We start from the raw sequence: 55,396 nt of genomic DNA, 5'->3' as shown, positions 1-55,396 counted from the left end.
TCGTTTCCAAAGGTTTTACGCGTTCTCCAGGCCATCACCATGCCGAAATAGACGCCATCTCTAGACTCACGCTGCCTATTGATGAATGTGAAATTTTTGTCACTCTTGAACCCTGCTCTTTTCAAGGCAGAACCCCCTCTTGCGCTTTAACGCTCGCAGAGCTAAAGCCTCTACACGTCTATGTTGCAATAGAAGACCCGCACCCAGGGAATAGGGGAGAGGGGCTCAATATGTTAGAAAATGCAGGCATCAGCTTCACGTTGGGCATTGGAAAACAAGAAGTGGAGAGTTTTCTATCCCAATATTTGATTCAATCATGACCGGCAAGCATGCAGCTCCTCGCCAATTCTTCTGATAAGACCTCTCTGCTTTTAGCTCTTCGCAGCCGGTTAACTGTACTGGCAGTTGTGTGCCAGGAGCAGACATTGCTAAAATCGCACTGTATTAATTATTGGGGAGCAGGTCACTAAATCAGGAAAGGAAGAACGCATTATGACTTCACATTACCTTGTTGTAGGTGGGACCGGGATGTTGTCAGGGGTAGTTAAGGAATTGATTAAAAATGGAAATATTGTTTCCATTGTATCCCGCGGGGACCAAAAGTTCCGCAAACTGATTGAGGTTTTAGGTACAAAAAATCTTCATCATCTATCGTGTGATTATCACGACATTGACAATCTTAAGATCCAATTAAAAAATCATACTGAAAATATCGGATTTTTCGATTTTTCTTTATGCTGGGTGCATGAGCCATCAGAAATAAATGTCTGTTTGGTCGCTGTTGAATTCACTAAGAATTCACTTTGGCATGTTGTTGGAAGTTCTTTAGCAGATCCGTCAAAGCCAGAGGAAATTAGTCATAGATTATCTTTTTTCCGTAAAAATCATCCCAACATTGAATACAAAATAATCATATTAGGCTTTGTTATAGATAGTAGATTTAATTTAAATAACTCAAGATGGTTATCCAATTTTGAAATATCTGATGGTATAAACGTTGCATTAAAGAATGATATAACGGTCAATATCATAGGTACCACAGTTCCTTGGTCTCTTCGACCTAATTTCTGAACCGGCCCAGTTGCTTAACACAACAGAATGTTAAGTCTACTCCTCGCTCATAGCTGCCCTAGAACCTTTGCATAGGGAGTTCCGTGCCTGACTCGGACGTCTATAAATCTGAGAACGCATTAATTTTCCGGACGAAGCATAAAATTTAGCATCAACTTAACCTGAGCACTAAGCATTGCTCTGCCGGAGTGAATGGGGAGTTTCTTATGTTTGGCCAGACTGAGAAGGCGGGTTTTTTCAGGAAAAATTACGATGTCGCATACAAGCGTTCTTGGCCCGAGCTTTTCAACAGAGAAAGGCAAATCAGTGTTTTCCCCCATCCCCAAAGATGTTGCATTGATTGCAATATTAACCTGTTCCGGAACGCTAGTGCCGGCCTTAATCTTTATCTGCGGGAAAAGAACAGAGAGCTTATTAATCAGTGCAATTGATTTTTCCTGAGTCCGGTTGTATATGGTCAGTTCAGAAGGTTTCCGCTTTGCAATGGCGTGTGCGATGGCTGAGCCAGCGCCACCTGTACCTGCCAGATAAACCTGACTTCCTTCAATATTGATCCCCCGGTCCAGAAGACTCACTGCAAACCCTTCACCGTCAAGCATATCGCCGTACAACATTCCCTTGCTGTCTCTTCTGATAACGTTACACCCCCCAACCGCTGTCGCAGTTTCACTGGCTGAATCAAGAAAGGAAAGCGTCTGTTGCTTGTGGGGCATTGTTATAATAGCCCCCCGAAAATTCTGTATAGACTTTAGGCCATTAAGTACATTTTCTAGACCGGTGGGGTCAACATGTAGCGGAACCATCAGCACGTCGGGAATTTTTTCTCTATGAAGGGCTGCGTTTATCATAAGCGGCGCGCTTACCTGAACTATCGGATCTCCAATGATGGATAAAAGCTGCAATTTGCCGCTCACAACACTGAGTTCATTCATATAGGTTTCCTACAGTAATATTCTTAATCAGTTGATGCTATACAATGAGGATAAGCCAATCGGATATCACCGTCATTTAATTGATGTCAGATTTTCTCCTGTTAAAACGATATCACCCTGAGGGGGGGATACCCCATTCGGAAAATAGCTAACTCTGACCAGTTCCTCTTTCAGATTCAACTTCCGCTTCACGCCCTGAGACATTCGACAAGCTTTTTATGGCTTCAACAAGGGCGAGTGTCGCGCTTCAAGTGCCAGTAAATATTTTGCTTCGTTGTACTGGGTTCTGGTCTTCCAGCAGCGGTAAATGATCCTTATCCATTTAAACGCCAGAGCCCGGATGGCTGATTGATGTGATTTACCTTTTTCTCTAAGGCTCTGATAATACAGTTTGGCCCAGTATGATGAGTTAACCGTCTTGGCCGCCCATTCAACAAAGGTCTGCCTGACAAACTTGGCACATTGCCATCGCCAGTGAACCCAGGATTTCTGGCCACTTCGTTCTGTCACCGGCGCAATACCTGCATAGTTTTGAATTTCTTCAGCGCTGTTAAACCGGTCACGGTTATCACCAAGTGCAGCAAGCATCCGTGGGCCCATACACGGCCCCATGCCCGGAAGTGATTTGAACAGCCCCGCATCTGGTAACGTGTCAAACAGCGTTTCGATTCGTTCGTCATAGGTTTTAATGATTTCACTCACGACTTTAATTTGTGTCGCCAGTGCGGTTGCCATCAAAGCATTAGCCTCTATAACACTCGGGTCTGTCGTCAATGGGATCGCATTATCAATACTCGCAACACGTTGCTCGGTAAGGGCCATTGCGCGGCCACCTCAGGCATTCAGAAAATTTCGGATCGTGTCGCGCCTGGCTCGTTTCAGTTGTTGCAGACTGGGCCACCGGATAATCAACTCACACAACAGTAAGCTACCCCGATGTGAGAACCACTCCAGTGGCTGAGGATAATACTGTTTAAGCGTGTTGATGAGCCGATTCACAAAGCGGCGTTTGTCTTCAACCAACTGACGACGTTGCTCAACCAGTTGCTGAAGTAAGCGAATATCCGCATTGTCGGGTTCAATAGCTTTTATCTTTTGGGGATAACGCAGCATTAACTCTAATGCCAGCTCTGCATCCTGCGGGTCATCTTTAGCGCCGCTGGGCGAGAAGGCTTGCCGGTAACGAGCCAGGGACAAAGCGTGGACGGGGAAAACGGTGATAAAGGGGTATTTTTGAAGAGCATATACCACGGGGCCCTTCTTCAGCTCGAGAGCTATGGCGATTCTGCCTTTTACTTTCTGGTGTAACTCAGTAAGCCAGGCATCAAGCGCTTCTGCTGTATGTTCAATCACATCGAATACGCGTTCACCGTTTTTAAACTGAACACAGACATCGTGTTTTTTATCCGCCCAGTCCAGACCAACGTGCGCAGCAAATTGATTAGTCACAGTCATCACCAACTCCTTTTTATCGGGGATTGGTATGCATTCCACGCTCTTCGAAAGAAATATAGTCAGCAGTTTGTCTGCATGCCCTGAGTATTCGTTAACGAACGTGGAGCACTTACTGGCTCGAAAGAAAAGCGGTGATCATCGCATGATTCTCGCTCAATATTCGTAACCAGTAAGTGCATACCCTGAACCACCAAATAGTGTAAATCTCAGGATATGAAAGTCTATAGTTCGCTCAATGATGACGGTCACCGTCCTCCCCTCCCTTTACGCATTTTCAGGTAATTGCGGATTACCGTAATTCTCCGCAATCGCTGTCCCTTGCCCCAATTTTTCGGCATAATCCTCTCAACGTCAGGGGCTTGCATACCGTCTGACGCCGGTTCGCGGGACAAAACGGGGCGTTTTGCCCCGCAATCCGCCCGCCGCCGATTGCGCTTTTCTGGTCATTCTTCGTTTTTTCCACAATTCCCCCGTGCGACAAAACTATTTTGCAAGCAAACAGTTACTTAGAGTCATTACATTGCGTCTCCATCTAATTAGGGCGATTTTTCCCTTCTTAACTGATTAACAGTGAAATGTGCAGATTCTGCATGTTATGGAGTCTGTTAGCATTGAGCTCGCGGACGTATGCCTGCAGAAGAGCCCTACTGGAATTAACGAGACTATCCTTTACGGTGCTTGACGTCATATCTGATGCTCAGAGACATCACCACCCGATAGGCATTAACACAACTAGTATTAGGCCTCACAGGCTGCTGTGTTGCTGCCACGGCTATACTTTTTATGACACATGGAGGATTATGACCGGTTATGAACTACGCCTATGGCGAAAAGGATGTGGCTGGACTCAGGAGCGCACAGCGGAAAAACTTGGGGTGTCGCTGCGCACTTATCAAGTTTATGAGAAAAGCCAGAAAGCAATTCCAATTTTGGTAGAACGAGCATCGCGGGAACTGATAATCCGTACCATGTTGTCGGAAATGGAGGCTCTTACCAAAGAGAAGATCCTTTTACGCTTATCAACGCTGCTAAAATTTTCGTAAAAAAGGGTGATGCCTCTAATTGGTTGAATATTATGTATAATGCGGGCTTTTGAGGTTACCTCATGGTCAGCGTTAACGTTCATTGTCCCCGTTGTTAGTCTGCTCAGGTTTACCGCCATGGTCAGAACCCTAAAGGCCATGACAGATTTCGCAGCCGTGACTGCCACCGCGTGTTTCAGCTCACTTACGCTTATGAAGCCCGTAAGCCGGGCGTTAAAGAGCAGATCACCGAAATGGCCTTCAATGGTGCCGGGGTTCGCGATACCGCCAGAACTCTGAAAATTGGCATTAACACCGTCATACGGGCTTTAAAAAACTCGCGCCAAAGCGAATAACGTCTTCGCCCGTCGCCCATGCTGATGTGGCGCTTATCTGCGAACTCGATGAGCAATGGAGCTTCGTTGGCAGTAAAGCCCGGCAGCACTGGCTCTGGTATGCGTACAACACCAAAACAGGCGGTGTCCTGGCCTACACTTTGCTCCCCGAACCGATGAAACCTGCCGGGAGCTGCTGGCGTTACTGGAGCCCTTCACCATCGGCATGATCACCAGCGACAACAGGGGCAGCTATGCCCGGGAGGTGCCGAAGGATAAGCATCTGACCGGCAAAATATTCACCCAACATATTGAGCGTAATAACATGACGCTCTGCCCCCGCATTAAGCGGTTGGCTCGTAAAACAATTTGCTTCTCGCGCTCAGTTGAGATCCACGAAAAAGTCATCGGTGCCTTCATAGAAAGGCACATGTTCCACTAATTAGAAGCATCACCAAATTTTGAACAGTTTTCCTCTCGAACTACAGCAGAATTCACGTAGCGTTGTCTATTTAGACTATCAGCGGGCGCTTTCCCTGCGTGCTGCCGCGCTGCGCAGCGGGATGGAGGTGCCGGTTTACCTGCTGATCCCGGAAGTGGCCCAGCTCTTGCAATCTACCTGACCTTCATCAGCAGATGCTTTTTGCCACGCTGTGGAACACCGGCGCGCGACTGAATGAGGCACTGGCCCTGACCCCGGCCAATTTGGTGTTAGACGGCGATTTACCCTTTGTGGTGCTGAAAACCCTTAAGCAGAGGCAACGCAGCAAGGGACGGCCGCGTAAAGACGAAGAAACTCGACGTGCTGTTCCGCTGACCGTGCGTAAAATGACCGAGTTTCTCGCCACCGCGTGGCGTGGAAGAAACGAGCCAATTTGGTCTATTCATGATAATACCGTGCGCAATTGGCTTAATGCCGCGGTCGCACGTGCTGAAAGTGACGGAGTCACGTTTAGTGTGTCGCCCATTACTCCGCATACGTTTCGTCACTCCTACTGTATGAACCTGATCCAGCATGGTGTTCCGCTTAAAGTCGTGCATGCCTATGCCGGGCATGCTCGATTGGAGTCTACCGAGGTTTACACTAAGATTTTTGCACTTGATGTAGGTAGGCAGTTTGATGTGCGGTTTAGCTTAACAGGGTACAATGATGTTAATCCTGGTGATTAAACGGTTTGCAAAGACAACAATACAATTGTAATCTTAAAATCGTAAATGAGATTTTAAGATTTTGCGATTTATCGTTTTTTGGGGAGTTGTATGATTATCTCTGTACTGAATCAAAAAGGTGGAGTTGGTAAAACTACGCTGAGTGTCAATGTTGCTGCTAGCCTTGCTGCAAGCGGGGAACGAGTACTGCTAATCGATGCCGATCCCCAAGGGAGTGCGCTTGACTGGGCTTCTGCTCGTCAAGAGAGCCCTTTGTTTTCAGTTGTCGGGTTACCTCGGGCGACTTTGCACAAAGAAATTGGCAACTTCACCAAGGATTATGATCACATCATCATTGATGGTCCACCACGCGTCACGGATTTAGCTCGTTCCGCAATTATGGCGGCTGATTTGGTACTTATCCCTGTCCAACCAAGCCCTTATGATGTATGGGCTGCTGAGGAAGTCGTTACACTCATCCATGAAGCCAGGATATATAAAGAGACTCTTAAATCTGTATTTGTGGTTAATCGCAGAATCGTAAATACGGCAATTGGTCGTGATGTAGGTGAGGCGTTAGCCGCTTATGAAACACCTGTGCTCAAATCTACGATTTCACAACGTGTCGTGTTTGCCGAAGCTGCTGGCGTGGGCAAAGCGGTATTTGAATTAGATAAAGACTCGTCTGCAGCAAAAGAGTTAGATGCGTTGGTTAAAGAGATCTTGGAGCAGTAATATGAATAAAAAAGTGTCATTTGGAACCAAGCCTATTGCCCAAAAGCCGGATGTTGATTCTTGGGTTGAAAGCCGTGTAATTGAGCCTGAAAAAGCTGAGCCTGAGAAGATGAAGAGATTAACGATAGATATATCAGCCAGTTTACATGCAGCTTTAAAATCATCATGTGCGTTACGGGGTACTAAAATCGCTGATGAAGTCAGAGAGATGTTATATGAGAAATACGGAAAATCTTAATTCTGTATTTGCGATTTTACGATAAAGCTGCTTTGATTAGCGGCTTTTTTTATATAAATAATGCGGGTTATTTTCGTGCAGGTTTCCGAAATAGATTGCTAATCGCCTAATACCGTAATCGTATAATCGTATAATCGTATAATCGTATAATCGTATGTCGTGTTGTTACGCATACTCATACTGTTACTCAATTTGAGTAACTAGGTGTAAGTATGCATATTTATTGTGATGATGGTTCTACCACTGTGAAATTAGCTTGGTTTGATAATGGTGAAGTTAAGACATTTCGTTCGTCGGTTCTGTCGCATTAACGATAGCAGGTCGGCAAAAGGCGCATTGGCTACTTTTTAGGTAGCCAACAGGTAAAACTGGTCTGCCGGGGACAGGCCGTCACCGTCCGGATGTTGATACTGCCCTTTGCGTATCATATGTACCAGCTCAATACCTGCCAGGACAGTCTGCGCCCGCCGGAACGATTTGAATCCCGTCATCAGTCTTATCCTTCGTTTGATGTTACGGTGGTCCTGCTCAATCAGGTTATTCAGGTACTTACTCTGCCTGACTCTGATACTTTCATCTACTGATTTAACGGCATTGAGTGTGGTCAACGCTGCCGTATTGGCGCCACTTTTATCAATGGTCACCACTTCCGGTTCACCATGGTGGCGGACAGCCTTGCGGAAGAAACGTAGCGCGGCTGCCGCATCACGCTTCGCCGTCAGCAGAAAGTCGATGGTCTGCCCTGCGGTATCGACGGCCCGGTACAGGTACTTCCACTGGCACTGTTGCAAAGTTCGCGACGAGGTAGTCTTTTATCTTATCGGAAGGCCTTACATTTCAAAGACTCTGCTTACCAGGCACATCTCGCCCAGGGGATCACCATAATAAAACGGTGAGGCCTGGCCTTTGCGTAGTGCACGCATGACCTCAATACCTTTAATTGTGGCGTAAGCCGTCTTCATTGACTTGAAGCCCAGCGTGGCGTTGATTATCGGTTTCAGTTTGCCATGATCGCACTCGATTATATTATTCTGGTACTTTATCTGCCGGTGCTGCACATGCTGCGGACATTTACCTTCCCGCTTCAGCAATGCCAGCGCCCGCCCATACGCCGGGGCTTTATCCGTGTTGATAAATCGAGGGATCTGCCACTTCTTCACGTTGTTGAATATTTTACCCATAAAGCTTTAGGCGGCTTTGGTGTTACGACGTGAAGACCGGTAAAAATTAAGGGTGCAGCCCCTGCTGTCGACGGCGCGGTACAGATAAGCCCAGCGCCCGTTGACCTTTACGTAGGTTTCATCGAGATGCCATGGAAGGCTGACGCCAGTACCCGCGCAGTCGCTTTGCCATCTCAGGTGCATAACGCTGAACCCCGCGATAAATCGTGGTGTGATCGACATTTACCCGTCGCTCAGCGAGCATCTCCTGCAGCTCACGATAACTGATGCCCTATTTGCAGTACCCGCGGACGGCCCACAGGATAATATGACGCTCAACATGCCGGCCTTTGAATGGGTTCATGTGTTGCTCCTTCACCTAAACAGTGGCATCAGTTTTCCATCGCCAGATCTTTGCAACAGAGCCACATTATCTGCATTGAGAATGGCCGACAGTGATACCAATGCTTATGTTGCTGATACTGTGATAAAACGCATAAATGACCGAGAATTTCTTAACCAAGTTATCAATGATGGATCTCAGATTGATACTGTCGTGACTGCCATAAATAACGCCATAAAACGCCTTGGTGATCGAGTTTTAAATGAACTCTCAGACTTTCGTAATGTGAATCGCATTTGGTTGGTTGGCGGAGGTGCTGAGTTAATCGAACCCTATGTTAGAAATGGATGGAAACTGCCTGCAGGGCGTATCGTTCTCGTCAGTGAGCCTCAGACTGCCTTGGTGCAAGAAATGGCTTTGTTTAAACAAGAGGAATAATTTAGCGTGAGTGATAAAAGCGGTGATAATCGCAGAAAGTTTACTAGCTACCTCCAACTAGACAGTGAGTCTGACCGTGAAGCTCTTGCTGTCGTTGAGACAATATCACAGCGCGTCAGAGGCGACTTCCTCAGAAATGCGATTATTTCCGCAGCAGCATTACATCAACTTGGTCCTCGTCTTCCGACGATGTTGGCTGCTCTTTTTAATGGCAAGATGACGAGTGATCAGCTTGTATCTTTGAATAGTCCAATAACGGATTGGAGGCCAAGCATTGCTGATATCAGGGATGTCATCGCTTCAATTCCTAACCTTCCTATGGATATAGAGCCTGTTCGTTCGGATTATAAGTTACCACCCCAAGAAGAAAATCAGTTGGATAAAGTCAGAGTAAAGCTAGGAAAGCTGCTTTGAATCAATAATATATCTTTATTAAATTTACGATTATACGATTATACGATTATACGATTATACGATTATACGATTATACGATTATACGATTATACAGGTTTTTCTATGGTGCTTCATATGTATAATAGATTTTTTTTGCCGCATACCCCGCATTAACACGATAACGCTCCGACTGGAGTCGGAGAGGGCAATCTATCATAAAAGTGAACTTACCCCGAATGCCCCGTCGGTATTTATCACCCTTCCCCCGGAACTGGGTAAGGGCTGGTTTTATAGTCGCCCGCAATCATAGTTCCATGTTGCTCAATTATTCATTTGGTCTTTGATGTTAACGCTAAGCATGAACATCATCGTTGATGCTGATGGCACGATCTTTTATAGGCTGAAGATTATTACTTATCCTTTAACGAGATACTCTGCGTTATTACGTTCACTGGCATTTAAATGGAGGATATTAGTCTGAGTACCACACCCCAACGCTTTTATTACAACGAAGGCCACAGCGGCAACAACAAATACACCTTTGAGGTTTTCAGAGAGCCCGACGGGGGGTATCGCGCCGTCTCGGCACGCTGGAACCGCCGGCTTGATTTGGTTAACGAGCAGACGCACTACACCTCGTCCACCAAGGAAGGTCTGCGTGATCAGGACTACCCACGGACGCGCCAGGTGAAAATATTTTTGGACTCGGATTTCTGGGACGCCAGCCATGTTTAAGGTGGTGCAGTCACTTCCAGACGGAAATGAGGTGTCCGCCCTGCGTGAAAAAATGGGACTCACCCAGGCGCAGCTTGCCGAGGTCTTTGGGGTGTCCCTTCGCCAGTGGCAGCGCAAAGAGTCGATGGATAAATAGCTAGGCCCCGATGAAGATAGGCGAGGCTAACCTGCTGTTATTGCTCGCCGATGCACATCCCTACTGCCGCCTCCTCGCCTGCCACTTGGACGCATTGATCCGCATCGCTCCCCACGAAGCGGAAAAGGTCCGGCAGCTGCGCATCGTAAGCGGCATGACGCAAAAAGAGCTCGCGACCCTGATGGGATACAAGCTGCCGTCATGGAAGTCCAAAGAATCGCCGTTGAATGCCGGGACGCTCAACCCGGGGGAATATAATTTTTTGATGCTGCTGACAGGCACCCATTCTGAGCTGTCACTCGTCGAAAAATAACGCATGTAGGCGTTGCATATGGCATGCGTTTTACGCACCGCTGTCACTGTTTGAAAACCTTGAGCAAGTGATGTGCCTTAACCGCGTTGCCCAGAACGTGACCCGCGTTGAAATCCTGCAAGAGCAGGGGCAAAGTCGCGACTATCTGGTTACCTAAAACCGCCGCGCCGACCCAGTCTGATACGTTGGATAAAGCCACTCTCTAAAATAACCTAAAAGGTTAATTTAGAGAGTGGTATGACTAACCTTTTAGGTTATAATTACTGAAATCGGAAACGGATTAACGAGCGATCATGGAAAAGAAAACGCCCCATACGCGACTGCATATTGTTCAGACCCTTGTGGCGGAAGGTAAAGTGAAAGCCACGAACACGGCCATTAACGGTGCCGACGAACTGGGTCTGACGTTTGATGATATGTGTGATGCAATCAACGGACTGACCATGAGAGATTTTTTTAAAAGTATGACGACATACCGCGATCACACCGTTTGGCAGGATGTTTACAGTCCGACGTTGCCCTGTGGTGTTGTTTACCTGAAACTGACCGTGAGCCACGGCGTTTTAATTGTGTCATTCAAGGAGAAATAACATGAAATGTTCCGTCTGTGGCGGTGCAGAACTGGTGTCTGGTACCCAAAAAATCCCTTATGTCTTCCGTGGCCACAAAACGCATATCGAGGCCGAGGGCGACCATTGCGCTGCCTGCGGCGAGGTCATCATGGACCGTGAGCAGTCCAACGCGTATCAGGCAAGGATTAAGGCGTTCAAAGCCAAAATCATCGCGGTGACCATTGAGCCGGCGTTTATTATGAGCGTGCGGAAAAAACTGGCACTCACCCAGAAAGAGGCCAGCGAAATTTTCGGAGGGGGGGTGAATGCGTTCTCACGCTATGAAAAGGGCATCGCCCAGCCGCATCCCTCCACTATTAAACTGTTGCAAGTGCTGGACCATCACCCCGAATTGTTGAACGAGATCAGAAATTAATACGTTAAAAAGCGCAGAATCTGCGCTTTTTTTATCACTATGATAAGCCGCCCTTCCTGCATGTGGATCAGAATTCCCAGCCTGCGCCCCTATATTCGGCTCACCTCGGCCTACAGGCCGCTCTCAAACGTGAAAATTACTCCCTAAATGCGAGGCGTATTGAGGGGTATGCAACGTCGGAAAGCATTCAGGGAGGTAAAAACCAAAAGACTTAACATCAACGGCCAGTGCGTCGCCCTTTGGGCCGCTCAAGCGTGCTGCGCATCGAGCCGCCCTGCGTCTCGCCCCTGCGGGCGCTATCGCTGACGCCTCCGGGCCAGCGCCCTTCGCGCTTCGCTTGACCTCCGCCCGATGGGCTGCGCGCTGCGCTTGCCCTTTCTGACGCCTTCTCTTTTCCGCCGTTGACCTTGTCGGGCAAATTCCTCCGGGCCTTGAAGGGATACCACGCCTGTGCGCCCTGACAAGGGCCGCCAGTGGCTGAAAGGCTGCACCCGGTCTTTCAGTCATGCTTCCTTCAAGCTGCGGCTTTGCCTTTCCCCTTGTCATTGCGCACGGTCGGCGAGGTTTCCCAGGCCATCGGCGAAACACGCCCTCACAAACTCAAAAGGAAAAGGTCATGGCGTCAGAAGAAATTTTGCAAGAACTGGTCAAGACAGCGGTGCCATTGACCGGATTGATCACCCTCAGCACGGCACACATGACACAGGCCGACAGCGAGCTATTAGCGCACCTTAGTCTGTCCCAGCGTGCGAGCCACAACGAAGCACCGTGGGGAGAAGATGAGTGGGTCATTGATCGGGAATACGGTTTTATTGTGCAACTGACACAGCGCGAAAAACGTCTTGAAACGTTGCTCAAGGCAGGTGTATCGGCCGCGTTATATCACGTGCTGGATACCGTCACAAAAGATACCGGCATTGCGTTCGTCAGTTTTGACCGTGATGAAAGTATTTTGACCACCTTACCTGTTTTCGATTGGTAAGATTTCATCGGCTGAGCTTTCAGCCGTTTCTTAAAAAAAGCTGGAGTTTTATTATGTCTCGATTAGTTTCTGGTTTCCGTTCAGTCAATATGATCCGCAAAGAACGTGCGCTGACCAATGACGAAATTTTCCGTCACGTCCCGAGCATTTTTTCGGACGACAAGCACGATTCGCGCAGCGAACGCTATACGTACATCCCAACCATCACCATTCTGGACAAGCTGCGCGCCGAAGGCTTTCAACCCTTCTTTGCCTGTCAGACCCGCGTGCGCGATCAAGGCCGCGTTGGTCACGCCAAGCATATGCTCAGGCTTCGCCGTCAGGGTGAAATTCTGGGCGCAGAGGTGCCGTAAATCATTCTGCTAAACAGCCACGACGGGTCAAGCAGCTATCAGATGATCCCCGGCGTTTTCAGATTTGTTTGCCATAACGGCATGGTGTGCGGTGATACCTTTGGAGAGATCCGCGTGCCGCACAAAGGCGATATCGTCGGGCAGGTGATTGAGGGGGCATTCGAGGTGTTATACCGCTTCGACGACGTTACCGAATCGCGTGAGGAAATGAAAGCCATTCAGCTCAATCGCGACGAGCAACGCATTTTTGCAGAAACGGCGCTTGAATACCGTTATGAAAATCAGCACAACCCGCTGACGCCGGAGAAGGTGCTACAGAGCCGCCGCCGTGAAGACGAGAGCAACGATATCTGGACGGTCTATCAGCGCCCGCAGGAAAATCTGATTAAGGGGGGCGTCTACGGCATCAATGCAAAAGGGAAGCGTGTCAGAACGCGCGGGATCAACGGCATAGACGGCGACATCAAAACCAACCGCGCGCTGTGGTCACAGGCTAAAAAAATGAAAGAACTTAAATCCTAATTTCGACCTTCAAAGGTGGCCTAATGAGCCACCTTTTTTTTGGGCTATGGTGCACGCGTTACTTTCCGTATGGCATCGAGCCATACAAAAAGTAATGAACGGCCGGCCTGCCTTCTACCTTCGCCGTTCAGTGACTACCTGTTTAACTCGCCTGCGTATCTTGCGACGGTTGCGTGACTGCGTTGCTGTTCGCCGTTGAACGCGAGGGTTTCCGACTACGCGTTGATTTTCCCGCACTCTTTTTCAAAATTTCGGCAATCGCCTTTTCACTGACCTGAATATCTAACCCCTCCAGTGCCTTCTTGATATCGGCGGCGCTGTATCCTTTTTTAGTCGACAGCGTGACGATGTCATCGCTCAATGAGGTCAGCATTTCTTCACGGGTAATTCTGTTCGGGGTTAAGTCGGGGAGGTCCGATAACGACAATTTCGCGTTATCAATCTGGTCCTACGTGAAAAACTTTGTATTCGCCATGGTTTCGTGTGTCCTTCTTGAGAAATTTCCAAAAGTATACCCGCTACAAAATCCCTGTCACCCCTTGCCCTCATTCTCTTCGCCGCCATGACAAACCGAGGTTAGTGCGGTATACTCCAGTTCACAGATACAAAGTACGGGACAGGATATACTTTGTAGCACCGCCTACACGCAGTCGGTCCCACAAAGAGGCCTGGTCAGGGCAGAGCCCCGACACCTCGGAATAGGTAAACCCCTAATCGAATTGGACAAGCAGGCGTCAAAAAAGATGAGCAAAAGCGAAAGCAGAAACCGCACAGCACTTCTTCCCAGCATTCGATGCCTGCCGGAAGAACGCGACGCCATTCGCCAAAAGGCGACCGACGCCGGCCTGAGCCTGGGCGCGTTTATGCTGCGCTGTGCGATGTCTAGAAAGATTGTTCCGCAGACCGACCATAAGCTGATCATGGAGTTGTCGCGACTGGGCGGCTTGCAAAAACACCTGTTCACTCAGGGCAAGGGGATAGGCAGCAAGGAGTATGCCGAGGTGCTGCAGGAACTGAAAAAAGCCATCCTACGTATCGACCAGCGATTCGACTAATGAACATCATCATCCCACCGAAACGTCGTGACGGCCGCTCCAGCTTTGTACAGCTGGTCGGCTACGTTTCGGTGCGTGATGACATTTCCCTGAAAGATGAAATCAAGGAAGACCCGCGTTTCAAACGTCCGGCCCGTGCACGCGGCAAGGTGTTCGAGCGGCTGGTCGAGTACATGAACCGCACCGAAAATCTGGCAGAATCCCAGCTCATTTCCGTTGACGCACGCGGTGAATCCCGCGTGTCGGTGGACGGAGTGATCAGCCAGCACAACTTGCTTTCCTTTGAAAGCGCGGCGTCAGAAATGAGCGGCGTTTCCAAGCAGAACGACCGCATCAAGGACCCGGTTTATCATTTCATTCTGAGCTGGCAGGAAGACGAAAACCCGACTGACGATCAGATTTTCAAGGCGGCGCGGTATGCCCTGCGCTGTATGGGTATGCAGCTTCATCAATACATGGCGTCGATTCACCGCGATACCGACAATGTGCACGTTCATGTTGTTGCTAACCGCGTAAACCCCCTGACGTTTAAAGCCGTTTCCGTTCACGGGGATGCTGATAAGATGCAGCGAATTTGCCGCGAGCTAGAACTTAAATATGATTTCAAGGTTGATAATGGTAGCTGGGTTCGTGATGCCGACAACCAGGTCGTGCGCGCCAAACGCGGCTACAAAAAGGCCCCGCGCGGTGCAGCAACGCTGGAGCATTTCGGCGACCGCGAAAGCCTGTACACCTACGCCGTGACGCACTGTCGCAAGGACATCAATGCGATGTTCCGTGACAAATCGGCGACGTGGGACCGTATACACGCCGTGTTCGACCGTGCCGGCCTCAAGCTGGAACGACGCGGCGAAGGCATGATTGTGCGTGACAGGTTCAACCCTGGCCATACGCCGATTAAGGCCTCGCGCCTGCACACTTCCATGACGCTTTCGCGTATTGTGCCTAAGGTCGGCGACTTCGTGCCGTCGCCGCTTAACGACGCCGACGTGCATGACAAACACGTGCACGCGGCTTACAACGACCAGCTGCACATGCGTGACCAGGGCGCACGTCAAGACCGCCGCATTGCCCGTGCCGAGGCACGTCAACAGTTAAAAGACGATTATCAGGCTTACCGCAAATCGTGGGTCAAACCGGACCTGCGCATGGCCGAGCGGTTCCGTGAGATTGCCGATAGTTTCCGCGTGCAGAAGGTGCGGATTCGGCACGGTGAGGGCGATCCGCACATGCGCAAGCTGATGTATAACGTGGTGGAGTTTGAACGAGAAAAAGCGATGGCGGGGCTGCGTATCCAGCTGAAGGCCGAACGCGAACAGCTGCGCGAAGAAGGGAAGGCCCGGCCGATGTCCTATCGCGTCTGGACCGGGCAGGAAGCGCTGAAAGGAAGCCAGGCGGCGGTGAGCCAGCTGCGCGGCTGGGCGTATCGTGAAGGGCGTAAAAATCGTTATCCAACGCGTACAGAAGACATTATTCACTGTGCCCCTGCTGACGATACGCCGCTGCTTAAAGCCGATGGGTTTACTGTCAGACTTCACCGTGATGGCGCAGCGGTTTACAGCCGACAAGGCAGGGATTCCATTATCGACCGTGGTGATTCCATCGAGGTTTACCAGCCGTATGATGGGCGTGCGGTCAACACGCTGACGGCAGTCAATATGATGCAATGGAAGTCGGGCGAGTTGGGTAAATTCGACGGTAATGGCCTGTTTGTTGCGACCGCCGTTGGCGCCGTCGCTGAACATAATCTCTATCAGGCGCGCCAAATCAGTGTGACTGACACCTATCAACGTGGTGATGTAGAAAAAGAGATTGGCAATATTCAATCGCGCAAGGCGTCAAACGCCTATTACGAAGAGCTTGCCCAGGCGCGTTACGAGCAGCGTCTGCGCGACGAACGTCGCTATCGCGAAGAAGAGGAACACAAACCCACTAATCGTGGGACGTTCAAACCGTAAAGGGGCGGGACTTGATGTCCTCCCGTTACGGCCAGAACGGTTCCATGTACCACGGAGTAATAACCCGCTTGTTTTCTGTACTCAAATATCCGGCCGCGCGTGTTATGTCAAAATTAACGTTGCGGTTGAACCACACAGACAAAAAGAACGTCATCAGGATTTTCTCTCCGCTGCTCAGGGGGAGGTCTTCCGCTGATTTAACTTTCACTGCCTGCTCTTCAAAGTCCCAATACCCTTCAAGCTCTGGAAACTGCTCAACCATTTGTTTGAAAAGTAACTGGTCTATAGTCATGTGAAATTTCCTATAGTTAAGCGCTGGTGCGCATCAGACCGTTAATATTGGATGTGTCGTACTCAGCTCGATAGTTTTTAAGTTATGCCGCTCCTGTTATCGCATTTAGGTTTTCTCTTTGCATCAAAACTTGCCCAACACCACATAGCGCAGGAGTACCCCTATTGCCACAACACCATCTGTTCAATCTGTATATTTTAACGTTGCTTTAATTTGACACTTTACCCTTGTGTGACTATCCTAAGTGTCAAAGAGAGGTAAATATGACTAGCACAATTCAAAAAGAATGCCGCAAACCACTGTCCGCAGAGCAAACGGCCGTGTTTGATCGCTTATCAAATTTGGCAGTTGAGTTAGTGGCTAAATTAGCTGAAAAAAAACAGTTAACCACCGCTCGCAACATGACAGATAACGAACTGGCTAAGCTCTTTTTTGAAACTCAACTTGACCGGTCTTCTGAGATGTCACCGCGTGAAAAACGCAAAATGGATCATCTAAATGAAAGCGCGGTCAAATTTGCAGAACGTTTGAAGAGACTCGGCGGAACATGCCGGGCAAGTAAAGCTGCTGACATCCTCGGAGTAAAAAGACAGACAATTAACAATCGACTGAAAGCCAAAAAATTGCTGGCAGTGCAGGTAGGGGGCGAGAGCAAGTTCCCAATATTCCAGTTTGAAGGAAACCGCATGGTTGATGGGGTTGAAGAAGTTTTATTGTTGTTGGGCGATTTTAGCCCAGTCACTAAAACCTCGTTCTTGACTGCATTATATTTTTTCGATGATGAAGAAAATTTAAATGTCATCGATGCACTGAAAAAATACGGCCCGGCAGGTGAACATATGAAAGAGATCCGCAAACAAGCCGCTCTCATCGGTCATCAGTCATCCCACTAAAAAAGGCCCCTTAGGGCCTTTTATTTACGAGTCGGGGTCTGACGCTCAGTGGAACGAAAACTCACGTTAAGATTCTTTTCTGAAGTAGGGGGATGAGGGCCAACGGAACGAAAACGTACGCTAAGAAGGTAATTTATTTTTTATAAAAAACAAATAAATTATTGTTACTCTAGTTTATGTATTTCCAATACAGGATGAGGTAAGGATAATCATTTGGGAAGGAACTAATGCTGTTAAGGAATCTGATTGATGAGAAAAGGAAAGGCAACAATATGAAGACTTTCCTTTATATGGGCGTATTTGCTCATTGATTATAACTGTTGTATCACTGAACCACAGCCAGCCCTGAATTCGACTTTTGCCATTGCACCATTAACCAATGATATTTGAGGCGGGATATGACCAATGTCTACGTCATAAAGGACAGGAACTGTAAGATCACCTAGTACCGCGCGCAAAGCATCAATGTAGGTATGCTTTGAAGCGTCACTGGTATTTGGTCCTGCACTTCTGCCAATGAGAACACCCTGTAAATCAGTAAACCAGCCCTGTAAGCGCAGGCTAAGTAATGCTCTTGTTAATTCGCAGGGACCCATTTCGACATTTTCGAAATAGAGGATAATCCCTTCATCACAATGATTGGCATGAAAAAGTGGAAGATTTCCAAACTGGGTTCCAGCTAAGCGGGAAATAATATCGAGGCATCCACCCAGCAGGCGCCCCTGAAAACAGGCATCATAACTGGCTATATTTAATGCCTTCCATTCGGTTTGCTGTGTCAGGTTAAATCCGGCGCAGGTATTAGTCCCCCATTGATTTTCTTCGATTTGAAATGCAACGGAGGCATGCTGTTGAACCGCAATCCCCCGATCACTCTCAAGAATGCACCATATAGCCTGGGTCGTTGCATCTAGAGTTTCGGCGCCCAGATCCATCAGGTTTGGACCGTGCAATGTTGCCCACCCAGTAAGCGTAGTCAGAGGAAATTGAAATGTCGTCAGATCAGAGAAACCGACAAACCACTTAGGTTCACACTCACGTAATTGTTCGAAGTCCATCAACTCCAGCAACTCCATACCAAGGTCACCTCCCCAGGGCGGCATAATGGCTTTTATTTCTGGATTAGTCAGAAATGTCATCAACTCAGCTGCCCGGGCGGTTTTGTCTGCACTTTTGTTTTTATGCTGGGACCGTAAGCAATTGCCCTCCAGAACCCGATAGCCTCTTCTCTCGATATTTCTGATGGCCATGTCCAGTCGTGCATGCAAATGTGAAGGGACACCTGAGGATGGTGCTGTTATAGCAATAACGTCACCGGGGATGAGTTTGTTCGGAAAAATAATTTCACTCTTTAAATCCATCGACTAATTACCCTGTTTAAAATTTCATTTTTCTATGACGCAATACCTTAAAGACGATATTGATGTCTGGAAACCACTTATTGTTAATGATATGCAGGTAGCATTAGACGCACTTCTGCTCTTCGAGAATTTTATAGACTGTGGAGCGTGCAATGCTGAGTTGATGAGAAATATTAGTTGCACCAATACCTTTCTGATGAAGTTCCAGAACAGCATGCCTGTCTACAGTGCGCTTGCGGCCGAATTTGATGCCTTTAAGCTTCGCATCCTGCCTGCCTTCATTAGTGCGTTCAAGAATTCTCTGGCGTTCGGCCTGGGCTACAGCTGAAAGAATAGTGATCACCATTTGTCCCATTGATCCGTCGGTGCTAATCCCGTCATCAACGAACCGGACGGCAACGCCTTGAGTATCGAATGCTTTTATCAGATGGATCATATCAGCGGTGTCGCGGCCAAGGCGGTCGAGCTTTTTTACCAGGATGACGTCGCCTTCCTCTACCTTCATTCGCAGCATGTCCAGCCCCTCTCTGTCGGTAGAGACGCCCGATGCTTTGTCGGTAAATATACGATTGGCTTTCACCCCCGCGTCTTTGAGCGCCCTAACCTGAATATCGAGTGACTGCTGGCTGGTTGAGACTCGCGCATAACCAAAAAGCCGCATAAAAATGTACCTTAAATCGATTGTCAGACGTTAAGTGTCCAGTATGTCAAAAAAACGATTTAATAGACAGCTCAGCTAGACCATTTTATGATGTCCGATAATTTTTAATATTTCGGACGGTTGCAGTTTTGTTAAAAAAAACCGTCAGGCAGGGAGGCCGATATGCCCGTTGATTTTTTGACCACTGAGCAGGCTGAGAGTTATGGCAGATTCACCGGCGAACCAGATGAACTTCAGCTGGCGCGTTATTTTCATCTTGATGAAGCGGATAAAGAATTAATCGGGAAAAGCCGGGGTGATCACAATCGGCTTGGTATTGCCCTGCAAATCGGGTGCGTGCGTTTTCTGGGCACTTTTCTTACTGACATGAATCATATTCCTTCCGGCGTCCGGCATTTTACCGCCAGACAGCTCGGGATTCGTGATATCACCGTTCTTGCAGAATACGGTCAGAGGGAAAATACCCGCCGTGAGCATGCAGCACTGATACGTCAGCACTATCAGTATCGTGAATTTGCCTGGCCCTGGACATTTCGCCTTACCCGTCTTTTATATACCCGGAGCTGGATAAGCAACGAACGTCCTGGTCTGCTTTTCGATCTGGCGACAGGGTGGCTTATGCAACATCGTATTATTCTCCCCGGAGCCACCACGCTGACCCGGTTGATTTCAGAGGTAAGGGAAAAGGCGACGTTGCGCCTGTGGAACAAACTGGCACTGATACCGTCAGCCGAACAGCGTTCACAGCTGGAGATGCTGCTGGGGCCAACTGGTTGCAACCGCCTGTCTTTACTGGAATCACTGAAAAAAGGCCCTGTGACCATCAGTAGTCCGGCGTTTAATGAAGCAATTGAACGCTGGAAAACTCTGAACGATTTTGGCCTGCATGCTGACAACCTGAGTACACTCCCGGCTGTGCGCCTGAAAAATCTCGCACGTTATGCTGGTATGACTTCGGTGTTCAATATTGCTAGGATGTCACCGCAGAAAAGGATGGCGGTTCTGGTTGCCTTTGTCCTTGCATGGGAAACGCTGGCGCTGGATGATGCACTGGACGTTCTGGACGCCATGCTGGCCGTTATCATCCGTGACGCCAGAAAGATTGGGCAGAAAAAACGGCTCCGCTCACTGAAGGATCTGGATAAATCTGCATTGGCGCTCGCCAGCGCATGTTCGTACCTGCTGAAAGAAGAAACACCGGACGAATCGATTCGTGCTGAGGTGTTCAGCTACATCCCCAGGCAAAAGCTGGCTGAAATCATCACGCTTGTCCGTGAAATTGCCCGGCCCTCAGACGATAATTTTCATGACGAAATGGTGGAGCAGTACGGGCGCGTTCGTCGTTTCCTGCCCCATCTGCTGAATACCGTTAAATTTTCATCCGCACCTGCCGGGATTACCACTCTGAATGCCTGTGACTACCTCAGCCGGGAGTTCAGCTCACGACGGCAGTTTTTTGACGACGCACCAACGGAAATCATCAACCGGTCATGGAAACGGCTGGTGATTAACAAGGAAAAACATATCACCCGCAGGGGATACACGCTCTGCTTTCTCAGTAAACTGCAGGATAGTCTGAGACGGAGGGATGTCTACGTTACCGGCAGTAACCGGTGGGGAGATCCCCGTGCAAGATTACTACAGGGTGCTGACTGGCAGGCAAACCGGATTAAGGTTTATCGTTCTCTGGGGCACCCGACAGACCCGCAGGAAGCAATAAAATCTCTGGGTCATCAGCTTGATAGTCGTTACAGACAGGTTGCTGCACGTCTTGGCGAAAATGAGGCTGTCGAACTCGATGTTTCTGGCCCGAAGGCCCGGTTGACAATTTCTCCCCTCGCCAGTCTTGATGAGCCGGACAGTCTGAAACGATTGAGCAAAATGGTCAGTGATCTGCTCCCTCCGGTGGATTTAACGGAGTTGCTGCTCGAAATTAACGCCCATACCCGATTTGCTGATGAGTTTTTCCACGCCAGTGAAGCCAGTGCCAGAGTTGATGATCTGCCCGTCAGCATCAGCGCCGTGCTGATGGCTGAAGCCTGCAATATCGGTCTGGAACCACTGATCAGATCAAATGTTCCTGCACTGACCCGACATCGGCTGAACTGGACAAAAGCGAACTATCTGCGGGCTGAAACTATCACCAGCGCTAATGCCAGACTGGTTGATTTTCAGGCAACGCTACCGCTGGCACAGATATGGGGTGGAGGAGAAGTGGCATCTGCAGATGGAATGCGCTTTGTTACGCCAGTCAGAACAATCAATGCCGGACCGAACCGCAAATACTTTGGTAATAACAGAGGGATCACCTGGTACAACTTTGTGTCCGATCAGTATTCCGGCTTTCATGGCATCGTTATACCGGGGACGCTGAGGGACTCTATCTTTGTGCTGGAAGGCCTTCTGGAACAGGAGACCGGGCTGAATCCAACCGAAATTATGACCGATACAGCAGGTGCCAGCGATCTTGTCTTTGGCCTTTTCTGGCTGCTGGGATACCAGTTTTCTCCGCGCTTGGCTGATGCCGGTGCTTCGGTTTTCTGGCGAATGGACCATGATGCCGACTATGGCGTGCTGAATGATATTGCCAGAGGGCAATCAGATCCCCGAAAAATAGTCCTTCAGTGGGCCGAAATGATCCGGACCGCAGGCTCCCTGAAGCTGGGCAAAGTACAGGCTTCAGTGCTGGTCCGTTCATTGCTGAAAAGTGAACGGCCCTCCGGACTGACTCAGGCAATCATTGAAGTGGGGCGCATCAACAAAACGCTATATCTGCTTAATTATAATGATGATGAAGATTATCGCCGGCGCATTCTGACCCAGCTTAATCGGGGAGAAAGCCGCCATGCAGTTGCCAGAGCCATCTGTCACGGTCAAAAAGGTGAGATAAGAAAACGATATACCGACGGTCAGGAAGATCAGTTGGGAGCACTGGGGCTGGTCACTAACGCCGTCGTATTATGGAACACTATTTATATGCAGGCAGCCCTGGATCATCTTCGGGCGCAGGGTGAAATACTGAATGATGAAGATATCGCACGCCTATCCCCGCTTTGCCACGGACATATCAATATGCTCGGCCATTATTCCTTCACGCTGGCAGAACTGGTGACCAAAGGACATCTGAGACCATTAAAAGAGGCGTCAGAGGTAGAAAACGTTGCTTAACGTGAGTTTTTGTTCCACTGAGCGTCAGACCCCGATACTGGGTTTTTGATATGCGAACGGTCCTTTCTTTGGGCCGTTTTCTTTTTTCCGGCAGGATGAACTGCTTCACATCTTCACGCATTTTTCGCAGCTTTGTTGGGATCGTTCCCGGCTTTCCAAGTGAACACCAGATTAACTCATCTCTTATCAGTCGCATGGCCATCACGAAGATTATCCGTAACGGTGAGACTTTCGCTTCTTTGGCTATCTGGCTCATTTCCAGCCTTATCAGGTTATACGCGGTCAGCAGACCCCACACTTCCTGGTAAATCCCGGTTACCTTCTGGCTTCGCAGTAAAGTCGCCGTATTCAACTGGAACTGTTTTAGTTCACCGTAGCCGTTTTCTATACCACAGCGCTCCTGATAGACATATCGCAACGACGCCGCAGGATAACGCTCCACCTCCGTCAGCGACGTGATAAATCCTTTGTAATCACTGCCCTCGTCACATTCTATCAGCCTTGCCTGCCAGACCTCCGGCAGCCCGTTATCCTGTTTACGGGCATGGGATGACACCTGCATTTCCACCAGATGATCGCCTTCGCTGAACGTTTTAACTATTCGATATTTTGTATTCCCTTTCACAGGCACTAACCAGTGTGCTTCAGGCTGCTCCCGCTGCCAGTTAATCAGTAATTCTGCTGATAAATAACAACGGTCAAACAGTGCCAGGCTGCAGGGTTGCGGGGATAGCCGCTTCGCATAACTGACTTCTCCCCTATTGGCCGGGCCGAACTTAACATCGTGGATTAACCTGCTGCGCAATGACATCAACGCGCACAGCCGGACCATCGGTTATTCGGTATGCCTGTCCGGGCGATGCTTTATATATTCAAAATGCTCAGCCACCTCCAGTGTGTCGGGCGTGCGAAAAAGTGTGCCATCCACGGCAAACAACCGTAGTCCGCACCACAGATCATCTTTGTCTTCCTGCTGCGTCCAGTGATGTGCAGTCAAGTTAAATAATGCCTCAAGCGGTGCATCACTGAGCCGCTGGCGGGCCTGAGCAATGGAGCTGGCTGCCAGCGTGTCGCCCAGAACCAGATCGAGTTTTGTCACGACATCCGTGATGGGCCGATCACGGTAAAGTCCCATACCGATAATTAACCAGACGACGAGTTCAGCAGGAAATTTAAGCTTTCTTATTACTGGCTTTATCTGTGGAGTGAAGGACTTGAGAGATCCACTCCAGAGGGATAGCACGCTGAAAAGAGGAAAGAGAGTCGGGTTCAGCCCAAGTTTGAGTCTCGTCAAGCCAGGTAGAAAGCATAGAAAAAACCCCATCAGAAAATGATGAGGCTTATTGTGATACACCTGCCGGATCGTTCAACTGATCATTTTGCTTAACCGATCGGTGTTAGCCATTTGGCGGCCTTTTCTCGTTCAGGTTCCCCCATTCTGCCAGCCCCTTATCGGCACGGATGGCGGTAGCGGGCAAGGTAGCGTCGGCAGAAAAAGAGGCTCAACGTTTTGCAGGCGTTGCCATACCAGCAACGCCGCGTAGACGAAATGTGTCTGCGGGAACCGTTTTCAACCTGCTAATATTTGTGCTCTTTCCTGCATTGAGGATCGCTATGACTGTCATGAATCCTGAAGGGTTGAAAACCAGAAGTTACTACAACCACATTAAAATACGGCCCGGCACACCGGTCTTTCCTACCGGGCAGGTAGCCTGGGATCAGGACGGGCATGTCGTTGGGATTGGCGATATGCAGCAACAGGTTGAGCAGGTTTATGCCAACATCGACAGGTTGCTGGCGGGGTTGGGTGTCAGTCGGGATACAATTGTCAGAACAACGACCTATGTGACCGATCTGGCTTTGGTGCCAGAAATTCATCCGGTGCGTGAGCGCTTCTTTGCCGGACTGGAATTACCCGCCAGCACGTTGTTTCAGGTGTCTGCACTTGCTGAACCCGAACTGATGCTGGAAATTGATCTGATTATTATGCTGCCATTCTGAATAACATCCGCTGAAAACTCCCCCGCCTTAGCGAATAACGTTCTAAACAGGTGACCGCATCTTCTTACGGTCACCCAGCCAGAACAATCAAACTTCAGTGACTACCAACTCGTTAAGGTGGTGGAATCGGCGATCCATATACAGCAGCGGCGCGGCATCGGCACGAGGATGGATAACGCGGGTCACTTCGCCGAGGAAAATACCGTGGGTGTGCCAGTCGACAATCTTCGCCAGCCGGCATTCAAACGACACCAGGGCTTCGGCACAGATTGGGTAACCCTGGTCTGAAACGGTCCAGTCGCCAGTCTGAAAGCGCTCCGCCCGACGGCTGGAGTTGCTGAAAACATTCACCAGTGAAACGGCCTCTTTAGACAGCACATTCACGCAGAAGTTGCCTGTCTCCTGAATCATCCCGAACATCGAGGCATGACGGTTTACGCACACCAGTAACGTTGGCGGCTCGGCACTGACCGAGGTGACGGCGGTGGCAATCATACCATTGTGCTCATTGTTGTGACGGGTGGTGATCAGGCATACACCTGCTGGCAGCAGGCGCATCCCGCCACGATAAGCATCGGCTACATGGCTTGTGGCATCAGCAACTGAGGGGATCTTGCTGCCAGTGGCACTTCTGGAATCTGTCATGGACGAACCTTTAAAGTGGTGACGGTTACTTGTCATAAAATGTTCTACGGATCACCAACGAGTGACACGACCTTCAATGGGATGATGGGTATCAACCGGACCGAGACTGGAGCCTTTACCTGGCGAGACGAGCTGATCACAAAAGGCTTCATCCTCAACTGTCCAGTCGCAAGCCAGCGCGGCAAGACCATCCTGCCATTGTTCAAATGTTCTCGGGCCCAACAGCGTGCTGGTCACCAGGCTGTTACGCATTACCCACATCTGGGCAAGATGAGCCGGTTTACGTCCGGTCTGTCCGGCATACGCCGCCAGGTCGCTCGCGACCTGAAGGGACTCCGGTCTCCATTCGGCTTGCAGCATCCGTGGATCGCCTCGTCCGGCGCGGCTGCCAGCATCGGGTGCCTGGTCCTGTCGATACTTACCAGTGAGAATGCCGCGTGCCAGCGGACTATAACAGACGGTGCCAGTGCCGAAGTAAGCCGCAGAAGGCAGGATTTCAACTTCCGCTTCGCGATTCGCCAGGTTGTAAAGGGGTTGCGTTGCAACCGGCCCGGCGATGCCTGCTTCACGCGCCAGACGAACCGTTTCGGCCAAGCGCCAGGCTTTGAAATTGGACACGGCGAAATAGCCAATTTTTCCTTCACGGATTAAATCGGCGAAGGCCAGCACCATTTCATCCAGCGGAGCATTGAAATCCGCTTTGTGCATATACAGGATATCGATGTAATCCGTACCCAGCCGGGTGAGTGAAGCGTGGGCGGCTTCCCGGATCCATTTGCGCGACATGCCGCTCTGGTTAGGGCCTTCTCCCATTGGATTACCGGCTTTTGTCGCCAGTACCCAGCGGTCGCGTTCTGCGGCAATTGCCCGGCCAACCACGCGCTCTGACTCGCCTTTGTTGTACACGTCGGCGGTATCAATAAAATTGACTCCGTGGTCACGTGCTGCAGCGATAATCTGACGCGAAGTGGTCTCGTCGGTAACACCACCGAACATCATGGTGCCAAGACAAATCTCTGACACTTTTAGCCCACTTCGACCCATATAACGGTATTGCATCTGGCACGTCCTTTGAGTTGCTGTTGCGGAGCAGGAAGATACCCGCTCCGCTAACGGCCCATGCCGTCAGGCTGGGATGATGGCTGTAGTGGCGATCTCAACGAGAAACTCAGGCCTGACCATTTCCAGCTTCACACAAAAACGGGCAGGCAAAATGGTCGGGAAGTAGGTCACGTAAAGCTCGTTGAATTTATGGTAGTCACCCAGATTGCGCAGGAAGATCTGATTCATCACCACATGATCCATGCTGCTACCAGCAGACTCTAACACCACTTTGATGCTTTCCAGTACCCGGCGAGTCTGAACTTCAATATCGCCTTCGCCCACAATGCTGCCATCGATGGGATTGGTAGAAAGCATACCCGCGACGGAAACATGGTTACCTGACTTCACCCCCCAGTTAAGGTGATTGAGGCCGGTAGCGGTTTTGCCTATGATCCAACCTTCTGGGTTGATTGCCTGATTCATCTCTGACTCCTGTTGGGGCTTCCGCCCACGGTGATTAATTGATTAACGCCCTGAGCCCCGGAGGAAAGGACGGCCTAAATCTCCTGGTGCTGCGCCCGCACGGCCCATCATGATCCAGGCAATAAGCGCGACGACAAACGGCATCGCCATTAACAACGAAGGCGCAATATCAATGCCCAGATACTGTCCCTGGAACTGCAAGGCTTCGAGCAAGCCGAGAACCACCGCTACGATGAGCACCCGCAACGGCTTCCAGCGCGCAAAGATAGTGATGGCGATGGCCAGATAGCCGCGACCAGCGGTCATATCGTCGACGAAGATCCCGCCCGAGGCGATGATGCACAAATAGGCTCCGCCCAGTCCCGCCATCAGACCGGTGAATAGCGTTGCACTGAAGCGAAGGCGTAAGACTGAATGTCCAGCGGCATCAGTTGATAAAGCATTCTCGCCAACCGCACGCAGCAGCAGTCCAGGGCGGGTGAAGCGGAACAGTACCCACAGCGCGATGGCGACCAGCACAGCCAGATAGAACACTGGGCTTTGCGAGAAAAGGGCGCGGCCAACTACCGGAAGATCCGACAGCCAGGGCACTTTTAACATCGAGACAGAACGCATAGAACCGCTTGCAGGCGCACCGGTCAGCCAGATTTGTCGAATCAGCGATGTAGCGCCGATTGAGAACAAATTGAAGCCAATGCCCATCACGATCTGGTTCGCACGGGCAAGAACGGTTCCCAAGGCAAGGACTGCCGCAGCAAGCAAACCCCCCGCCATACCAGCGAACAGTGCCAGCACTGGGGAACCGGTTGCCGCCAGCCCCAGAGCAGACGCCGAAGCACCAAACAGCATCAGGCCTTCAAGGCCGATGGTGAACACACCTGCCCGTTCTGAAACGGTTTCGCCCAGCGCGGCCAGCATCACCGGCACGCAGAGCCTCAGCCCACCGGCAAAAAACAGAGCCAGAGTTACAGCGTCGAATTCCATACCGGCCTCCCTTTAACCAACATTACGCCACTGATCATCGCCAGGAAAATAATCGGCATTCCGCCAAGCACATCGGCTAATGCCGCAGGAATCGAAAAAGTACTTTGTAAGGCCAGAGCCGCACTGTTAATCGCGCCAAAATAGAGCGAAACAATGATTGCGCCGAAGGGTTCAAGACCAGCCAGGAAAGAGACCGCCAACCCTTCAAAACCCAGCCCGGAAGAGAAGCCATCAATCAGCCGGTATTGCACGCCAAGGACTTCAAAGGCACCAGCGAGCCCGCTGATAGCGCCTGAGATCGCCATGCTGGAAATCACGTTTTTTTCGGCGGACTGGCCCTGGAATTGGACAAAGCGCGGACTCTGACCACTGGCACGAAGTTTTAGTCCGAAAGCGGTGTGTTTCAGCAATACCCAGACGGCGAGCGCAATCAGCAACGCGAGGAATACGCCAGAGTGCAGACGGGTTCCTGCAATCACCTGTTCGAAAACGCCATCAGCGGGTAACTGAGCAGACATATTAAAGTTGGAGTTAGCCGGGCGCATCGGCCCTTGCACCAGGTATTTGAGGGTATAAATGGCAATGAAATTCATCATCAGCGTCACGATGATTTCATCGATGCCACGCCAGACTTTCAGCACGGCGGGAATCAACCCCCAAATCGCACCGCAAAGCGCGCCACTGAGGATGGCAAGCGGCAGCAGGGCAGGGCCAATATCGCCAAAGGCGAGGAAAGGCAACATCGCCCCAATCGCGCCCATTTGCAGCTGACCTTCGCCACCCAGATTGAACATGCCGCCGCGAATGGCGACCAGTGCACCAAGCGCTACCAGCAGGCGCGGCGTCATAAAGACCAGGGTATCTGAGAGCGCACGGATATTGCCAAACGCGCCTTCCCAGGCCACGCTCACGGCGGAATGCAGCGGCACGCCCATCGCTGAGATCAGCCCAAGCCCAAGGATTGCCGATCCGATAAAGGCGCTGAGAGTCACCCACAAGGAACTGGCCGCACTCAGTCTGGAGACGAAGCGACGAAGTGACGCGCTGGATTCGGTCAATGGATTTACAGATTCAGACATGTTCTACCCCTGCTGCTTGCGACTGCTCGCCCTGACCAAGGGTCATCAGCGTGCCGATACGCTCAATGGTTATCTCGTTCCCTACCACTTCCCCGGTAAACCGGCCGCTGTTCATCACCACGATGCGATCGGAGACGCGAAGTAATTCTTCAATATTGGAGGAGATAATCACCACGGTGGTGCCTGCATCTGCCGCTTCAGCCAGGCGGGTTAATACCGCTTCTGCTGCGGCCATATCCAGCCCTCTGGTTGGTTGATACACCACGATGATCGCAGCCGATTCTGCCATGGCTCGCGCCACTACAATCTTCTGTTGATTGCCCCCGGAAAGGGATCGGGCAGAACTGGCGTGCGAATGGGTACGAATATCTGATTGGGCGATCATCTCGCTGGCACTGTGGGCTATGGCCGCATGGTTGAGCAGACCCAGACGGCGGTATTTGCCCTGCATAATTTTCGGATAGAGCAAATTATGGGAAACCGGTAAATCCAGCGATAAACCTTCGTGATGGCGATCTTGCGGAACCAGCGCAACCGTCACATCCTCTCCGCTACGGGTGATATCGCCACTTTCCGGCAATCGCTGCCCCGCCAGCAGTTCAAATAGTTCGGTTTGCCCATTGCCTTCCACACCGGCTACGCCAATCACTTCCTGCTCGCGCAGCGTCAGGCTGATATTGCTTAGTCCTGGTGAACCACTGGCAGGGCGCAGGTTAACGGCATTTACGCGCATCCGCTCATTTCCGGCCTGGCGTTGTGTGCCAAGCCGCGTTCCGCTGGCAACCGCACGACCGACAATCTTCTCGACCAGCTCATCAGCACGACAGTCTTTGGTCATGCCAGTGCCATTGGTTTTGCCTCGTCTGAGAACGGTGTAACGGTCGGCGTTGGCGAGCACTTCGTTCACATTGTGAGTCACTACAGCTACCGCCGTGCCTTTTTCACAGATACGCCGAACCGTGTCGTAAAGCGCGACAATTTCGGCAGGGGAAAGAATAGTGGAGGGTTCATCCAGCAACAGCACGCGGGTGTCATTCACCAGCGCTTTCAGGATCTCTACGCGCTGCTGCAAAGCCAGCGGCAGATGCCCAACAATGGCGTGCGGATCAAGATCAACGCCGTACGCTTGCATATAGGCGCGAATATCACTGTCCCGCCGCAGCGTTTTCCGGCGTTCTCCCCTGGCGACTAAAGCCAGGTTCTCTGCCACGGTGAACGAGCTAACCAGCTTGAAATGCTGATGAACCATGCCGATACCATTGGCTATCGCATCGGCTGGCTGGCGATGAATAACCTGGCGTCCTTCCATCAGTACGCCGCCTTCACTCGGTTCATGCACGCCGTACAGAATATTCATCAATGTCGACTTGCCCGCCCCGTTCTCGCCCAGCAGTGCGTGGATCTCGCCTGGGTAAAAAGACACACACACTTTTTCAAGCGCGACAAAACCGTTTGGGTAGCGCTTCGAGACGTGATCGAGTTCGATAACGGGGCTTGACATACTGCTATTCCTCAATCTTAATCTTGCCGGCCTTCAGGTCATCAATGACCTTGAACACTTTTGACTGAACGTCTTTACCAACATGGGCAAACGGCGTTTTCAACGACCAGCCATTAGTGGCTAAATTCTCGGTGATAATGCGGTTGCCAAGCTGGTGGTCAGCAAAGTGTTTGCCGATATCGGCATAAGATTTATCAAAGTTCATCACCGTTGAGGTCATGATCGCGTTCGGGAAAGACTTTGATTGATCGGTATAAGAGCCGATAGTCAGCACGCCTTCGTCATCGGCGGCCTGCTGAATTCCCGCATCGGCGGTATCAGCGGCTGGAATAATAAAGTCTGCTCCACGGGCGATGGTGCCGGTCGCGATCTCTTTCGCGCGGGCTACGTCAGTGAATGAACCGACATAGGCCGAGTCGACCTGTATTTTAGGATTAACGTAAGCCGCCCCTTTCTTGATGAACTGCACGGTGCGTTCAGCCGACGGAATAGGTTCACCGCTGATCACGGCGATATGTCCGGTCTTACTGGCAGAAGCGGCCAACACGCCGAGGACAAAGCCATACTCATCCCAGTCGATCGACCAGGCGGAGTAGTTCGGCAGGTTCGCCGTGGTGCTTTCGTACGAATAGAGCACGAACTGAGTTCCAGGGAAGGAAGGTGCAACTTCCTTGATCGCCGCTGAATAGCCTGATGAGTGGGCGATGACCAGCTTAACGCCGTCAGAAGCTAACTGGCGCAGCACCGCTGGTGCGGATTCATAGGTGGTGTTTTCGAGATAGCTTGGGGCGAAACCTTCTTTGGTCGCCATGGATTTGAACGCCGAATAGCCTGCCATATCCCAGGAACCCTGACTGACGGTTTGGGTAAACAACGCGGCAACGCGCGGTTTGCTGTCATCTGCGTGAGCAATTGAGCCGTAACTTATTGCTGTGGATACCGCAAAAGCCAACATCATTTTCATTTTCATAGCTCAACTCCTGGCGAGCCGCGTAGCGGCAAAGATGATTCATAAGAGGCTGAGGCATGCCCAGCCTGAAGGTGACGACCGATCAACTCTTTACAGATTTTTGCCAGGCACGGGCGTTGGTGTTGATGCCATTTAACTCAAGCACCTCCAGAACCTCTGTGCCTACCGTGCGCAGGTCATCGATGAAGTCCGGCACAATCACCGTTACGCCATCCAGCTTTGCGCCTTTAATCATTGCCGCCAGCTTATTGCCAATCGTCTCTGGAGAACCGACCAGCGCAGCACGAGTCATCGAGTTACGTTGCTCGCCCTGCGAAACGAAACGCTGCGCCATGGTGTTTTGTTTAAAACTTTTGTCGCCGGAATATTCACGGGTCTGGTTATCCAGCGCGAGGGTATCGACGCCAGCGTCATAGAAGGCCACACGCTCCTGCGCTTCAGCATCCGTAGCACCGGGAACGAGGGTAAACAGTCCGTAGGTTTTGAAGTCTGGCTTGCCTTGCTGGGCTGCCAGCTCTTTGGCGCGCAGGCCGGTCTTGATGAAATCGTCGTGGTCTGAACCAAGCATGAAACTGGCGGTGCAATGTTTGATGGTGAACAGGAAGCCACGGTCGGAAGCACCGGCACAGATGATTGGCGGAGGCGAAACTGGTTTGGGGTTCGACATACAATCGGTTAGTTGATAGTGCTTACCCTGATGATCAACACGATCTTCAGTCCACAGTCGTTTGAGCACGTCCAGCCATTCCGCTGCCAGTTCGTAGCGTTCGGCATGATCCAGATCCATCCAAAGTCCCATCTGGCCTTGATCGGTGGGGTTAGATCCCGAAACGATATTCAGCGCAAAGCGACCTTGAGAGATTTGATCCAGCACGGCGGTCATTTTGGCGACCACTGCCGGATGGAAAACCATGGTATGAACCGTTCCCCAAACGCCAATCCGGCTGGTGGCTTGCGCAAGTCCAGCCATGGTCGTCAGACTTTCCAGCGTGACATCCCAGTGTTTGGAAGGGCCGCCGTAGCCACGCCATTTCGCCATCGACAAAGCAAAATCGAAGCCTAACTGCTCCGCCAGCACGGTGACGTCTCTGTTGTAATCATAAGTCGCAGGCAGTTGAGGGCTGTTGGTCGAGGTGATCCAGCCTCCGTTGCCTATCGGAAGAAATACGCCAAACTCAACATTACGCGGTTCGTGGCTGCTCATGAGCTACTCCGTTGTGTCATTCGCTGAGGTGTGGATGCCGGCCACAAACTCAAGCGTAATCTGGTTAAACAAACAGGTTTCAGTTTCAGAAAGACTGTGTCCACCTTGCGGTACGACTTTCAGCTCCGCCCCTGCGATCGCAGCGGCAAGCCGTCGCGACTGGTAAGGCGGGGTCAACACGTCATCCTGAGCACAGAGAACGAGAGTAGGAGTCTTGATCAGCGGCAAATACGCGGTGGCATCATGCGCCATAATTGCGTCAATGCGGCTGAGCACGACTTCTCGTTGCGGGAATTTGGCGGCTGAGGCCAGCAAGGCGGGTGACAACACTTCCGCATTCGCGCTCAGGTGTTCTGGTGGATAGAGGAACAGCGCGCTGCCGTGAACATACTCTTCCACCGTGCTGCCCACTAACAGCGCCCGGCGCATACGGAAACACCAGTTGAAATGCATATCCGATTTCGCCCAGCTGGCGTACATCACCATGCCTGCCAGCAACTCAGAGTGACGCGCTGCGAGGATCTGGCCGATTGCTCCGCCAGTGGAATGACCAATCAGGATCGGCCATTCCAGTTTTAGTTCCGCAATCAGACAACACAGGTCATCGACCAGCGTGTCGATGCTGTAAGGCCCGGCGGGATGTTCGGTGGTGCCAGAACCGCGCTGATCGTAGGTCAACACGGTGTAGTCTTTAGCGAAAGTCTCAATCTGAGGCTTCCAGTAGGCAGCCGTTCCGCCCAATCCTGAGACAAAGACAATTGCTGGACCCGTTCCCTGAATTTCGTAATGGGTCAGTATCCCGTTAGTCATGATGCTCGGCATCGTTCACCCCTCGTTAGCGTCTTGCCTGACCACGTCAGGTGGTTGAAGTCATCGATGGCTAAATAAATATCATGCTCTTTCAGCAGTGATGTAATACCGAATGCAGCACACCGCGTTGACTGTTTTAGAACGCCCGCCGGTATGAGTGACAGGGGAAGGGGATTAACCGATCTCTTTACAGATATGCTTCAGGAACTGATGGGCGGCAAAGGAGAGGGAGCGATCGCGATGCACACAAATTTCGATGGTGGCGGCTTGCATAGCGTCGTTTTCTATCGGAATGGCGCGTAAAAGATTTTGCTGGATCTCTTTAGTCGCTATTTGTTCCGGGCCGATTGTTAACGTCCTTCCTCCGATCGCCATCGCTTTTGTCAGCTCAAGATTATTAGTGTTAACAATGGATTGAGGGTTCAGAAGCAGGTTGCGGATGTTTTTATCAAAGGTCTGTCGCAGGCCGAAACTGGAGACGGGTAGCGCAATCGGCCAGGCACAGATATCTTCCAGCGTCAGGGAATCATGATCGGCAAGAGGGTGTTTCGGTGAAACAAGGCACTGAATTGGTGCAGCGCAGCGTTTAATTACCTCGATTCCAGGGCGTTCACCCATATTAAAAACGATGCCGATATCAATCTCATCCCGCATTATCGCTTCAATCGTCCGGTCGGAAGATTCGCTATAAATTGAGAACTGAATAGCTGGGTAATTTTCATTAAATTCAGTCACTATGCGCGGTAAAATAGCCTGTACCACCGCTTCAATTACCCCTATTTTCACTTCACCCTCGCGCAGGCCTTTTAAATTTTTAATCGATTCATGAATGCGGTCTAAATCTCGCACCATTTTTCGGGTAAAGCGTTCCAGCATCATCCCAGCGGGGGTAAGCCGAATGCCGGTATTGGTGCGTTCTAGCAGCATAACGCCCAGATGGTGTTCGAGTAATGCGATCTGGCGACTGATGGCCGAAGGGGCGACGTGTAGGCGATCTGCGGCTCGACGGATCGATCCGCTTGTGACTACCTCATTGAAATATTTATAAGTATTTAAGTTCATCTTAACTCCTGAACGCAAAACAGTGCCGGAATGACTTTCAGAACTAATGCAACATTGATACCAAAGCATGCTGACGGGTGTTGCCAATCTGGCAGCACGAAGAAACCGGAGCTTTGGCGCAGAATGCGAAAAGGAGCAGGATAAAAAATACACGGAGGAACATGATGTCAGATGTTAACGGTACGGCTATGAGTTCTGAAGAGTGCCGTTTTTTTCTCAGCCAATACTCCTTTGGTTCTCTGATTTCGCATGACCTGCAAATCAGTCATATTCCTTTTATTTTTTCAGGTGATAATCTTATTGAAACTCACTTGGCTTCGGGAAATCCCCAGCTTAAATCTCTGGATGAGCAGACCTGCCTGCTGACAGTGCTGGGCCCCCATGCATTTATTTCAACTGAATATTACCAGGCTAGTCCCGCCGTACCTACTTGGAACTATGCCTCCGTCAGCATCAGAGGTAAAAGCCGTTACCTGACGCCCGGTGAGTTAGAACAGTCACTGGACAGAATGCTTGCGCATTTTCAGCCAGAGCTGCTTCATAATAAACAATCTCTTCCGGATGATTTCCGGCAGAAACTCATTCCCGGAATAACCGGTATAGGCATTGAAATCACTGAAATGAAGGGTAAATTAAAACTGGGACAACATCGTTCTCCGGCCGATCAGCTCAGTGTTTTTAGGAAACTGGAACAAAACGATCATCCGGGTTATGTTCACTTTTCCCAGGAGTGGCTGAGTCGTTTCCGTCCGTCCATTCTTGGTAAAAACGCAACTCCCTGATCATCTTCTGCTGCTTGAGTGCTAAAGGCTGACCCGAGTCAGCCCACCTCATTCTCATCACTCCGTGAACATCTGCCAGTCTGCTTTCATATTCTCGACTTGCTTACACGGGGTCTGAAGCCCAACCGTGCGAAAACGGGCACTGTTGGGGTTCTACGCCGGAACCGCCGAAATTTCCGGCCTGTTATTTTTAGTGAGCTTGGGCACCTGGATTCTCATTATGCTAAACGTTAAGGACTGAACCGTACCGGTTTTGTGGGAGAGTGTTAAGTCCGGGAACTCAGGCTGCCAGATCCTTTTTCCCGATGGAAGCGTAATATGCTTTTTCTGCTTCAGCAGGTGGGATGTGGCCGAGCCGCTCAAGCAGCCGACGATTGTTGTACCAGTCCACCCATGCCAGTGTGGCCAGCTCCACTTCCTGTCGGTTTTTCCAGCTCCGCCGGTGTATCACCTCCGCTTTATACTGCCCGTTAATACTTTCGGCCATGGCATTATCATAAGAGTCACCTGTGCTGCCCGTTGAAGCCAGAAGATCCGCTTCCTGCAGTCGTTGCGTGTACGCCAGCGATACGTACTGCGAGCCTTTATCCGAGTGATGGATAGTGCCGGACGGCCGCCGGGCCCACAGAGCCTGCTCCAGCGCATCCAGTACGAACGTGGTTTCCATGGACGATGACACCCGCCAGCCCACGATAACGCCTGCGAACACGTCGATGATGAACGCCACGTAGGCGAACCCCTGCCAGGTGCTCACGTACGTAAAATCTGCCACCCAAAGCTGATTGGGCCGTTCTGCCACGAACTGGCGGTTTACCCTGTCGCTTGCCGCAACGTCTTTCCGGCTGACCGTAGTCCGCACTTTTCTACCCCGAAGAACTCCGGCCAGACCCATAGCCTTCATCAGTCGCGCGATGGTGCATCTGGCCACGCTGAAGCCCTCACGCTGTAACTGCCTCCAGACTTTACGGATGCCATAGACGCTGTAGTTTTCGTCATACACTCGCTGTATTTCCGGTTTCAACTGGTCGTCACGATGGTCACGCTGACTACGTTTCTCCGGATGCTGGCGGTATTCACGGTGCCGGTAGTACGTCGACGGGGCGATATTCAGCTCATGACATACCGGTCCGACCCCGTGACTACCGCTGAGGGTACCCAGCAGCGGCATTATTTTTTCCACAGACGGTCGTACTCCGCCTTCACAAAATAAGCCGAGGCCTGGCGCAGAATATCGTTGCTGCGCCGCAGCTCACGAACCTCCTGCTCCAGCTCTTTGAGTCGCTGACGCTCATCGCCTGTGAGCCCGCCATCACCTGCACCATTATTGCGTTCATGTCGACGCAGCCAGGCTCTGAGTGTGTCGGGGCTACAGCCAATTTTTGGCGCGATGGAGTTGATGGCGGCATGTTCAGAGTGATATTCACTGCGCTGTTCCAGCAGCATTCGGACAGCCCGCTCACGCAGCTCTGGTGGGTAACGGTTTGCTCGTTTGGATGTCATTTCGGGTCTCCTTTCACTGAGAGTTTAGTCTCCCGAAAACCCGGTACGGTTCAGGCTGTATCCCGTGGCAAAACAAAAGTTCAAAATCACCAACTGGAACGTCTACAACAAAGCCCTCGTCAATCGAGGCTCACTGGCATTCTGGCTTGATGGGTCGGCCATGCAGGCCTGGTATGACGAACCCAAAACCTCTTCACGTGGGCGTCCTCAACGTTATTCTGAGCTGGCCATTTCCACCGTTCTGATGCTCAAACGCATTTTCCGCCTCACGCTGCGCGCCGTGCAGGGGGTTATTGATTCCCTCTTTGCCCTGATGAAAATTTCGCTCCGTTGCCCAGATTATTCCTGCGTCAGCGGGCGGGCTAAGTTCGTCAGCATCCCATTCAAAAACCCCACGCGCGGTGGAATTGCCCACCTTGTTATCGATTACACCGGATTAAAAGTCTTCGGTGAAGGGGAGTGGAAGGTGAAAAAACACGGTCAGGAAAAGCGTCCCGTCTGGCGGAAACTGCACCTGGCCGTTGCCGCCGGTACTCATGAGGTTATCTGCGCGGCACTGTTGCAAAGATCTGGCGATGGTAAACTTATCGCCTCCTTTTTGCTGACGGAGTAGCACATGAACCCATTCAAAGGCCGGCATTTTCAGCGTGACATCATCCTGTGGGCGGTACGCTGGTACTGGCATAACCCTTCCGATCTTTGCCTGTGGCACATTGATGAAACGTACGTGAAGGTCGATGTCCGCCTGATGTTGAACACCGCCAGATTAAGTACCGGAATAATATAATCGAGTGCGATCATGGCAAGCTGAAAAGGATAATCAACGCCACACTGGGATTTAAATCCATGAAGACGGCATACGCCACAATCAAAGGGATTGAAGTGATGCGTGCGCTACGGAAAGGTCAGGCCGAAACATTTTATTTTGGCATCCCCTGGGCGAGATGCGCCTAGTGAGCAGGGTCTTTGATTCAATAACACGAAAGACTACCTCATCACTAACTCTGCAACAGTGCCATATAAAACACTATCAGTAAATTGGAGTCATTACCGGAAAACAGACGTGATGGACGAATATGTTATATGGCGGATGCTACTCCAGCCGCGAGAACTGTACACGGATCCAGTCAATAAACAGCCTAACGCGCGAGGAAACATGGCGGTTTTCCGGCCAGGCGATATGCACAGGAACGGCATCTGGTTGCCATTTGGTAAACAGTGGCACAAGCCGCCCTTCGCTGACTGCCGATGTGGTCAGAAACTTATAGGTATGCACAATACCAATCCCCGCTTCTGCTGCTGCCAGAGCTGCGGAGGCATCGTTAACCGAAAGTTCCCAGGGCCCCTTCAGCGATACTGAGCCATCAATGTGGCTGACGGCATGCTCAAAAGAACGACCTGTCTGAGGCGATCTAACCTGTATAAGCTGATGTCCTTGCAACTGTGCCGGATGTGTGGGGATGCCTGTGCGCCTGAGATAATCAGGTGAGGCACAGGTGGTCATTCTAAGCTCTCCCAAAGATCGGGCAATCAACAAATCGTTGCGTATCGGACCAATGCGGATAACGCAGTCAATCTGCTGTTCGATAAGGTCGGATGCCCGGTTTCCTGTGCTGAGCTGTACCTGAATATGTGGGTAACGGGTCATAAATTCTGGCAGCCAGGGGATAACGAGGTGGCAGGCCAGTGCACCGGGTAGCTCTATCCTGAGCTGCCCGCTCTCCTCTGACTCGTTTCTTTTAAGGCTGTCATCAAGCATCCGGATCTGCTCAATAACAGGACGGACTCCATTATAGTACTGCTCTCCCTGATGGGTCAGTCTGAGGCGGCGTGAAGAACGGTGCAGCAGCTTAACTTTTAGCTCAGTTTCCAGGGCCTGTATCTGTCGCGTGACGGTTGACTTCGGCATGCCCAAAGCCTCTGCGGCACGTATAAAAGCGCCTGATTCAACGACCTGTACAAATATCTGCATGGCGGTGAATTTATCCACTATCTTCCCTTCATCGTTGCGAATATTGCAACTTTAGTTTGCTTTGCGATGGGTTGTTGGCTTTTTTTAAAAGTTTAACATCACTTTATCGTTTGAAAGCAGGAGAAAGTAAATGAGCAGACTTCATAGCTGGCATGTGGCTGGCGCACGCGTAACGAAAATTCCAGAGCAGGAAAGTGACGGCGTCTCCGCACGGGCACTTTTTCCTGATTGGGATGTTAGCGCTGCCTCAGCAGAAGTGGCACACGTTAAGGCAGGTTTAGTCAACACAACAGAAGAGACAATTGCCCTGAGTACCCATAGCTGGCTGGTAGAAACGGATGACCGGGTCATTATTATTGATACCGCCTCAGGTAACGATAAAGTCCGGCCGGGTAATCCGAAATTCAACCTGATGCGCAGCGGCTGGCTGGATGCACTTGAGGAGGCGGGGATACAGCCTGAAGACGTGGACTCGGTGGTATTGACACATCTGCATGTGGATCACGTCGGGTGGAATACGGTTCTTACATCGAAAGGCTGGGTACCAACATTCCCGCGTGCGAAATATTACTTTTCTGCCCGTGAACTTGAATTTTACAGTGACCCCGCAAATGTTCGTCGGCCCAGCCTGGGGGCGATGGAAGATAGTGTTATCCCGGTCGTCGACGCAGGTCAGGCAACGCTGTTGCATGCTGAGGCCAGTGAAGTGTTTCCTGGTCTGCAAATACACCGTTCACCCGGACACAGCGTTGACCACCTTTCTTTCAGCCTAAGTGGTAACGGGGAGACGGCACTATTCTTGGGGGATGTATTACACAGCCCGGTTCAGGTAGCGCAACAGGAATGGGGCACCGCATTTTGTGAGTTCCCTGAGGAAGCCCTCCAGTCCCGGAAGAAGATTCTGTCACTAGCCCTGGAAACGAACGCTCTGCTTTTCACCACGCACTTTCCTGGTACGTCAGTTGGACGGGTGACTCAGGGTGGTAAAGGTCCCATTTGGCAATCTGAATAACAGGATTTTTTATGCGTACTGAACAACCGCTGCTCCGTGAAGCATTTACTATACCCTCGGATACACCCGAGATTGGCCTCTGGTTACGTCATCGCCGTAATGCCGGACAGGAGATTTTTGACGCCGCACACACGATTATCATGATGCACGGTGCGACCTATTCATCAGGAAGCCTGTTTGATACACCACTGGAAGGTAAGTCATTTATGGATTTTTTGGCCAGCGCCGGGTTTGACGTCTGGGCGCTGGATGTGCGTGGTTATGGCGGTTCGGCCCGTCCTGCTTCTATGTGCGAACCTGCTATGGCTAATCCTCCCTCTATCCAGGCCGATGTGGCCAGCAGAGATCTTGCCACAGCGGTGGACTACATTCTCGCACGTCAGCAACTTGAACAGATTAATATTATCGGCATGTCGTGGGGCGGGACAGTTACGGGCCTGTATACGACTCTCCATAATGAAAAGGTTCGCCGACTGGCTCTTATTGCACCGCAGTGGCTTACCAGTGGTAAAACAGCCCTGGATCCCGGTGGTGAGCTCGGAGCGTGGCGGGATATTAACATTGACAGTGTGGAGACCCGCTGGTTACAAAGCGTTCCAGGGCACAAACGAGCTGATCTGATCCCAGCAGGCGGTTTCGCTCTGTGGGCACGTCAGACGCTGGCAGAAGAGCCAAACGACGATCTTCGCCAACGCAGACATATCCGTGCCAGTACTGGCCCGGTTCAGGATAAACGTGATTACTGGACTGCAGGCCGACCGGTTTATCAACCTGCAGACATTCGGGTTCCGGTTCTGCTGTTGCATGGTGAATGGGACAGTGATGTGCCGATCGACCTGGCGCAATCCTGGTATCTCAGCGCCACGAAAGCGCCCTGGAAGCGTTGGACGGAGATAGGAGAAGCCACGCACATGATGGTGCTGGAGAAAAACCGTTACCAGGTCTACGAGGAAATCAGGGACTTTTTAAGATATCCACTGACTGTGGGATAAGATTTCATCGGGCCATATGCTACATGCTTGTTGAACAGCCCCGTGTTCCTGGAGACCAAACTCTTTGAGATAGAGGTAACAGGATGACTAAAAATACTCGCTTTTCCCCCGAGGTTCGTCAGCGGGCCGTTCGTATGGTTATCGAAAGCCAGAACGACTATGACTCACTGTGGGCGGCCATCAGCTCCATTGCTCCGAAGATTGGCTGCACGCCTGAGACCCTCCGAATGTGGCTGCGTCAGTATGAACGCGATGCCGGCAGCGGTGATGGTGGCCTCACCACCGCTGAGCGCCAGCACCTGAAAAACTGGAGCGGGAAGTTCGTGAGCTGCGCCGCAGCAACGATATCCTGCGCCAGGCTTCCGCGTATTTGCGAAGGCGGAGTTCGACCGCCTGTGGAAAAAATAACGCCCCTGGTGGATATCCTCCGTGGTGAGCACGGGGTCGGACCGGTATGCCACGAGCTGGAATCGCCCCGTCGACATATTACCGGCATCAGCAGTACAGCCGGCATCCGGACAAACGCAGCCAGCGGGAGCAGCGTGACGACCTTTTGAAAGCGGAGATACAGCGCGTGTACGATGAAAATCTCAGTGTGTATGGCATCCGCAAAGTCTGGCGTCAGTTACTCCGGGAAAACATCAGCGTGGCCAGATGTACGGTGGCACGGCTGCTGGAAAGGCTGGGGCATATCCCTCCGGCAGAAGCCGACCAGGCATATTATGCTTCCATCAGTGATAAGGATCTGGCAGCCTGAGTTCCCAACTAAAATACTCTCCCGGAAAACCGGGGCGGTTCAATTTCCACTGGCCTCTGATTTTGATATAGGTTTCATCCATTCGCCACCGGCGCCCCGTACTGCATTTATATCGGTGGAAGACTTTATCCAGCAACGGCACCATGCGGATAACCCAGCGATGAAGCTTGGTATGCTCTGCCATCATCTCTTCGAGATTACGCAGGCTGAGTGAGTAGACCAGATACCAGCGAACGCACTGAGCAATAACATCTGCGGGGTAATGCAGGCACTTGAAGGCTTTTCTGGCCAGGGACACAGTCAGGCATCATCAAAAAAACAATATGTTACCTGATGACGCTTTAATGCGACAGAGCCCCCTGCAACGCTCGGAACGCGTTATCAAGATGTTCGACTAAGGGCAACGATGGGTCCTGGACCCACGTCTGCAAACCATGTGCGGTGATGGCCATGCCTGTGGTGGCTACCAAGCCCGTTAGCGCAGGGTCGATTTCGCGGCGCAGGAGGGCTTTGGCGATTGCCTGTGTGATCAAGGCCGTTTTGGCTAGCTGACGCTCCTGTAGTGCGGGTGTCTGAGAGATCACAGCTTGCGCTGGCTCGGCGAACCGAAGGTTCTCCTCGAACATCGGTGCCAACGACTGAAACGCCCACACTACCACTTCGAGTGGACCTAGTTTAGGCGGTGCCTCGACGATCGCGGTGTCCAGTCTGACACCCAACTCGGCCTCGTTGAACAGCACTTCGCGCTTGTCCGGAAAATGGCGGAAGAACGTGCGCTCCGTGACGCCAGCGTGCGCTGCGATTTCGGCGGCAGTGGTACGGTCGTAGCCCTTCTCGTGGAATAGCTCAAGAGCAGCCTCCCTCATGCGGCGACGTACGTCTCCTCGAACTTTTAGCATGATTATCTGCAACTCCTATTGACAGTCACTGACATAAAATCTACTTTTAATGTCAGTGACTGACTTTAATGGTTCCAGGGCGCTTACGCAAGTTGCCTCGGAATATGGCGACGCCTAGAGGGCATATGACCGCTGAAAAGATGAGAACGATCCGCTATCACGAATATGGTGAGCCGACCGACGTCCTTCGGTTCGAACAGGCACCGGTACCTGTACCCAAGGTAGGGCATGTGGTGGTGCGTGTCCACGCCTGTGGACTGAACCCGGCCGACTGGGCTCTGTGCCGAGGCCAGTCGGCGCGAACACTGCCAAGTGGCATTGGGCTGGAAGTATCGGGGACCATCACGACGATAGGTGAAGGTGTCACTGATGTTACCGTAGGCGATGCCGTATTTGGTCCAGCCAACTTCATGGACTATCCGAGTGCAGGCGCGAGCGATTATGCTATCCTTTATCACTGGAGCCGACTTCCTGACGGGCTGTCTCATGTGGATGCCGCTGCGCTACCGATGGTCGTTGAGACGGCAACCCGCTATCTCGCTTGGGCCGGTTTCAAGAAAGGCCAGACAGTTCTCATCAACGGTGCCGGCACGATGTTGGGTTTCGCCGCCGTCCAGATGGCCCTCCTGCAGGGTGCTCTGGTGATCGCGACGGCTGGAGCAACCTTCTCGGATCGGCTGCGCGCCATGGGCGTCCTGGTTGTCGGTTACGGTGATGGCATGGTCGAGCGCGTTCGTGCCCTGCCCAGTGACGCGCCGGATGTTCTCCTGGATACGGCGCCGGTCAACTTGCAAGCGCGCTCAGCCAACGTCCTGCTTGATCTGGTGGAGATCGCAGGCGGAGACGCTACACGCGTCATCACGGCCACCGATTTCTCAGGTGCTGAGAAGATAGGAGTGCGGACTGGCGCGGAGAACGTCAAAGCCGAAGGCGGCTTCAGGCTTCGCTGGGATGCGCTCGTGGAATACGGACGGTTGGCGGCCGAGGGGCGTTTCGTCATTCCGGTCGCGCGGACCTTCACCCTCGAGGATTGGCGTGAGGCACTCGATATCAGCCTGGCTGGTCGCGCGCACGGCAAACTGGTTTTACTGCCGTTCAATTGAGCAGCTCTGCCCTCGAAACCACACTCGCATACGTCGCCCTGCCTTGAATACAGCACGACGTGCAGGCGAGTTGCGACCCGACCAAGCGATAGCCATGGGCAGGAGCGCTTACGAAACAATGAACTATAAGATCCATGATGTTATTCTCGATGGGACGATTGGCTGCTCGCGCTCTCGAGGCCGATTATCCTCGGTAACCTTCTGCAGGCCGGCTACCAGCTCACCGATGCCTTCTGTGTCGGAAGGCTTGGCGCACCAGCGGTCGCCGCGGTGGCTGTCAGCTTTCCTGTGACGTTCCTTGTCATTGCACTCGGATCGGGACTGGCGATGGCCGGTGCAGTGCTCGTCGCACAGTACGTCGGCGCCGGCTGTCAGGATCTGGTCGACCATGTGGCGGGCCAGACCATGATGATGGTGCGTACTGCCGGATATCTGCTCGCGCCCGGCCTTCTGACGCTGCTCGGAGTGGCTCAGGACGTGCGCGCCGGTGCGCTCGGCTTCATGCGAGTGTCTTTCATAGGCGTAGTTTTCGTATTCACCTACGCAATGTTCCAGGCGCTGATGCGCGGGATCTCCCGCACCTGGTTGCCACTCCTCATCGTCCTCCTGAACTTCGTGCTTGACCCACTCTTCATCTTCGGATGGGGGCCTCTGCCCGACGTCGGCGTCATTGGCGCTGCGGTGGTCACCATGGTCACTCAAGGCCTCGCGGCCGCGGTCGGAACCGCGATATTTCTGAAGGGACGGCATGGAATTCATTTGAAATGGGAGAACCAGCGGCCGGATCCAGCTTATCTCCGCAAAGCCTTCCTGCTTGGTCTTCCGTGATCGATCGACCTGTCGACGCGTGCCCTAGGCCTAATAGCGATGTCCTTCCTGGTTGCTGGCTTCGGCACGCTGCCGACCGCCGTTTACGACGTCGGATCCACGATCATTCAGTTCGCCACGATTCCTGCCGCGGGTCTGTCGATGGAGCTGTCTACTCTCGTCGGTCAGAATCTCGGAGCAGACAAGGTCGACCGAGCGGAGAAGATCGCTCGCCTCGGCATCGTCTATGGGTTCGGTGCACTCTCGGCATTCGGGATCGCCGTATTTGCAGCCGCCCCTAGGCTGGCCACCTTCTTCGTCTCTTCCGAACCGGGAGTCACTGCCGCCGCTGCCGACTTCCTGCGGAGCATGGCGTTAACGTGGGGCGGTATCGGCATCCAACTCTGTGTCGTCGGGGTGCTACGAGTCTCGGGGCTGATGGTTTTGCGGGCCAGCCTTTTGATTCGGGTCCTCAGTGTCAGATTGTTAAGCTCAATACGCTGAGTAAAAATCCTGCCGGTCAGATGCTTATCCTTCGGGACTTCTCTGGCATAACTGCCCCAGTTGTCGCTGGTTATCATGCCGATGTTAAAAGGGGCGGGCAACGCAAGCAGTTCACGGCACGTTTCATCGGTTCGTGGGCCAAAGGTGTAGGCCAGAACGTAGCGCCCCTGCGGGGCGAGCACGGCAGCGCTGCTGCCTCAATCGTCTTTAAGCCCCAGTCCCACATCAACGCCGGTGCTGGTTGACGGGCCCGGCTGCTCGCGTGGTGGCGCATGCCACATCACCGCGTTAACACCCGCATAAATTAAGCACGTCTGCGACGTGAGCCGGCTGGCACCGACGCCCTTTTCCTGTCCGCTACCGCCCTGTAGACTCTGCACCATGTACATTCAGAGACCCGCAAAGTTGCTGTTCCAGCATAACGATGGCTGGAGCCGCTATCTCGACAAACACGGCGATACCCTCAGCGACTGGACCAAACTGGCACTGTTGCAAAGTTCTGGCGATGGAAAACTGATGCCGCTGTTTAGCTGAAGGAGCAGCACATGAACCCATTCAAAGGCCGTCATTTTCAGCGCGACATTATCCTGTGGGCAGTCCGCTGGTACTGCAAATAGGGCATCAGTTATCGTGAGCTGCAGGAAATGCTGGCTGAGCGAGGGGTAAATGTCGATCACACCACGATTTATCGCTGGGTTCAGCGTTAATTACCAAATAAATATAGTGCCATGCAAAATACTTAATTTAGATATATAAACTACATTTTGTCGCTTGCCTAAGTGAATACCCATGCGTATTTTTATTTCTTAAGGAATGGGTCTGCGTGTCTTTAGTAAAACTAACTTTCCTATCAGGAAGGGTGGCGTTTGATTTCTTTATTAGTTTACCTTCAAGTCTTCCGAATGAATTGGGCGACATAGTTCATATAATGTCTTGGGAATGTTACTTATAATGAGCGACCATGCATCGAGGACTTCCGGGTCCGTTATTTTGAAAAGTTTGCCGGTAGAATTGCCACCTGCCAGACGTTTAATATCTCTACCTTCATTGCGGCATACAATACGTATTTTAGTCCCCTTGATTGTCTTGTTAATTTGGCAACTCAGTTCTTCCGTCGTCAGCCAACATGGTTTTCAACTACCTTCTCCCGGCGACGTACTTAATGGGTTTATTGAGTTGTGGAAAAACGAGGACGTCCAATCCGCCATCCCAGCATCACTGGCGCGCGCAGGGACTGGACTGTTTTTTGGCCTGGTGATAGGGCTTGTGCTGGGTATTGCAAACGGGCTGTTCAAAATTTCAGAACAGCTTTTCGATTCTTCAATGCAGATAGTGCGAATTATTCCTTTTATTGCTGTTATTCCCTTATTCGTCGTATGGTTTGGTATTGGCGAGGAAATGAAAATAATTCTTATAGCTCTCGCATGTTCTTTTCCTGTTTACATTAATACTTATACCGCTGTTAAATTAGTTGATAACAAGTTAGTAGAGGTTGGGGAGACATTTGGATTAAGTTATATAAGTATTATTTTTCAAATTATCATTCCTTCTGCATTCCCGACAATTTTAATTGGCATTCGCTATGCAATGAGCACCTCCCTTTTGGCTCTGGTTGTTGCTGAACAGGTTAATAGTAAAAGCGGAATTGGTAATATTATCTATATTGCCTCAAATGCCTTGCGTATCGATTTGATAATGGTGGGGATTATCATCTATGCGGTGCTGGGAATAATAGTCGATATAACCATGCGCTTGGTTGAGTTTTATTCCATGCCTTGGTTGAATCGGAGTAAATAATGCATATTGCAGAAGAAACAAAGAATCATACAGTCGACAAACAATCAGAACTTTCAAATCAGGCTGACGCATCCATTGATGTGGTGTCGCTGAAGAATGTCAGCAAAAAATTTGGTGAGAGGACAGTACTTAATAATGTCGATTTTAAACTGAAAAAGGGAGAGTTTGTGGCACTGCTTGGTGCTTCGGGATCAGGGAAAACCACGCTACTACGCATTCTCAGCTCGCTAGAGACAGCCTCACGCGGCGTGATGAACGTTGCACAAAATCGTTCAGTTGTTTTTCAGGAACCTCGCTTATTTCCATTTCGCCGAGTGCGCCACAATATCCTTTTTGGTTTATCCAGGGAAAAGCAGAAGGACGTAGATGTCGAGGCGGCGTTGAGTGAAGTCGGACTTGCCCGGCACATTAACGCCTGGCCAAAAGGGCTATCCGGCGGCGAAGCCCAGCGAGTTGCACTGGCTCGTGCCTTGATTCGCGCCCCCGATTTATTGTTGCTTGATGAACCATTCGCAGCGCTTGATGCATTGACGCGTATCAAGATGCAAAACCTGGTGCTGAAATTGTGGGAGCGCCATTCTCCGGGGGTGCTATTTATCACGCACGACGTTGAAGAGGCGATTGTGCTGGCAGACCGGGTTCTGGTTCTCAAAGACGGAGAGCTGGCAGTTGATATCACTCTTACTAGCCATCGTCCACGTGACAGGAGCTCAAATGAGTTTAAAGAGATCCGAAAAACACTGCTGCAGCATCTGGGCGTGTCGGAAAACTATGAGTTTTGAAATTACAGACTAAATCATTCTGACTTCAAGACCACTGAACATTCCAATAATGGGCTTCTATAATGTTGGCAAATAAATTATTGCAGTATCCCGTAAAAATCGTATTTTTTTCTTTTGTCGGAATGGCCTCGTTTAACCTGCTGGCAGCACCAGATAAGCCGATTGATTTAGCTGGTGTGACTATCACTATGGGGCAGCAAGGATCAGAAACTGAAGCCATCTTTGTTGCCTCTGGGGCCTTCGCCAACGCACCTTATAAAATTAACTTCGCAACCTTCTCTAGCCCTGGCGATACTCTAACCGCGCTAGCCAGTGGAAAAATAGATTTTGGCAACAATATAGCCCAGTGGACAGCAACGCAGGCTGCCGCCTCTGCTAATCCTGTCTGGACTGTCGCTACTGCTCCTTATAAGAGTGTTTTAGTTAATGCTCCGGCTAATCCGGAAAAATTTGATCGGTTTGTGGTCGCGGCTTCAGCGCAGTCGGGTATTACCGATATTAAGCAGACCCGAGGAAAAATATGGGGGATTTTACCCGGAACCTCAGGCAACTTATTTGCGGCTAAAGTGCTGGAAAAAGAGGGGTGGACTTTCAAAGATGTCATATCTGCCAATTTAGATTCAACCAATCAGGCCATCGCGCTGCAAACCGGCAACGTTGACCTGATTTTTAATCCGCGTGACAACCTTCTTGGCTCACTATCTCGTGGCGCCAAAATTCTTGGCGAAGCCCATCAGTTTGATTACACCGTCTATACCGGGTATCTGGCAAACGTCAAATCATTGAATGATCCGGTCAAAGGGCTGGCAATGCGCGATTTCACTCAACGTATTATTTGCTCGATGGATTGGTTTGTGCAAAACCCCCAGAAAGCGCAGGCCGCTCTGGTCAAGTTTCGCAAGCTAACGCCGGCGCAGGCGAAAACTGTTTGGGAGTACACCCGCATCGTGCCAGAGGCGCCTTCAGCCGCGATCGCCAATTATTCTCAAAGCTTGTCAAATACAGCCGTCAAATACGGGCTGCTAAAACACGACGTAGATGCCAATGTTCTGCTCGACAGGCGCTATGCGGTTGATATTAATAAAACTCTGGCTGTGACTAATTATCTTGAACACCTGAAAGCGTCTTACGAGCAAAAATAACAGCGACTCCAAAAAGGACAAATACGTGACACTGATAATCGCAGGATACACCGCCGCCCCAGTGGACAAGAATGATGCTACGACCTATTACAAACAGCTGGCAACAGTCAAACGTGCAGGTGGGCTTGAACTTTCCTGGAAAGAGCAAAATACCGCGCTTGAAATCGACGACTTACTGAAAATCGTCCCCGCTCATTGGGTCTTCACTATAAACGCGATCCCGGCCACTGCGCAGGCAGCAGCTAAAGATCCCGCATTCGGAATCGCTTCGCCAAATGAAACTGGCCGACAGGCTGCAGTTGCTCTGGTGGGCCGCCTGGCGGCAAGTGTTAGGGAAATGAATCAGAAGGCTGGGCGTCGCGTTGTGCTGGCGGTTGAAATACAGTCCGCCCCAGGGTTTAACGATCGCACTTTTGTGGCACAACCCGAGGCTTTGGCTCGCTCGCTCCGTGAAATTAGCGCTTTTAACTGGCTGGGTACGGAAGTTTTGCTGGAACATTGTGATGCTTACGTGCTTGGACAAACGCCAGCCAAAGGTTTCCTGACTCTGGATGAAGAACTCACCGTTTTAACCAGTCTGGCCGACATGCCGATTGGCATCTCTCTCAACTGGGGACGTTCGCTGCTAGAAGTACGTGACCCAGCTTTGGTTGGTAAGCACACCATAGCGGCGCGTAATAGCGGTCTGCTGCGCGGTTATACGCTTTCAGGAGCCTCGGGCCAGGATAACACTATTGGCAAGGCGTGGGCGGATTCTCACTTACCGTTCAATGACTTACCAAATGCTACCTATGCATCGCCGCACTCTTTGATGACGCTGGATGATGCGCGTCAAGTTCTTCGCGATGCGGGTGAGTTGACATTTCTTGCCGTGAAAACTAATTATCCTGCGTCGCGCAAGTCTCCTGACGAACGCGCTGCATCAGTTATCGCCAATTTTGAGGCTGTTGTTGCCCTCCTCGATGAAACGGCCAGTCATGCTGAGACCTCTTCTCATACCACCATTTTTCATTCCAAAATCCAATAACCCAGGATCCTGACATGTCTCAAAAAACTAAACCAAGACTGGCCGTAGTTAGCAGTAGTCATGTACACCATAAGTTTTATCGCGAAACGATTGCCCGTGATGCCATCGTCGTGGCTTATTCAGATCCTGATCAGGCGAAAATCGAAGAGGTGAGAGAGTTTTACGGCGATACCGGTCACCTTGACTGGCGCGACCTGCTCGATCCTGAGCTACGTCTAGATGGTGTGGTTAACCTTGCGCCGCATGATGAAATGAAAGACGTTTCACTTGCCTTTATTGAGCGCGGTATTCCAATCATTTTAGAAAAGCCTGGCGGTATCAACGCTGCTGAAGTTGAGGAAATCCGAAAAGCTTCGGACAAAGCTCAAGTGCCGATTGCCGTTGCCTTTATTCAGCGAGCGGGGCACCTCTGGAGCAATTTACAAAAGATCGGCAATCTGGACTATGCCACTTTTCTATTCCAGTCTGGGCCACCTGAGCGTTATATACTTCAGAGCCCATGGCTGCTTGAAAAGAAACGCGCCGGGGGTGGCTGCTTTATCAATCTGGCGGTGCATTACATCGATCTATTCCTTAAGGCCACGGGGGCGACTTCACTACGTGTTCAGGCCCAGTCACAAAGACGCTTGTCTCCCTTATATGATGTTGAAGACCGTATGAGCGCATTGATTACTACACCGGAAGGCGTATCGGCAGTGATTGAAGTCGGATACATATTCCCAGCGTCCCCAGATGTGCGTTACCTCTCTTATTCTGCCCGCGGAGATAATGGTTTTCTGGCGATAGATCGCAGTGGTGATATTGCGTTGACCAAATCGGGTGCTAAAGCAGAAGTGTCCAATAACAATGTCGATTCTGGTCCTTTGACGACGATTTTCATTGAGGCGGCGGTCGCGGGAGTGTTAAACGGTTTCTCTGGATTAGCAGGGATAGCCGATCTTCATCAAACTATACAAGTAGTTGATGCTGCTTATAAAAGTGCGGCTACGGGCGAAGCTGTCACCCTCGATATTATCTGACAGAATCCAGGTTAAATCGATCACAGAAAAAAGGCGGGGAAGCGTCGTCAATGACAGGATTGAAAATTACTAAAGTGCGGGCAATTTGCACTGCGCCTGAAAATCTGAATCTGGTCGTGGTTAAGGTTGAAACTAACGAGCCAAACCTTTATGGCATAGGTTGTGCCACCTTTTCTCCCAGGGCCAGGGCTGTAGCCGTATCGGTAGATGAATTTCTCAAGCCGTTTGTTATCGGACGTAACCCCGAAGATATAGAGGATATCTGGCAGGCGGCTTATCACAGCCCCTACTACCGCTCAGGCCCGGTATTGAACTGCGCGCTTTCAGGGCTTGACCAGGCACTGTGGGATATCAAAGGGAAACTGGCAGGTATGCCGGTCTATCAACTGTTTGGCGGTAAAGTCCGTCAGGCGGCTGATGTGTATGTGCATGTAAAAAGTGACGATCCTCTCGAACTTGTAGACCTGATCCGTCAGCATCGTGAAGAAGGATATCGCTATTTCCGCTGCCAGCCTATGTCTCCAGATCGCCTCGATATGCATCAGCCGCGCTGGGAACCTCGTCCTTACGCTTTGCAAGTACCGCGGTTATTTGAACATTTGCGGGCCGAATTTGGTATGGACATTGAGTTGTTGCACGATGTCCACGAGCGCCTCTCACCGATTAACGCCATCCAGTTAGCCAGGGCATTAGAACCGTTTAATTTATTTTTTGTAGAAGACCTCTTTGCACCTGAGGACAACGACTGGTTACACCATCTGCGCAGCCAAAGTTCGATAGCTATTGCCAGCGGTGAACTTTATACCAATCAGCATGAATATTTGCCGGTGATCCGTGAACGACTTATCGACTACATCCGGGTGCACATCCCGATGATTGGTGGACTGAGTCCCGCCAGAAAGTTGGCAGTTTTTGCGGAATTCTTTGGCGTTAAAACTGCATGGCATGGACCTGGAGATATGTCACCTGTAGGGCATACAGCGCAGCTGCATCTTGAACTTGCCAGCAGCAATTTTGGCATAAAAGAGGCGCATTTATACACAGAGCGGACCCTTGATATCTTTCCCGGAAGCTCAATTTTGCGTAACGGTTCACAGTGGGCAAACGAGCAGCCTGGTTTAGGGATTGATATCAATGAGTCGTTGGCGGCCAGATATCCCTTAATCGACCATCCTTATGCCGGAGCCTGGCCTGAAGTGCGGCGCCTGGACGGCACAATACTCAGGCCATAAATATACTGCGCGATAACATTATTTTTCAGGAAAAATTTGCGATGAAAACATCTTTAATATCCGCCGAAAGGCTTAAAAAGGAGGTTAAGACCACGGATTTTCTGATTTTCGATGCTTCCTGGTATATGCCGACAGAGAAGCGAGATACCCGTGCGGAATATCTGTGTGGTCATCTACCCGGCGCGAAATTTTTTGATATCGACGGCTTGTCGAGTCATCCCAATGAGTTGCCTCATATGCTTGCGGAAAAAGGCAGCTTCGAAAAGCAGCTACGCACGTTAGGGTTAAAGCAGGGACAAACCGTGGTGGTTTACGACACCGCAGGCATTTTTAGCGCGCCACGGGCATGGTGGATGCTTAAGGTATTTGGCATCTCTGATGTACGGGTATTGGATGGTGGATTACCTGCCTGGGTCGCTACGGGCGAGGAACTTGAAGTTGGTTTGCAACCCGTGGTCGAGGGCGATGTTTCACTGATTTCTCCGGGGCGTGAGGTGAGTGGCGTCGACGCTATTTTGCATAATATCAAATACGGCGACAGGCAGATTATAGATGCTCGCGGGGCAGCACGTTTTACCGGCGAGGAGGCGGATCCACGTGCTGGTGTGTCCCCGGGTCACATACCCGGTAGCATAAACCTCCCGTTTGCAAAATTACTGACCCAAACAGGTCATTTACGCCAAGAATCTGAGTTACGAGAGGCGTTTTCAGTAGTAGGTATCGATTTGTCACGTCCACTGACGGCTTCCTGTGGATCAGGCGTTACGGCGGCGATCCTGATTCTAGCCCTGACCCAACTGGGTCATAACGACCTCAACTTGTATGACGGCTCTTGGGCTGAATGGGGCGCACTTCCACATACAGAGAAAGCACAAGGTCCAGCGTAATAATGATCATTAATTTACCATCCGTTTTATCAACCGGTGGGTATAACTAGAGAAAATTGCCATGTTAGCTATTAACGTCGCGGGTCAGTATATTCAAGAAGAAGGGATTATCACCAAAATTGGCGACTATATAACGCAAGCTGCCAAAAACGTGCTGATTATCACTAGTCCCACAGCTTGGGCGTTGACCGGCCAGGCCGTAGAGCAAAGTCTTGGCGCACAAGGCGTGCAATATCGTGTCGAATGGCTAAACGGTGAATGTACGTTGGATACGATTCAATTATTCGCCGGGCGCGCGCAAATGGAAGGTATACAGGCAGTTATAGGGATCGGCGGCGGTCGGGTCATGGACACCGCCAAGGGCGTTGGCGAACTGGCCAATCAGTTGCCGGTAATCAATGTTCCTACGGTGGCAGCAACCTGTGCAGCCTGCTCGCCCAGCAGCGTGTTGTATAACGAACATGGCGCACGTATTGGCCTGATCAATGGCACGCGTGCTCCGGTTTATGTGCTGGTAGACAGCCAAATTATTGCCCAATCGCCTCCAAGGTTCCTTCGGGCTGGTATCGTGGATGCGCTGGCAAAATGGTATGAGTTCTCTCCATATCTTGAACGAGGTAATGGTGCACTTGGTCTGCTTGTAAAAACGCAAGCGGCAAAACTCTCGCTGGAAAGCATCCTTAATTACGGATGTCAGGCGGTTGACGATAACCGGCAGCAGAGAGTGACGACAGCGCTGCAAAATACCATTGCTGCCGTTATCTCTATAGCAGGTCTGGCTAATAGTGTTAAAGACGGGATACCTCGCTCAGGTATCGCCCATGAAATCCACGACAGCATGACTCACCATTCACAATTTCATCACTGGTTGCATGGTGAAAAAGTAGGTTTTGCATTAGTAGTTCAGGCTCTGGTGCAAGATCCTATTTTAAGCACACATCATGAACTGCTTGAGTTGCTGACGGTGTATCAAAGTCCTGTAAGTGTTGAACAATTGGGTATAGCCAACGAACCTCTACTGTATTCACAGATTGCCGCCAGAATCAACACACCGCCAGATGTCGTCTCCCGGCTTTCTTTTACCGTAAATCCGGAACTTATCGCCAAAGCTTTTGCGGCAACAGCAACAATAAATACGCACTATGGTGTTTATACCTCACGAATTGAAAATCCATTAGCTAGCTTACACTCATAAAAATAGGTGATGCCTCTAATTGGTTGAATCTGACGTACAATACGGGCTTTTGAGGTGCTCTTATGGCCCGTGTTTACGTCCATTGGGCTTTGTTGAATAAATCGAACTTTTGGCCGTAATCAGGATCAGATCACCACATCCCGACCCTATAGTGGTTTCCCGTGGCAAAACAAACGTTCAAAATCACCCACTGGGCTACCTACAACAAGGCGCTCATTCATCGGGGCTCACTGACATTCTGGCTTGATGAGTCGGCCATTCAGGCCTGGTATGACAAGCCCCACACGTCTTCACGTGGTCGTCCTCAACGTTATTCTGAGCTCGCTATTTCTACCGTACTGATACTCAAACGCGTTTTTTGCCTTACGCTGGGCCCCGCGCAGGGGTTTATTGATTCCCTCTTTCCCCTGATGAAAATTTCGCTCCGTTGCCCAGATTATTCCTGCGTCAGCAGGCGGGCTAAGTTCGTCAGCATCCCATTCAAAAACCCCACGCGCGGTGAAGTTACCCACCTTGTTATCGATTCCACCGGATTAAAAGTCTTCGGTGAAGGGGAGTGGAAGGTGAAAAAACACGGTCAGGAAAAGCGCCGCGTCTGGCGGAAACTGCACCTGGCGGTGGACGCCGATACGCACGAGGTTATCTGTGCCGACCTGTCCCTGAATAATGTGACTGATGCAGAGGCATTCCCGGGACTTATCCGCCAGACCCACCGGAAAATCAGGGTCGCTTCAGCCGACGGAGCTTATGACACCAGACGGTGCCACGACGAACTGCGGCGTAAGAAAATCAAAGCACTTATCACGCCGCGAACCCGCGCAGGTTACTGGCCGGCTGAATATGCCGATAGAAATCAGGCGGTTGCCTGGCAACGGCTGACGGGAAGCAATACGTACTGGAAATGGCACACGGCTTATAACCGGCGGTCGGTGGCAGAGACAGGGATGTACCGTGTCAAACAGCTGTTTGGTGGGCATCTTACGCTGCGAGACTACGATGCACAGGTCGGTGAAACTATGGCCATGCTCCGTGCGTTGAACAAAATGACGCGGGCAGGTATGCCAGAAAGTGTACGGATTTTCTGAGGAAGTCGGCGACGAGGGGAGCTTTTATCTAAATCCGATTTATTCAACAAAGCAAACATTATAAAAATTCGGAAATTACATTTTTCGTTTACATCTCGCAAGAATAAAGGTATAAAAACATTACTATAGTGAATGGAAAACAATGAGTTAGCTATATATTACAGATAGTTAATCCCTCAAGGCCCTTGAAGTAAGCGTTGTTATATTTTCATTTGCTCTGAATATACATAGCAAATGGCGGTAGCATTGTTGGTAAGGTCATGATACATAAGAAGTTAGTGTGCTAGTGAACTCGTGATAACACTCCAAACAATAACATACCTATGGTTTAATGATTTGTGCTTTAGGTTTAAAAATTACTAAAACTATATCAACCATTATTAAATATCATAAAAAAATGGGTATACAAAGTGCTGATTTATTAATGTTAAT

The 55,396-nt window shown here is 50.9% G+C and carries 59 protein-coding genes, 11 pseudogenes and 2 other annotated features (1 of these 72 cut by a window edge); of the genes and pseudogenes, 44 read left to right on the top strand and 26 right to left on the bottom strand.

The window, feature by feature from the left end; translation table 11 throughout:
• Both SPM24T3_RS18475 and SPM24T3_RS18470 read left to right on the top strand, forming a co-directional pair.
• Window positions 1-320: the 3' portion of a bifunctional diaminohydroxyphosphoribosylaminopyrimidine deaminase/5-amino-6-(5-phosphoribosylamino)uracil reductase RibD gene (locus tag SPM24T3_RS18475; protein WP_009638324.1), read on the top strand. 112 nt of this gene lie to the left of the window's left edge; the window shows 320 of its 432 coding nt (coding positions 113-432); the start codon falls outside the window, past its left edge; its stop codon occupies window positions 318-320.
• A 172-nt stretch (window positions 321-492) separates the two neighbouring features.
• Window positions 493-1,071 carry a short-chain dehydrogenase/reductase gene (locus tag SPM24T3_RS18470; RefSeq protein WP_009638323.1) on the top strand — a complete coding sequence of 193 codons (579 nt, stop codon included), beginning with the start codon at window positions 493-495 and terminating at the stop codon, window positions 1,069-1,071.
• Between the two features lie 119 nt (window positions 1,072-1,190).
• Here SPM24T3_RS18470 and SPM24T3_RS18465 read toward each other — a convergent pair whose 3' ends face one another.
• Window positions 1,191-2,003, bottom strand: coding sequence for a shikimate dehydrogenase (locus SPM24T3_RS18465; RefSeq protein ID WP_009638322.1), 813 nt, complete (start codon window positions 2,001-2,003; stop codon window positions 1,191-1,193).
• A gap of 216 nt (window positions 2,004-2,219) precedes the next feature.
• Window positions 2,220-3,458: pseudogene (locus SPM24T3_RS18460) on the bottom strand (IS110-like element ISEsa2 family transposase).
• 800 nt (window positions 3,459-4,258) lie between these two features.
• Here SPM24T3_RS18460 and SPM24T3_RS18455 point away from each other — a divergent pair.
• The 8 genes and pseudogenes from SPM24T3_RS18455 to parM all read left to right on the top strand — a co-directional run bounded on the left by SPM24T3_RS18455 (window position 4,259) and on the right by parM (window position 7,248).
• Complete coding sequence (locus tag SPM24T3_RS18455) at window positions 4,259-4,501, top strand: helix-turn-helix transcriptional regulator (protein ID WP_009638321.1); 243 nt, start codon at window positions 4,259-4,261, stop codon at window positions 4,499-4,501.
• 170 nt (window positions 4,502-4,671) lie between these two features.
• Window positions 4,672-4,836: an IS1-like element transposase gene (locus SPM24T3_RS26185; protein WP_009638320.1), complete on the top strand. Its 165-nt coding sequence runs from the start codon at window positions 4,672-4,674 to the stop codon at window positions 4,834-4,836.
• Window positions 4,837-4,862: 26 nt separating this feature from the next.
• Window positions 4,863-5,257: pseudogene (locus SPM24T3_RS26180) on the top strand (IS1 family transposase).
• A gap of 19 nt (window positions 5,258-5,276) precedes the next feature.
• A complete protein-coding gene (locus tag SPM24T3_RS26175; RefSeq protein WP_369699993.1) occupies window positions 5,277-5,438 on the top strand; it encodes a hypothetical protein in 162 nt (53 codons plus the stop codon).
• Between the two features lie 13 nt (window positions 5,439-5,451).
• Complete coding sequence (locus tag SPM24T3_RS18440) at window positions 5,452-5,985, top strand: tyrosine-type recombinase/integrase (RefSeq protein WP_009638317.1); 534 nt, start codon at window positions 5,452-5,454, stop codon at window positions 5,983-5,985.
• Between the two features lie 90 nt (window positions 5,986-6,075).
• The gene (parA, locus tag SPM24T3_RS18435; protein WP_009638316.1) at window positions 6,076-6,699 is read left to right on the top strand and encodes a ParA family partition ATPase; all 624 of its coding nucleotides are present in this window, start codon (window positions 6,076-6,078) and stop codon (window positions 6,697-6,699) included.
• A 1-nt stretch (window position 6,700) separates the two neighbouring features.
• A complete protein-coding gene (locus SPM24T3_RS18430; RefSeq protein ID WP_009638315.1) occupies window positions 6,701-6,937 on the top strand; it encodes a hypothetical protein in 237 nt (78 codons plus the stop codon).
• Window positions 6,938-7,149: 212 nt separating this feature from the next.
• Window positions 7,150-7,248: a plasmid segregation protein ParM domain-containing protein gene (gene parM, locus SPM24T3_RS25560; protein WP_071988459.1), complete on the top strand. Its 99-nt coding sequence runs from the start codon at window positions 7,150-7,152 to the stop codon at window positions 7,246-7,248.
• 36 nt (window positions 7,249-7,284) lie between these two features.
• Here parM and SPM24T3_RS18425 read toward each other — a convergent pair.
• Together SPM24T3_RS18425 and SPM24T3_RS25195 are read right to left on the bottom strand one after the other, a co-directional pair.
• A pseudogene (locus SPM24T3_RS18425) lies at window positions 7,285-7,716 on the bottom strand (IS6 family transposase); the annotation flags it as partial.
• Window positions 7,717-7,767: 51 nt separating this feature from the next.
• Window positions 7,768-8,461, bottom strand: a pseudogene (locus SPM24T3_RS25195) (IS6 family transposase).
• Between SPM24T3_RS25195 and SPM24T3_RS18415 the strand changes: the two are divergent.
• From SPM24T3_RS18415 to SPM24T3_RS18400, 5 genes are all read left to right on the top strand, one after another.
• Window positions 8,426-8,878 (top strand): plasmid segregation protein ParM domain-containing protein, encoded by a 453-nt coding sequence (locus SPM24T3_RS18415; RefSeq protein WP_083836281.1) that lies wholly within the window; start codon window positions 8,426-8,428, stop codon window positions 8,876-8,878. The pseudogene SPM24T3_RS25195 and the gene SPM24T3_RS18415 overlap by 36 nt on opposite strands.
• Window positions 8,879-8,884: 6 nt before the next feature.
• Window positions 8,885-9,292 carry a plasmid partitioning/stability family protein gene (locus SPM24T3_RS18410; protein ID WP_009638310.1) on the top strand — a complete coding sequence of 136 codons (408 nt, stop codon included), beginning with the start codon at window positions 8,885-8,887 and terminating at the stop codon, window positions 9,290-9,292.
• Window positions 9,293-9,733: 441 nt separating this feature from the next.
• Window positions 9,734-10,006, top strand: coding sequence for a sugar ABC transporter substrate-binding protein (locus SPM24T3_RS24835; RefSeq protein ID WP_071988458.1), 273 nt, complete (start codon window positions 9,734-9,736; stop codon window positions 10,004-10,006).
• Between the two features lies 1 nt (window position 10,007).
• Window positions 10,008-10,142: a DNA-binding transcriptional regulator gene (locus SPM24T3_RS26065; RefSeq protein ID WP_255346528.1), complete on the top strand. Its 135-nt coding sequence runs from the start codon at window positions 10,008-10,010 to the stop codon at window positions 10,140-10,142.
• A 10-nt stretch (window positions 10,143-10,152) separates the two neighbouring features.
• Window positions 10,153-10,455: a helix-turn-helix transcriptional regulator gene (locus tag SPM24T3_RS18400; protein WP_083836280.1), complete on the top strand. Its 303-nt coding sequence runs from the start codon at window positions 10,153-10,155 to the stop codon at window positions 10,453-10,455.
• 43 nt (window positions 10,456-10,498) lie between these two features.
• Here SPM24T3_RS18400 and SPM24T3_RS25550 read toward each other — a convergent pair whose 3' ends face one another.
• Window positions 10,499-10,654, bottom strand: coding sequence for a hypothetical protein (locus SPM24T3_RS25550; protein ID WP_157135332.1), 156 nt, complete (start codon window positions 10,652-10,654; stop codon window positions 10,499-10,501).
• 94 nt (window positions 10,655-10,748) lie between these two features.
• Here SPM24T3_RS25550 and SPM24T3_RS18395 point away from each other — a divergent pair, with 94 nt between their 5' ends.
• The 4 genes and pseudogenes from SPM24T3_RS18395 (at window position 10,749) to SPM24T3_RS18375 (ending at window position 13,299) form a co-directional block, all read left to right on the top strand.
• Entirely contained in the window at window positions 10,749-11,045 is a 297-nt protein-coding gene (locus SPM24T3_RS18395; RefSeq protein ID WP_009638308.1) for a type II toxin-antitoxin system MqsR family toxin, read from the top strand.
• Window position 11,046: 1 nt separating this feature from the next.
• Window positions 11,047-11,442, top strand: coding sequence for a type II TA system antitoxin MqsA family protein (locus SPM24T3_RS18390; RefSeq protein ID WP_009638307.1), 396 nt, complete (start codon window positions 11,047-11,049; stop codon window positions 11,440-11,442).
• A 616-nt stretch (window positions 11,443-12,058) separates the two neighbouring features.
• On the top strand, window positions 12,059-12,424 hold the full coding sequence (locus SPM24T3_RS18380; protein WP_009638305.1) for a DUF5983 family protein: 366 nt from the start codon (window positions 12,059-12,061) through the stop codon (window positions 12,422-12,424).
• 53 nt (window positions 12,425-12,477) lie between these two features.
• Window positions 12,478-13,299, top strand: a pseudogene (locus SPM24T3_RS18375) (DUF932 domain-containing protein).
• Between the two features lie 142 nt (window positions 13,300-13,441).
• On the opposite strand, the gene SPM24T3_RS18370 reads toward SPM24T3_RS18375, so the two are convergent.
• Window positions 13,442-13,672 (bottom strand): hypothetical protein, encoded by a 231-nt coding sequence (locus tag SPM24T3_RS18370; protein ID WP_009638302.1) that lies wholly within the window; start codon window positions 13,670-13,672, stop codon window positions 13,442-13,444.
• 370 nt (window positions 13,673-14,042) lie between these two features.
• On the opposite strand from SPM24T3_RS18370, the gene mobA reads away from it, so the two are divergent.
• Both mobA and traI read left to right on the top strand, forming a co-directional pair.
• Window positions 14,043-14,354, top strand: a complete 312-nt coding sequence (gene mobA / locus SPM24T3_RS18365) for a plasmid mobilization protein MobA (RefSeq protein ID WP_009638301.1) — start codon at window positions 14,043-14,045, stop codon at window positions 14,352-14,354.
• Window positions 14,354-16,312, top strand: a complete 1,959-nt coding sequence (traI, locus tag SPM24T3_RS18360; protein WP_009638300.1) for a TraI/MobA(P) family conjugative relaxase — start codon at window positions 14,354-14,356, stop codon at window positions 16,310-16,312. Before mobA ends, traI begins: the two co-directional genes overlap by 1 nt.
• 25 nt (window positions 16,313-16,337) lie before the next feature.
• Here traI and SPM24T3_RS18355 read toward each other — a convergent pair whose 3' ends face one another.
• Complete coding sequence (locus SPM24T3_RS18355; protein WP_009638299.1) at window positions 16,338-16,604, bottom strand: hypothetical protein; 267 nt, start codon at window positions 16,602-16,604, stop codon at window positions 16,338-16,340.
• A 263-nt stretch (window positions 16,605-16,867) separates the two neighbouring features.
• On the opposite strand from SPM24T3_RS18355, the gene SPM24T3_RS18350 reads away from it, so the two are divergent.
• Window positions 16,868-17,497 (top strand): hypothetical protein, encoded by a 630-nt coding sequence (locus SPM24T3_RS18350; RefSeq protein WP_009638298.1) that lies wholly within the window; start codon window positions 16,868-16,870, stop codon window positions 17,495-17,497.
• 311 nt (window positions 17,498-17,808) lie between these two features.
• Here the strand turns inward: SPM24T3_RS18350 and SPM24T3_RS18345 are convergent, their stop codons facing one another.
• Both SPM24T3_RS18345 and SPM24T3_RS18340 read right to left on the bottom strand, forming a co-directional pair.
• Window positions 17,809-18,858, bottom strand: a complete 1,050-nt coding sequence (locus SPM24T3_RS18345; protein ID WP_009638297.1) for a S66 peptidase family protein — start codon at window positions 18,856-18,858, stop codon at window positions 17,809-17,811.
• Window positions 18,859-18,961: 103 nt separating this feature from the next.
• Complete coding sequence (locus SPM24T3_RS18340; RefSeq protein ID WP_009638296.1) at window positions 18,962-19,519, bottom strand: recombinase family protein; 558 nt, start codon at window positions 19,517-19,519, stop codon at window positions 18,962-18,964.
• A gap of 162 nt (window positions 19,520-19,681) precedes the next feature.
• On the opposite strand from SPM24T3_RS18340, the gene SPM24T3_RS18335 reads away from it, so the two are divergent.
• Window positions 19,682-22,687, top strand: coding sequence for a Tn3-like element Tn3 family transposase (locus SPM24T3_RS18335; protein ID WP_009638295.1), 3,006 nt, complete (start codon window positions 19,682-19,684; stop codon window positions 22,685-22,687).
• Between the two features lie 34 nt (window positions 22,688-22,721).
• On the opposite strand, the pseudogene SPM24T3_RS18330 reads toward SPM24T3_RS18335, so the two are convergent.
• Window positions 22,722-23,997, bottom strand: a pseudogene (locus SPM24T3_RS18330) (IS4 family transposase); the annotation flags it as partial.
• Window positions 23,998-24,301: 304 nt separating this feature from the next.
• Between SPM24T3_RS18330 and SPM24T3_RS18325 the strand changes: the two are divergent.
• Window positions 24,302-24,688, top strand: a complete 387-nt coding sequence (locus SPM24T3_RS18325) for a RidA family protein (RefSeq protein ID WP_037379107.1) — start codon at window positions 24,302-24,304, stop codon at window positions 24,686-24,688.
• An 87-nt stretch (window positions 24,689-24,775) separates the two neighbouring features.
• Here SPM24T3_RS18325 and SPM24T3_RS18320 read toward each other — a convergent pair whose 3' ends face one another.
• From SPM24T3_RS18320 to SPM24T3_RS18275, 10 genes are all read right to left on the bottom strand, one after another.
• Window positions 24,776-25,333: a flavin reductase family protein gene (locus tag SPM24T3_RS18320; protein WP_009638293.1), complete on the bottom strand. Its 558-nt coding sequence runs from the start codon at window positions 25,331-25,333 to the stop codon at window positions 24,776-24,778.
• A 51-nt stretch (window positions 25,334-25,384) separates the two neighbouring features.
• Window positions 25,385-26,392: an aldo/keto reductase gene (locus tag SPM24T3_RS18315; RefSeq protein ID WP_009638292.1), complete on the bottom strand. Its 1,008-nt coding sequence runs from the start codon at window positions 26,390-26,392 to the stop codon at window positions 25,385-25,387.
• Between the two features lie 66 nt (window positions 26,393-26,458).
• Window positions 26,459-26,860: a Rid family hydrolase gene (locus tag SPM24T3_RS18310; protein WP_009638291.1), complete on the bottom strand. Its 402-nt coding sequence runs from the start codon at window positions 26,858-26,860 to the stop codon at window positions 26,459-26,461.
• Between the two features lie 42 nt (window positions 26,861-26,902).
• Window positions 26,903-27,844 (bottom strand): ABC transporter permease, encoded by a 942-nt coding sequence (locus SPM24T3_RS18305; RefSeq protein ID WP_009638290.1) that lies wholly within the window; start codon window positions 27,842-27,844, stop codon window positions 26,903-26,905.
• A complete protein-coding gene (locus SPM24T3_RS18300) occupies window positions 27,826-28,923 on the bottom strand; it encodes an ABC transporter permease (RefSeq protein WP_009638289.1) in 1,098 nt (365 codons plus the stop codon). The genes SPM24T3_RS18305 and SPM24T3_RS18300 overlap by 19 nt, the downstream gene beginning before the upstream one ends.
• Window positions 28,916-30,424, bottom strand: a complete 1,509-nt coding sequence (locus SPM24T3_RS18295) for an ABC transporter ATP-binding protein (protein WP_009638288.1) — start codon at window positions 30,422-30,424, stop codon at window positions 28,916-28,918. Before SPM24T3_RS18295 ends, SPM24T3_RS18300 begins: the two co-directional genes overlap by 8 nt.
• A 4-nt stretch (window positions 30,425-30,428) precedes the next feature.
• Window positions 30,429-31,394, bottom strand: a complete 966-nt coding sequence (locus SPM24T3_RS18290) for a BMP family protein (RefSeq protein ID WP_009638287.1) — start codon at window positions 31,392-31,394, stop codon at window positions 30,429-30,431.
• An 82-nt stretch (window positions 31,395-31,476) separates the two neighbouring features.
• The gene (locus SPM24T3_RS18285) at window positions 31,477-32,598 is read right to left on the bottom strand and encodes an LLM class flavin-dependent oxidoreductase (RefSeq protein WP_009638286.1); all 1,122 of its coding nucleotides are present in this window, start codon (window positions 32,596-32,598) and stop codon (window positions 31,477-31,479) included.
• Window positions 32,599-32,601: 3 nt separating this feature from the next.
• Window positions 32,602-33,420, bottom strand: a complete 819-nt coding sequence (locus SPM24T3_RS18280) for an alpha/beta fold hydrolase (RefSeq protein ID WP_009638285.1) — start codon at window positions 33,418-33,420, stop codon at window positions 32,602-32,604.
• Between the two features lie 162 nt (window positions 33,421-33,582).
• Entirely contained in the window at window positions 33,583-34,470 is an 888-nt protein-coding gene (locus SPM24T3_RS18275) for a LysR family transcriptional regulator (protein WP_009638284.1), read from the bottom strand.
• A gap of 161 nt (window positions 34,471-34,631) precedes the next feature.
• Here SPM24T3_RS18275 and SPM24T3_RS18270 point away from each other — a divergent pair, with 161 nt between their 5' ends.
• Window positions 34,632-35,252: an FMN-binding negative transcriptional regulator gene (locus tag SPM24T3_RS18270; protein WP_083836278.1), complete on the top strand. Its 621-nt coding sequence runs from the start codon at window positions 34,632-34,634 to the stop codon at window positions 35,250-35,252.
• A 280-nt stretch (window positions 35,253-35,532) separates the two neighbouring features.
• On the opposite strand, the gene SPM24T3_RS18265 is transcribed toward SPM24T3_RS18270, so the two are convergent.
• A protein-coding gene (locus SPM24T3_RS18265; protein ID WP_192807961.1) for an IS3 family transposase occupies window positions 35,533-36,752 on the bottom strand; the annotation gives its coding sequence in 2 pieces (ribosomal slippage) (window positions 35,533-36,458 and window positions 36,458-36,752; 1,221 coding nt in all).
• Window positions 36,349-36,465, bottom strand: a sequence feature (AL1L pseudoknot). Its footprint overlaps the gene before it by 117 nt.
• A gap of 64 nt (window positions 36,753-36,816) precedes the next feature.
• Between SPM24T3_RS18265 and SPM24T3_RS18255 the strand changes: the two genes are divergently transcribed.
• Both SPM24T3_RS18255 and SPM24T3_RS25190 read left to right on the top strand, forming a co-directional pair.
• Window positions 36,817-37,365, top strand: a complete 549-nt coding sequence (locus tag SPM24T3_RS18255) for an IS5 family transposase (protein WP_009638280.1) — start codon at window positions 36,817-36,819, stop codon at window positions 37,363-37,365.
• A gap of 3 nt (window positions 37,366-37,368) precedes the next feature.
• Window positions 37,369-37,723: pseudogene (locus SPM24T3_RS25190) on the top strand (DDE-type integrase/transposase/recombinase); the annotation flags it as partial.
• A gap of 122 nt (window positions 37,724-37,845) precedes the next feature.
• Here SPM24T3_RS25190 and SPM24T3_RS18250 read toward each other — a convergent pair.
• On the bottom strand, window positions 37,846-38,724 hold the full coding sequence (locus SPM24T3_RS18250) for a LysR family transcriptional regulator (RefSeq protein WP_237713116.1): 879 nt from the start codon (window positions 38,722-38,724) through the stop codon (window positions 37,846-37,848).
• Window positions 38,725-38,854: 130 nt separating this feature from the next.
• On the opposite strand from SPM24T3_RS18250, the gene SPM24T3_RS18245 reads away from it, so the two are divergent.
• From SPM24T3_RS18245 to SPM24T3_RS25185, 3 genes and pseudogenes are all read left to right on the top strand, one after another.
• Window positions 38,855-39,736, top strand: coding sequence for an MBL fold metallo-hydrolase (locus SPM24T3_RS18245; RefSeq protein ID WP_009638277.1), 882 nt, complete (start codon window positions 38,855-38,857; stop codon window positions 39,734-39,736).
• 11 nt (window positions 39,737-39,747) lie between these two features.
• Window positions 39,748-40,728, top strand: a complete 981-nt coding sequence (locus tag SPM24T3_RS18240; protein WP_009638276.1) for an alpha/beta hydrolase — start codon at window positions 39,748-39,750, stop codon at window positions 40,726-40,728.
• Window positions 40,729-40,811: 83 nt separating this feature from the next.
• Window positions 40,812-41,402, top strand: a pseudogene (locus SPM24T3_RS25185) (transposase); the annotation flags it as partial.
• Window positions 41,092-41,206: a sequence feature (AL1L pseudoknot), on the top strand. Its footprint overlaps the pseudogene before it by 115 nt.
• Before the next feature lie 126 nt (window positions 41,403-41,528).
• On the opposite strand, the pseudogene SPM24T3_RS25180 reads toward SPM24T3_RS25185, so the two are convergent.
• Window positions 41,529-41,783 (bottom strand): annotated as a pseudogene (locus SPM24T3_RS25180) (IS6 family transposase); the annotation flags it as partial.
• A gap of 43 nt (window positions 41,784-41,826) precedes the next feature.
• A complete protein-coding gene (locus SPM24T3_RS18220) occupies window positions 41,827-42,384 on the bottom strand; it encodes a TetR/AcrR family transcriptional regulator (protein WP_037379103.1) in 558 nt (185 codons plus the stop codon).
• Between the two features lie 125 nt (window positions 42,385-42,509).
• On the opposite strand from SPM24T3_RS18220, the gene SPM24T3_RS18215 reads away from it, so the two are divergent.
• From SPM24T3_RS18215 to SPM24T3_RS25785, 3 genes are all read left to right on the top strand, one after another.
• Entirely contained in the window at window positions 42,510-43,487 is a 978-nt protein-coding gene (locus tag SPM24T3_RS18215) for an NADP-dependent oxidoreductase (protein WP_009638271.1), read from the top strand.
• 162 nt (window positions 43,488-43,649) lie between these two features.
• A complete protein-coding gene (locus tag SPM24T3_RS25790; RefSeq protein WP_202799600.1) occupies window positions 43,650-44,315 on the top strand; it encodes an MATE family efflux transporter in 666 nt (221 codons plus the stop codon).
• Window positions 44,316-44,354: 39 nt separating this feature from the next.
• The gene (locus SPM24T3_RS25785) at window positions 44,355-44,798 is read left to right on the top strand and encodes an MATE family efflux transporter (protein WP_050956181.1); all 444 of its coding nucleotides are present in this window, start codon (window positions 44,355-44,357) and stop codon (window positions 44,796-44,798) included.
• On the opposite strand, the pseudogene SPM24T3_RS24820 reads toward SPM24T3_RS25785, so the two are convergent.
• Both SPM24T3_RS24820 and SPM24T3_RS18205 read right to left on the bottom strand, forming a co-directional pair.
• Window positions 44,732-44,956: pseudogene (locus SPM24T3_RS24820) on the bottom strand (IS1 family transposase); the annotation flags it as partial. The gene SPM24T3_RS25785 and the pseudogene SPM24T3_RS24820 sit on opposite strands and share 67 nt — an antisense overlap.
• A 39-nt stretch (window positions 44,957-44,995) precedes the next feature.
• On the bottom strand, window positions 44,996-45,181 hold the full coding sequence (locus SPM24T3_RS18205) for a hypothetical protein (RefSeq protein ID WP_009638269.1): 186 nt from the start codon (window positions 45,179-45,181) through the stop codon (window positions 44,996-44,998).
• Between SPM24T3_RS18205 and SPM24T3_RS25540 the strand changes: the two genes are divergently transcribed.
• The 11 genes and pseudogenes from SPM24T3_RS25540 to SPM24T3_RS18160 all read left to right on the top strand — a co-directional run bounded on the left by SPM24T3_RS25540 (window position 45,180) and on the right by SPM24T3_RS18160 (window position 54,964).
• Entirely contained in the window at window positions 45,180-45,332 is a 153-nt protein-coding gene (locus SPM24T3_RS25540; RefSeq protein ID WP_009638268.1) for a hypothetical protein, read from the top strand. The genes SPM24T3_RS18205 and SPM24T3_RS25540 overlap by 2 nt on opposite strands.
• Window positions 45,333-45,343: 11 nt before the next feature.
• Window positions 45,344-45,502, top strand: a pseudogene (locus SPM24T3_RS24815) (IS6 family transposase); the annotation flags it as partial.
• Window positions 45,503-45,749: 247 nt separating this feature from the next.
• Window positions 45,750-46,595 carry an ABC transporter permease gene (locus SPM24T3_RS18200; protein WP_071988456.1) on the top strand — a complete coding sequence of 282 codons (846 nt, stop codon included), beginning with the start codon at window positions 45,750-45,752 and terminating at the stop codon, window positions 46,593-46,595.
• Window positions 46,595-47,377 carry an ABC transporter ATP-binding protein gene (locus tag SPM24T3_RS18195; protein ID WP_009638265.1) on the top strand — a complete coding sequence of 261 codons (783 nt, stop codon included), beginning with the start codon at window positions 46,595-46,597 and terminating at the stop codon, window positions 47,375-47,377. Before SPM24T3_RS18200 ends, SPM24T3_RS18195 begins: the two co-directional genes overlap by 1 nt.
• A gap of 62 nt (window positions 47,378-47,439) precedes the next feature.
• Window positions 47,440-48,519 (top strand): ABC transporter substrate-binding protein, encoded by a 1,080-nt coding sequence (locus SPM24T3_RS18190; protein WP_009638264.1) that lies wholly within the window; start codon window positions 47,440-47,442, stop codon window positions 48,517-48,519.
• Between the two features lie 25 nt (window positions 48,520-48,544).
• Entirely contained in the window at window positions 48,545-49,546 is a 1,002-nt protein-coding gene (locus tag SPM24T3_RS18185; RefSeq protein WP_009638263.1) for a DUF4862 family protein, read from the top strand.
• A gap of 14 nt (window positions 49,547-49,560) precedes the next feature.
• Entirely contained in the window at window positions 49,561-50,565 is a 1,005-nt protein-coding gene (locus tag SPM24T3_RS18180; RefSeq protein ID WP_009638262.1) for a Gfo/Idh/MocA family protein, read from the top strand.
• 50 nt (window positions 50,566-50,615) lie between these two features.
• A complete protein-coding gene (locus SPM24T3_RS18175; RefSeq protein ID WP_009638261.1) occupies window positions 50,616-51,797 on the top strand; it encodes an enolase C-terminal domain-like protein in 1,182 nt (393 codons plus the stop codon).
• 41 nt (window positions 51,798-51,838) lie between these two features.
• Window positions 51,839-52,684: a 3-mercaptopyruvate sulfurtransferase gene (gene sseA / locus SPM24T3_RS18170; protein ID WP_009638260.1), complete on the top strand. Its 846-nt coding sequence runs from the start codon at window positions 51,839-51,841 to the stop codon at window positions 52,682-52,684.
• 61 nt (window positions 52,685-52,745) lie between these two features.
• On the top strand, window positions 52,746-53,879 hold the full coding sequence (locus SPM24T3_RS18165; protein WP_009638259.1) for an iron-containing alcohol dehydrogenase family protein: 1,134 nt from the start codon (window positions 52,746-52,748) through the stop codon (window positions 53,877-53,879).
• A gap of 161 nt (window positions 53,880-54,040) precedes the next feature.
• Complete coding sequence (locus tag SPM24T3_RS18160) at window positions 54,041-54,964, top strand: IS5 family transposase (RefSeq protein ID WP_009638258.1); 924 nt, start codon at window positions 54,041-54,043, stop codon at window positions 54,962-54,964.
• Window positions 54,965-55,396: the final 432 nt, after the last annotated feature.

Origin of the sequence: Serratia sp. M24T3 (assembly GCF_000257645.1) — a bacterium.
GTDB lineage: Bacteria > Pseudomonadota > Gammaproteobacteria > Enterobacterales > Enterobacteriaceae > Rouxiella.
The sequence above is the reverse complement of the archived record's forward strand: the minus strand, read 5'-3'. Positions and strand labels throughout refer to the sequence as shown.

Coding starts and splice junctions, on each gene's coding strand:
- SPM24T3_RS18380 (WP_009638305.1), top strand. CDS start 12,059: ATGGCGTCAGAAGAAATTTTGCAAGAACTGGTCAAGACAGCGGTGCCA.
- SPM24T3_RS18175 (WP_009638261.1), top strand. CDS start 50,616: ATGACAGGATTGAAAATTACTAAAGTGCGGGCAATTTGCACTGCGCCT.
- SPM24T3_RS18430 (WP_009638315.1), top strand. CDS start 6,701: ATGAATAAAAAAGTGTCATTTGGAACCAAGCCTATTGCCCAAAAGCCG.
- SPM24T3_RS18345 (WP_009638297.1), bottom strand. CDS start 18,858: ATGGATTTAAAGAGTGAAATTATTTTTCCGAACAAACTCATCCCCGGT.
- SPM24T3_RS18205 (WP_009638269.1), bottom strand. CDS start 45,181: ATGGTGCAGAGTCTACAGGGCGGTAGCGGACAGGAAAAGGGCGTCGGT.
- SPM24T3_RS18415 (WP_083836281.1), top strand. CDS start 8,426: ATGACGCTCAACATGCCGGCCTTTGAATGGGTTCATGTGTTGCTCCTT.
- SPM24T3_RS18455 (WP_009638321.1), top strand. CDS start 4,259: ATGACCGGTTATGAACTACGCCTATGGCGAAAAGGATGTGGCTGGACT.
- SPM24T3_RS18280 (WP_009638285.1), bottom strand. CDS start 33,420: ATGCCGAGCATCATGACTAACGGGATACTGACCCATTACGAAATTCAG.
- SPM24T3_RS18250 (WP_237713116.1), bottom strand. CDS start 38,724: ATGCAGATATTTGTACAGGTCGTTGAATCAGGCGCTTTTATACGTGCC.
- SPM24T3_RS18315 (WP_009638292.1), bottom strand. CDS start 26,392: ATGCAATACCGTTATATGGGTCGAAGTGGGCTAAAAGTGTCAGAGATT.
- SPM24T3_RS24835 (WP_071988458.1), top strand. CDS start 9,734: ATGGAGGATATTAGTCTGAGTACCACACCCCAACGCTTTTATTACAAC.
- SPM24T3_RS25785 (WP_050956181.1), top strand. CDS start 44,355: ATGTCCTTCCTGGTTGCTGGCTTCGGCACGCTGCCGACCGCCGTTTAC.
- SPM24T3_RS18320 (WP_009638293.1), bottom strand. CDS start 25,333: ATGACAGATTCCAGAAGTGCCACTGGCAGCAAGATCCCCTCAGTTGCT.
- SPM24T3_RS18335 (WP_009638295.1), top strand. CDS start 19,682: ATGCCCGTTGATTTTTTGACCACTGAGCAGGCTGAGAGTTATGGCAGA.
- SPM24T3_RS18325 (WP_037379107.1), top strand. CDS start 24,302: ATGACTGTCATGAATCCTGAAGGGTTGAAAACCAGAAGTTACTACAAC.
- SPM24T3_RS18355 (WP_009638299.1), bottom strand. CDS start 16,604: ATGACTATAGACCAGTTACTTTTCAAACAAATGGTTGAGCAGTTTCCA.
- SPM24T3_RS18180 (WP_009638262.1), top strand. CDS start 49,561: ATGTCTCAAAAAACTAAACCAAGACTGGCCGTAGTTAGCAGTAGTCAT.
- parA (WP_009638316.1), top strand. CDS start 6,076: ATGATTATCTCTGTACTGAATCAAAAAGGTGGAGTTGGTAAAACTACG.
- SPM24T3_RS18300 (WP_009638289.1), bottom strand. CDS start 28,923: ATGTCTGAATCTGTAAATCCATTGACCGAATCCAGCGCGTCACTTCGT.
- sseA (WP_009638260.1), top strand. CDS start 51,839: ATGAAAACATCTTTAATATCCGCCGAAAGGCTTAAAAAGGAGGTTAAG.
- SPM24T3_RS18465 (WP_009638322.1), bottom strand. CDS start 2,003: ATGAATGAACTCAGTGTTGTGAGCGGCAAATTGCAGCTTTTATCCATC.
- SPM24T3_RS18240 (WP_009638276.1), top strand. CDS start 39,748: ATGCGTACTGAACAACCGCTGCTCCGTGAAGCATTTACTATACCCTCG.
- SPM24T3_RS18165 (WP_009638259.1), top strand. CDS start 52,746: ATGTTAGCTATTAACGTCGCGGGTCAGTATATTCAAGAAGAAGGGATT.
- SPM24T3_RS18290 (WP_009638287.1), bottom strand. CDS start 31,394: ATGAAAATGAAAATGATGTTGGCTTTTGCGGTATCCACAGCAATAAGT.
- SPM24T3_RS18440 (WP_009638317.1), top strand. CDS start 5,452: ATGCTTTTTGCCACGCTGTGGAACACCGGCGCGCGACTGAATGAGGCA.
- SPM24T3_RS18390 (WP_009638307.1), top strand. CDS start 11,047: ATGAAATGTTCCGTCTGTGGCGGTGCAGAACTGGTGTCTGGTACCCAA.
- SPM24T3_RS18245 (WP_009638277.1), top strand. CDS start 38,855: ATGAGCAGACTTCATAGCTGGCATGTGGCTGGCGCACGCGTAACGAAA.
- SPM24T3_RS18400 (WP_083836280.1), top strand. CDS start 10,153: ATGAAGATAGGCGAGGCTAACCTGCTGTTATTGCTCGCCGATGCACAT.
- SPM24T3_RS18190 (WP_009638264.1), top strand. CDS start 47,440: ATGTTGGCAAATAAATTATTGCAGTATCCCGTAAAAATCGTATTTTTT.
- SPM24T3_RS18310 (WP_009638291.1), bottom strand. CDS start 26,860: ATGAATCAGGCAATCAACCCAGAAGGTTGGATCATAGGCAAAACCGCT.
- parM (WP_071988459.1), top strand. CDS start 7,150: ATGCATATTTATTGTGATGATGGTTCTACCACTGTGAAATTAGCTTGG.
- SPM24T3_RS18270 (WP_083836278.1), top strand. CDS start 34,632: ATGATGTCAGATGTTAACGGTACGGCTATGAGTTCTGAAGAGTGCCGT.
- SPM24T3_RS18220 (WP_037379103.1), bottom strand. CDS start 42,384: ATGCTAAAAGTTCGAGGAGACGTACGTCGCCGCATGAGGGAGGCTGCT.
- traI (WP_009638300.1), top strand. CDS start 14,354: ATGAACATCATCATCCCACCGAAACGTCGTGACGGCCGCTCCAGCTTT.
- SPM24T3_RS18305 (WP_009638290.1), bottom strand. CDS start 27,844: ATGGAATTCGACGCTGTAACTCTGGCTCTGTTTTTTGCCGGTGGGCTG.
- SPM24T3_RS18370 (WP_009638302.1), bottom strand. CDS start 13,672: ATGCTGACCTCATTGAGCGATGACATCGTCACGCTGTCGACTAAAAAA.
- SPM24T3_RS18350 (WP_009638298.1), top strand. CDS start 16,868: ATGACTAGCACAATTCAAAAAGAATGCCGCAAACCACTGTCCGCAGAG.
- SPM24T3_RS18285 (WP_009638286.1), bottom strand. CDS start 32,598: ATGAGCAGCCACGAACCGCGTAATGTTGAGTTTGGCGTATTTCTTCCG.
- SPM24T3_RS18295 (WP_009638288.1), bottom strand. CDS start 30,424: ATGTCAAGCCCCGTTATCGAACTCGATCACGTCTCGAAGCGCTACCCA.
- SPM24T3_RS18395 (WP_009638308.1), top strand. CDS start 10,749: ATGGAAAAGAAAACGCCCCATACGCGACTGCATATTGTTCAGACCCTT.
- SPM24T3_RS18470 (WP_009638323.1), top strand. CDS start 493: ATGACTTCACATTACCTTGTTGTAGGTGGGACCGGGATGTTGTCAGGG.
- SPM24T3_RS25540 (WP_009638268.1), top strand. CDS start 45,180: ATGTACATTCAGAGACCCGCAAAGTTGCTGTTCCAGCATAACGATGGC.
- SPM24T3_RS18275 (WP_009638284.1), bottom strand. CDS start 34,470: ATGAACTTAAATACTTATAAATATTTCAATGAGGTAGTCACAAGCGGA.
- SPM24T3_RS18215 (WP_009638271.1), top strand. CDS start 42,510: ATGACCGCTGAAAAGATGAGAACGATCCGCTATCACGAATATGGTGAG.
- SPM24T3_RS18200 (WP_071988456.1), top strand. CDS start 45,750: ATGAGCGACCATGCATCGAGGACTTCCGGGTCCGTTATTTTGAAAAGT.
- SPM24T3_RS18195 (WP_009638265.1), top strand. CDS start 46,595: ATGCATATTGCAGAAGAAACAAAGAATCATACAGTCGACAAACAATCA.
- SPM24T3_RS18340 (WP_009638296.1), bottom strand. CDS start 19,519: ATGCGGCTTTTTGGTTATGCGCGAGTCTCAACCAGCCAGCAGTCACTC.
- mobA (WP_009638301.1), top strand. CDS start 14,043: ATGAGCAAAAGCGAAAGCAGAAACCGCACAGCACTTCTTCCCAGCATT.